Annotated in this window: 55 protein-coding genes, 1 tRNA gene and 1 other RNA gene (2 of these 57 only partly in view); 24 read left to right on the forward strand and 33 right to left on the reverse strand. The window is 65.9% G+C overall.

Going from position 1 to position 56,249, the window contains the following annotated elements:
* The 6 genes from GJ631_RS04145 to GJ631_RS04170 all read right to left on the reverse strand — a co-directional run.
* Positions 1-385 carry the 5' portion of a DUF5684 domain-containing protein gene (locus GJ631_RS04145; RefSeq protein WP_156707932.1) on the reverse strand. Its footprint begins 35 nt before the window's first position, so only the first 385 of its 420 coding nucleotides appear in the window; its start codon is at positions 383-385; its stop codon lies off the left edge, out of view.
* A gap of 197 nt (positions 386-582) precedes the next feature.
* Positions 583-1,791, reverse strand: coding sequence for a threonine ammonia-lyase (gene ilvA / locus GJ631_RS04150; protein ID WP_156707933.1), 1,209 nt, complete (start codon positions 1,789-1,791; stop codon positions 583-585).
* Between the two features lie 250 nt (positions 1,792-2,041).
* Entirely contained in the window at positions 2,042-2,461 is a 420-nt protein-coding gene (locus GJ631_RS04155) for an Hsp20/alpha crystallin family protein (RefSeq protein WP_156707934.1), read from the reverse strand.
* Positions 2,462-2,506: 45 nt separating this feature from the next.
* A complete protein-coding gene (locus tag GJ631_RS04160; RefSeq protein WP_156707935.1) occupies positions 2,507-3,361 on the reverse strand; it encodes an ABC transporter permease in 855 nt (284 codons plus the stop codon).
* On the reverse strand, positions 3,358-4,266 hold the full coding sequence (locus tag GJ631_RS04165) for an ABC transporter ATP-binding protein (protein ID WP_156707936.1): 909 nt from the start codon (positions 4,264-4,266) through the stop codon (positions 3,358-3,360). Before GJ631_RS04165 ends, GJ631_RS04160 begins: the two co-directional genes overlap by 4 nt.
* A 72-nt stretch (positions 4,267-4,338) precedes the next feature.
* A complete protein-coding gene (locus GJ631_RS04170; RefSeq protein ID WP_156707937.1) occupies positions 4,339-4,602 on the reverse strand; it encodes a hypothetical protein in 264 nt (87 codons plus the stop codon).
* A gap of 114 nt (positions 4,603-4,716) precedes the next feature.
* Between GJ631_RS04170 and larE the strand changes: the two genes are divergently transcribed.
* Both larE and GJ631_RS04180 read left to right on the forward strand, forming a co-directional pair.
* A complete protein-coding gene (gene larE, locus GJ631_RS04175) occupies positions 4,717-5,577 on the forward strand; it encodes an ATP-dependent sacrificial sulfur transferase LarE (protein WP_156707938.1) in 861 nt (286 codons plus the stop codon).
* Positions 5,578-5,653: 76 nt separating this feature from the next.
* Complete coding sequence (locus GJ631_RS04180) at positions 5,654-6,091, forward strand: universal stress protein (RefSeq protein ID WP_156707939.1); 438 nt, start codon at positions 5,654-5,656, stop codon at positions 6,089-6,091.
* Position 6,092: 1 nt separating this feature from the next.
* On the opposite strand, the gene GJ631_RS04185 is transcribed toward GJ631_RS04180, so the two are convergent.
* Positions 6,093-7,295, reverse strand: coding sequence for an inorganic phosphate transporter (locus GJ631_RS04185; protein ID WP_156707940.1), 1,203 nt, complete (start codon positions 7,293-7,295; stop codon positions 6,093-6,095).
* The gene (locus tag GJ631_RS04190; RefSeq protein WP_156707941.1) at positions 7,292-8,188 is read right to left on the reverse strand and encodes a universal stress protein; all 897 of its coding nucleotides are present in this window, start codon (positions 8,186-8,188) and stop codon (positions 7,292-7,294) included. Before GJ631_RS04190 ends, GJ631_RS04185 begins: the two co-directional genes overlap by 4 nt.
* Before the next feature lie 138 nt (positions 8,189-8,326).
* Between GJ631_RS04190 and GJ631_RS04195 the strand changes: the two genes are divergently transcribed.
* From GJ631_RS04195 to GJ631_RS04205, 3 genes are read left to right on the forward strand one after another with little or no spacing between them, the layout of a single operon-like run.
* The gene (locus tag GJ631_RS04195) at positions 8,327-10,486 is read left to right on the forward strand and encodes a hydantoinase/oxoprolinase family protein (RefSeq protein ID WP_156707942.1); all 2,160 of its coding nucleotides are present in this window, start codon (positions 8,327-8,329) and stop codon (positions 10,484-10,486) included.
* Positions 10,483-12,756, forward strand: a complete 2,274-nt coding sequence (locus GJ631_RS04200) for a hydantoinase B/oxoprolinase family protein (protein ID WP_156707943.1) — start codon at positions 10,483-10,485, stop codon at positions 12,754-12,756. The genes GJ631_RS04195 and GJ631_RS04200 overlap by 4 nt, the downstream gene beginning before the upstream one ends.
* Positions 12,757-12,758: 2 nt before the next feature.
* Positions 12,759-13,265 carry an acetone carboxylase subunit gamma gene (locus GJ631_RS04205; protein WP_156707944.1) on the forward strand — a complete coding sequence of 169 codons (507 nt, stop codon included), beginning with the start codon at positions 12,759-12,761 and terminating at the stop codon, positions 13,263-13,265.
* Here GJ631_RS04205 and GJ631_RS04210 read toward each other — a convergent pair.
* Complete coding sequence (locus tag GJ631_RS04210) at positions 13,262-13,876, reverse strand: histidine phosphatase family protein (protein WP_156707945.1); 615 nt, start codon at positions 13,874-13,876, stop codon at positions 13,262-13,264. The two genes, GJ631_RS04205 and GJ631_RS04210, sit on opposite strands and share 4 nt — an antisense overlap.
* Positions 13,877-13,919: 43 nt before the next feature.
* Positions 13,920-14,822, reverse strand: a complete 903-nt coding sequence (gnd, locus tag GJ631_RS04215; RefSeq protein ID WP_156707986.1) for a phosphogluconate dehydrogenase (NAD(+)-dependent, decarboxylating) — start codon at positions 14,820-14,822, stop codon at positions 13,920-13,922.
* A gap of 149 nt (positions 14,823-14,971) precedes the next feature.
* Here gnd and GJ631_RS04220 point away from each other — a divergent pair, with 149 nt between their 5' ends.
* The 5 genes from GJ631_RS04220 to GJ631_RS04240 all read left to right on the forward strand — a co-directional run bounded on the left by GJ631_RS04220 (position 14,972) and on the right by GJ631_RS04240 (position 21,127).
* Positions 14,972-16,411, forward strand: coding sequence for a S9 family peptidase (locus GJ631_RS04220; protein ID WP_156707946.1), 1,440 nt, complete (start codon positions 14,972-14,974; stop codon positions 16,409-16,411).
* 136 nt (positions 16,412-16,547) lie between these two features.
* The gene (locus GJ631_RS04225; RefSeq protein WP_156707947.1) at positions 16,548-19,166 is read left to right on the forward strand and encodes a valine--tRNA ligase; all 2,619 of its coding nucleotides are present in this window, start codon (positions 16,548-16,550) and stop codon (positions 19,164-19,166) included.
* A 415-nt stretch (positions 19,167-19,581) separates the two neighbouring features.
* Positions 19,582-20,454 (forward strand): hypothetical protein, encoded by an 873-nt coding sequence (locus tag GJ631_RS04230; RefSeq protein WP_197424820.1) that lies wholly within the window; start codon positions 19,582-19,584, stop codon positions 20,452-20,454.
* A 48-nt stretch (positions 20,455-20,502) separates the two neighbouring features.
* Positions 20,503-20,784 carry a DUF6360 family protein gene (locus GJ631_RS04235; protein ID WP_156707949.1) on the forward strand — a complete coding sequence of 94 codons (282 nt, stop codon included), beginning with the start codon at positions 20,503-20,505 and terminating at the stop codon, positions 20,782-20,784.
* Positions 20,785-20,809: 25 nt separating this feature from the next.
* Positions 20,810-21,127: a CPCC family cysteine-rich protein gene (locus GJ631_RS04240; protein WP_156707950.1), complete on the forward strand. Its 318-nt coding sequence runs from the start codon at positions 20,810-20,812 to the stop codon at positions 21,125-21,127.
* A gap of 7 nt (positions 21,128-21,134) precedes the next feature.
* On the opposite strand, the gene GJ631_RS04245 is transcribed toward GJ631_RS04240, so the two are convergent.
* The 4 genes from GJ631_RS04245 to GJ631_RS04260 all read right to left on the reverse strand — a co-directional run bounded on the left by GJ631_RS04245 (position 21,135) and on the right by GJ631_RS04260 (position 24,191).
* Positions 21,135-21,953: an aldo/keto reductase gene (locus tag GJ631_RS04245; RefSeq protein WP_156707951.1), complete on the reverse strand. Its 819-nt coding sequence runs from the start codon at positions 21,951-21,953 to the stop codon at positions 21,135-21,137.
* Between the two features lie 30 nt (positions 21,954-21,983).
* A complete protein-coding gene (locus GJ631_RS04250; RefSeq protein ID WP_156707952.1) occupies positions 21,984-22,553 on the reverse strand; it encodes a hypothetical protein in 570 nt (189 codons plus the stop codon).
* 70 nt (positions 22,554-22,623) lie between these two features.
* Complete coding sequence (locus GJ631_RS04255) at positions 22,624-23,856, reverse strand: MBL fold metallo-hydrolase (protein WP_370518553.1); 1,233 nt, start codon at positions 23,854-23,856, stop codon at positions 22,624-22,626.
* Positions 23,857-24,014: 158 nt separating this feature from the next.
* Positions 24,015-24,191, reverse strand: coding sequence for a DUF5786 family protein (locus GJ631_RS04260; RefSeq protein WP_156707954.1), 177 nt, complete (start codon positions 24,189-24,191; stop codon positions 24,015-24,017).
* Positions 24,192-24,359: 168 nt separating this feature from the next.
* Between GJ631_RS04260 and GJ631_RS04265 the strand changes: the two genes are divergently transcribed.
* A complete protein-coding gene (locus GJ631_RS04265; RefSeq protein ID WP_156707955.1) occupies positions 24,360-25,016 on the forward strand; it encodes a lactate utilization protein in 657 nt (218 codons plus the stop codon).
* Between the two features lie 6 nt (positions 25,017-25,022).
* On the opposite strand, the gene GJ631_RS04270 is transcribed toward GJ631_RS04265, so the two are convergent.
* Positions 25,023-25,304, reverse strand: coding sequence for a hypothetical protein (locus tag GJ631_RS04270; RefSeq protein ID WP_156707956.1), 282 nt, complete (start codon positions 25,302-25,304; stop codon positions 25,023-25,025).
* Between the two features lie 98 nt (positions 25,305-25,402).
* On the opposite strand from GJ631_RS04270, the gene GJ631_RS04275 reads away from it, so the two are divergent.
* Positions 25,403-25,861, forward strand: coding sequence for a PaaI family thioesterase (locus GJ631_RS04275; protein ID WP_156707957.1), 459 nt, complete (start codon positions 25,403-25,405; stop codon positions 25,859-25,861).
* Here GJ631_RS04275 and GJ631_RS04280 read toward each other — a convergent pair.
* Positions 25,858-26,436, reverse strand: a complete 579-nt coding sequence (locus GJ631_RS04280; RefSeq protein ID WP_156707958.1) for a cysteine hydrolase family protein — start codon at positions 26,434-26,436, stop codon at positions 25,858-25,860. The two genes, GJ631_RS04275 and GJ631_RS04280, sit on opposite strands and share 4 nt — an antisense overlap.
* A 106-nt stretch (positions 26,437-26,542) precedes the next feature.
* Between GJ631_RS04280 and GJ631_RS04285 the strand changes: the two genes are divergently transcribed.
* The 5 genes from GJ631_RS04285 to GJ631_RS04305 all read left to right on the forward strand — a co-directional run bounded on the left by GJ631_RS04285 (position 26,543) and on the right by GJ631_RS04305 (position 31,234).
* Positions 26,543-27,988: an Hvo_1808 family surface protein gene (locus GJ631_RS04285; RefSeq protein WP_156707959.1), complete on the forward strand. Its 1,446-nt coding sequence runs from the start codon at positions 26,543-26,545 to the stop codon at positions 27,986-27,988.
* A gap of 71 nt (positions 27,989-28,059) precedes the next feature.
* Entirely contained in the window at positions 28,060-29,199 is a 1,140-nt protein-coding gene (locus GJ631_RS04290) for a nicotinate phosphoribosyltransferase (RefSeq protein ID WP_156707960.1), read from the forward strand.
* Between the two features lie 54 nt (positions 29,200-29,253).
* Positions 29,254-29,667, forward strand: an RNA gene (gene rnpB, locus GJ631_RS04295) — RNase P RNA component.
* 89 nt (positions 29,668-29,756) lie between these two features.
* A complete protein-coding gene (locus tag GJ631_RS04300) occupies positions 29,757-30,770 on the forward strand; it encodes a matrixin family metalloprotease (RefSeq protein WP_156707961.1) in 1,014 nt (337 codons plus the stop codon).
* Positions 30,771-30,859: 89 nt separating this feature from the next.
* Positions 30,860-31,234, forward strand: a complete 375-nt coding sequence (locus GJ631_RS04305) for a hypothetical protein (protein WP_156707962.1) — start codon at positions 30,860-30,862, stop codon at positions 31,232-31,234.
* Between the two features lie 7 nt (positions 31,235-31,241).
* Here the strand turns inward: GJ631_RS04305 and GJ631_RS04310 are convergent, their stop codons facing one another.
* From GJ631_RS04310 to GJ631_RS04325, 4 genes are all read right to left on the reverse strand, one after another.
* The gene (locus tag GJ631_RS04310; RefSeq protein ID WP_156707963.1) at positions 31,242-32,339 is read right to left on the reverse strand and encodes an aminopeptidase; all 1,098 of its coding nucleotides are present in this window, start codon (positions 32,337-32,339) and stop codon (positions 31,242-31,244) included.
* Positions 32,340-32,360: 21 nt separating this feature from the next.
* On the reverse strand, positions 32,361-34,979 hold the full coding sequence (locus tag GJ631_RS04315; protein WP_197424822.1) for a PAS domain S-box protein: 2,619 nt from the start codon (positions 34,977-34,979) through the stop codon (positions 32,361-32,363).
* A 110-nt stretch (positions 34,980-35,089) separates the two neighbouring features.
* On the reverse strand, positions 35,090-36,886 hold the full coding sequence (locus tag GJ631_RS04320; RefSeq protein WP_156707965.1) for a nitrite/sulfite reductase: 1,797 nt from the start codon (positions 36,884-36,886) through the stop codon (positions 35,090-35,092).
* 102 nt (positions 36,887-36,988) lie between these two features.
* On the reverse strand, positions 36,989-37,330 hold the full coding sequence (locus GJ631_RS04325; RefSeq protein ID WP_156707966.1) for a hypothetical protein: 342 nt from the start codon (positions 37,328-37,330) through the stop codon (positions 36,989-36,991).
* 309 nt (positions 37,331-37,639) lie between these two features.
* Here GJ631_RS04325 and GJ631_RS19165 point away from each other — a divergent pair, with 309 nt between their 5' ends.
* From GJ631_RS19165 to GJ631_RS04345, 5 genes are all read left to right on the forward strand, one after another.
* Complete coding sequence (locus GJ631_RS19165) at positions 37,640-37,774, forward strand: hypothetical protein (RefSeq protein WP_255453900.1); 135 nt, start codon at positions 37,640-37,642, stop codon at positions 37,772-37,774.
* A 103-nt stretch (positions 37,775-37,877) separates the two neighbouring features.
* Entirely contained in the window at positions 37,878-38,531 is a 654-nt protein-coding gene (locus GJ631_RS04330; RefSeq protein ID WP_156707967.1) for a hypothetical protein, read from the forward strand.
* 40 nt (positions 38,532-38,571) lie between these two features.
* A tRNA-Lys gene (locus GJ631_RS04335) sits at positions 38,572-38,645 on the forward strand.
* A gap of 142 nt (positions 38,646-38,787) precedes the next feature.
* On the forward strand, positions 38,788-40,140 hold the full coding sequence (locus GJ631_RS04340; protein ID WP_156707968.1) for an APC family permease: 1,353 nt from the start codon (positions 38,788-38,790) through the stop codon (positions 40,138-40,140).
* Between the two features lie 37 nt (positions 40,141-40,177).
* Positions 40,178-40,873, forward strand: a complete 696-nt coding sequence (locus GJ631_RS04345) for an Sjogren's syndrome/scleroderma autoantigen 1 family protein (RefSeq protein WP_156707969.1) — start codon at positions 40,178-40,180, stop codon at positions 40,871-40,873.
* Between the two features lie 4 nt (positions 40,874-40,877).
* Here GJ631_RS04345 and GJ631_RS04350 read toward each other — a convergent pair whose 3' ends face one another.
* Both GJ631_RS04350 and GJ631_RS04355 read right to left on the reverse strand, forming a co-directional pair.
* Positions 40,878-41,822: a hypothetical protein gene (locus GJ631_RS04350; RefSeq protein WP_156707970.1), complete on the reverse strand. Its 945-nt coding sequence runs from the start codon at positions 41,820-41,822 to the stop codon at positions 40,878-40,880.
* Between the two features lie 75 nt (positions 41,823-41,897).
* Positions 41,898-42,530 carry a hypothetical protein gene (locus tag GJ631_RS04355; protein WP_156707971.1) on the reverse strand — a complete coding sequence of 211 codons (633 nt, stop codon included), beginning with the start codon at positions 42,528-42,530 and terminating at the stop codon, positions 41,898-41,900.
* A gap of 84 nt (positions 42,531-42,614) precedes the next feature.
* On the opposite strand from GJ631_RS04355, the gene GJ631_RS04360 reads away from it, so the two are divergent.
* Positions 42,615-43,763 (forward strand): MBL fold metallo-hydrolase, encoded by a 1,149-nt coding sequence (locus GJ631_RS04360; protein ID WP_156707972.1) that lies wholly within the window; start codon positions 42,615-42,617, stop codon positions 43,761-43,763.
* A gap of 1 nt (position 43,764) precedes the next feature.
* Here GJ631_RS04360 and GJ631_RS04365 read toward each other — a convergent pair whose 3' ends face one another.
* Entirely contained in the window at positions 43,765-46,230 is a 2,466-nt protein-coding gene (locus GJ631_RS04365) for a DEAD/DEAH box helicase (protein ID WP_156707973.1), read from the reverse strand.
* 141 nt (positions 46,231-46,371) lie between these two features.
* Between GJ631_RS04365 and eif1A the strand changes: the two genes are divergently transcribed.
* Positions 46,372-46,656 (forward strand): translation initiation factor eIF-1A, encoded by a 285-nt coding sequence (eif1A, locus tag GJ631_RS04370; RefSeq protein WP_268105271.1) that lies wholly within the window; start codon positions 46,372-46,374, stop codon positions 46,654-46,656.
* Between the two features lie 63 nt (positions 46,657-46,719).
* Here eif1A and GJ631_RS04375 read toward each other — a convergent pair whose 3' ends face one another.
* From GJ631_RS04375 to GJ631_RS04420, 10 genes are all read right to left on the reverse strand, one after another.
* Positions 46,720-47,928, reverse strand: coding sequence for a cation:proton antiporter (locus GJ631_RS04375; RefSeq protein ID WP_156707974.1), 1,209 nt, complete (start codon positions 47,926-47,928; stop codon positions 46,720-46,722).
* Between the two features lies 1 nt (position 47,929).
* Positions 47,930-48,475, reverse strand: coding sequence for a cation:proton antiporter regulatory subunit (locus GJ631_RS04380; RefSeq protein ID WP_156707975.1), 546 nt, complete (start codon positions 48,473-48,475; stop codon positions 47,930-47,932).
* 48 nt (positions 48,476-48,523) lie between these two features.
* Positions 48,524-50,260: a glycine--tRNA ligase gene (gene glyS / locus GJ631_RS04385; protein ID WP_156707976.1), complete on the reverse strand. Its 1,737-nt coding sequence runs from the start codon at positions 50,258-50,260 to the stop codon at positions 48,524-48,526.
* The gene (locus GJ631_RS04390) at positions 50,257-51,108 is read right to left on the reverse strand and encodes a CBS domain-containing protein (protein ID WP_156707977.1); all 852 of its coding nucleotides are present in this window, start codon (positions 51,106-51,108) and stop codon (positions 50,257-50,259) included. The genes glyS and GJ631_RS04390 overlap by 4 nt, the downstream gene beginning before the upstream one ends.
* An 80-nt stretch (positions 51,109-51,188) precedes the next feature.
* On the reverse strand, positions 51,189-51,557 hold the full coding sequence (locus GJ631_RS04395; RefSeq protein WP_370518554.1) for a DCC1-like thiol-disulfide oxidoreductase family protein: 369 nt from the start codon (positions 51,555-51,557) through the stop codon (positions 51,189-51,191).
* 39 nt (positions 51,558-51,596) lie between these two features.
* A complete protein-coding gene (locus tag GJ631_RS04400; RefSeq protein WP_156707978.1) occupies positions 51,597-52,064 on the reverse strand; it encodes a cupin domain-containing protein in 468 nt (155 codons plus the stop codon).
* Between the two features lie 52 nt (positions 52,065-52,116).
* Positions 52,117-53,154 carry a DNA repair and recombination protein RadA gene (gene radA, locus GJ631_RS04405; RefSeq protein WP_156707979.1) on the reverse strand — a complete coding sequence of 346 codons (1,038 nt, stop codon included), beginning with the start codon at positions 53,152-53,154 and terminating at the stop codon, positions 52,117-52,119.
* Between the two features lie 116 nt (positions 53,155-53,270).
* Positions 53,271-53,873 (reverse strand): hypothetical protein, encoded by a 603-nt coding sequence (locus GJ631_RS04410; protein ID WP_156707980.1) that lies wholly within the window; start codon positions 53,871-53,873, stop codon positions 53,271-53,273.
* Between the two features lie 204 nt (positions 53,874-54,077).
* Positions 54,078-56,153 (reverse strand): NAD-dependent DNA ligase LigA, encoded by a 2,076-nt coding sequence (gene ligA / locus GJ631_RS04415; RefSeq protein ID WP_156707981.1) that lies wholly within the window; start codon positions 56,151-56,153, stop codon positions 54,078-54,080.
* A 59-nt stretch (positions 56,154-56,212) separates the two neighbouring features.
* Positions 56,213-56,249: the end of an alanine--glyoxylate aminotransferase family protein gene (locus GJ631_RS04420; protein ID WP_156707982.1), read on the reverse strand. The gene runs 1,073 nt beyond the window's last position; 37 of the gene's 1,110 nt are visible here — the last part of the coding sequence; the start codon falls outside the window, past its right edge; its stop codon occupies positions 56,213-56,215.

Here is a 56,249-nt window from a genome sequence, read left to right on the forward strand (position 1 = left end):
TGTACTGATAATCGCCGAAGCCGAGCAGCGGCCAGAAGATGAACGACAGGATGGCGAGGCCGAGACCGAAGCCGACGCCTTGGCCGAACTGCTTAGCCACGTCGATGCTGATTTTGAACACCGCGATGATGTTCAGGATGGGGATGAAAAACAGGATGAGCCACCACCACGGGTTGTCGCTCACCTTGACCATCACGTAGACGTTGTAGATGGGAATAATCGCCGCCCACCCCGGTTCGCCTGCCTTCTCGAACGCCTTCCAGAATCCGGCGATTACCGCCACGATGATGGCGAGATACACGATGAGCCCCACGATACCAGCGAGTCCACCGCCACCGCCACCGTTTTGCAACGGAACGAGCAGCTGTGCTATGTTCGGGAACATACGTCGGCACACATGTCTCGGTTATTACTTAACAGTTTTCCATAGATATAACTATACAATCACATATTTGAACGAACACGGCTTGTTGCCACAGTGTCGCTCCTCAAGGCCAGAATCGAGCCAGTTCGTTACTATTCGAAGACCGAACGGAACCCGGACAGACCGAAAGAGAACGATGTTCGTGGAATGGTTCGCAGTCAGACCTGCACTTCGACTTCGTACCCCGCCGCTTCCAAGGCGTCTAACAGCTCCAGGACGTGTTCCTCGCCGCGGGTTTCGAGGTCGAGTTCGACCTCCGCGGCGTTCATCGCAATGTCCTTCGAGGCGCGGTCGTGTTCGATGGCGTGGATGTTCGTCCGGTGGTCGACGAGCAACTCGACGAGTTCCTGGAGCGCACCGGGGCGGTCCTTGAGGACCGTCTTGATACGCAGGAACCGACCCCGCTCGACCAGTCCGCGGGTGATGACCGTCGTGAGGACGTTGAGGTCGATGTTGCCCCCACAGAGCGCCGGAACGATGGTTTCGCCCTCCTCGTACTCGAAACGCTCCTCGACGACGGCCGCGAGCGGAACGGCGCCGGCGCCCTCGACGAGTGTCTTCGACCGCTCCAGCAGCGAGGTGAGTGTGTTGGCGATTTCGGCGTCGGTGACGGTGACCACCTCGTCGACGCGCTCTTTGATGACCTCGAAGGTCAACTCACCGACCGTCCGGGTCGCGATGCCGTCGGCGATGGTGTCGACTGACTCTCGCTCGATTCGGTGGCCCTTCTGGAGCGATTCGGCGACGCTGGAGGCCCCCTCCGCTTGGACACCGATGACGCGGGCGTCGGTTTTCGCCTTCACCGCGGTGGCGATACCGGAGATGAGGCCGCCACCGCCGATGGGGACGACGACGGTGTCGACCTCGGGGCACTGTTCGACGATTTCGAGGCCGATGGTGCCCTGTCCGGCCATCACCGCGGGGTCGTCGAAGGCGTGGACGTAGGTGCGGCCCTCTTGACGTTCGATTTCGTGGGCGCGCTCGGCGGCGGTGTCGTAATCGATGCCGTGGAGGACGACCTCGGCGCCGTAGGATTCGGTGGCGTTGATTTTCGAAATCGGTGCGTACTCCGGCATGACGATGACGGAATCGACACCGGCCCGCGTTGCAGCGAGTGCGACCCCCTGTGCGTGGTTGCCCGCGCTGGCGGTGACGACGCCGGCCTCGCGTTCGGCGTCGCTCAGTTGTGCGATTTTGTTCGTCGCACCGCGAATCTTGAACGAGCCAGTGCGTTGGAAGTTCTCCAGTTTGAGGTGGATGTCGGCGCCGGTGCGCTTCGAGAACGTGTTCGACTGTTCCAGCGGCGTCTGCCGGGCCGTCTCGGCGACGCGGCCACGGGCCGCCTCCACGTCCGCGAGTTCGAGCATGCTATCGACTACTGGTGGCAGTGTGGTATGCCTTCCGACGCGGCCGATTGCACCGGCGCCGCCGCTGGGCGACGTGAGACCAAAGGGAAGGAGCGTGTGCATCCTACGCTGGGGGTGGCAGTATCATAAAACCCGGCCATGCGGACTGAAAGTGAAACCGCAAGAGGGAAGCTTTGTGAAACTGGTGTCAGACGGCCGTTCGACGGTCGACAGACGGCTCAGTGGTCGTTCGAATAGGCGTGTCGGCCCGTCAGTTGATGGGGATGTCGTGGCCCTCTCCCGAACCGACTTTCGGCAGCGTCACCGTCAGGACGCCGTTGTTGTACGATGCCTCGGTTTCGTCCTCCTCGACCGGTTCGGGGAGTCGAATCGACCGATTCACCGACTGTTCGTGGCGCTCTCGACGGATGTAGCGGTGGTCGTCATCCTCGTCTTCGGTTTCGGTCGATTCGCTGTGGGCCGCCGACAGTGTCAGCGTCTCACCCGACAGCTCCACGTCGATGTCGTCGCCGTCGAACCCCGGGAGGTCGGCGGTGACGACGAACGACTCGCCCGTATCCTCAATGTCGACGGCGACAGAGCCCTCGAAGAGGTCCTCGTCGAGCGTCTCGAACTGGTGGCTCATCCGGTCGAACATCCGCTCGATCTCGTCGAATGGGTTTCGGGCCATGGCAGTCTTGGAGTATCGACGCGAGCGAGAAAAAGCGTATCGGCCCTACAGGTCCGAACCCTCGAACCGGAGGTAGCCGACCGCGAGCGGCAGGATAATCCACAGCGCCATCGTGACGAAGCCGAACCACGGTTCCAGATAGAAGGCCTCGGCGCTCTGGGCTTCTTGGTTCTCCGCGAGGCGCCGAACCGTCCACAGCGTCCCCTGCTGGTAGGCCGTCGTCGGGCTGAGAATCTGTAGCACCTGTGAGAGTTCGATGAGGGTGTCACCCTGTTCGAGTCCCTCGAAGGAGAACCCGTTGAGGACGTAGATGAGTCCCTGAACGAGGATGCTCCAGAGGAACTGGAAGACGACGAACAGGCCGAAGGCGCCGTAGGCGGCCCGGGAGGTAGAGGACGTGAACGCCGAGACACCGACGGCGATGGCGACGAAGACGAACGCGAACAGCAGCGAAACGCCGACGAAAGCGAGGTACTCCGCCGCCGAGAAGGCGTCGGCGAAGGCGGACGTGAACACCAACCCGATGGCGAAGCCGATGAGCAGGGCGATGGTGACGACACCTGACCGACCGATGAACTTGCCCGCGACCACGTCCGCACGGCTGTTCGGCAGCGACAACAGCAGTTTCAGGCTGCCGCTCTGTCGCTCGCCGGACAGCGACCGATAGGAGGCGGCGATGGCGACGATGGGGATGAACACCGCCGTCGCGCTCACCAACCCGACGATGAGCAGCACCGTCGTCACCTCGCCGGTGAACTGCGCCTGCTGTGGCGGCTGGATGTTCGTGACGACGTAGGAGGCACCGGCGGCGAACAGCGCGAACAGTGCCGTCAACACGATGAGCAGCCGCGACCGAACCGCGTCCCGGAAGTCCTTCTCGGCGACGGCACGGACGCTCATTGTTCACCCTCCGTGTAGGCGGCGAAGAGGTCCTCGAGCGGCGCTTCCTCCGTCGAGAAGTCCGACACCGTCGCACCCATCTCCTCTAGCTCGGAGATGACGGTCATCTTCGCGTCGTCGTCACAGCCGACACGGAGCGTCGTGCCGTCGACGGTGACGCTGTCGATGCCCTCCATGCTCTTCAGGCGGTGGCTCACGTCGTCGGGCACCGAATCGACTTCGACGATGAGCGTTTCCCCGCCGGCGACGTTCTCCCGGAGGCCCTCGATGGTGTCGACGGCGACGAGTTCGCCCTCGCGGATGATGCCGACGCGGTCACACACCGCCTCGACCTGCCCGAGGATGTGGCTAGAGAAGAAGACGGTCGTACCGTCGGCGGCCTCTTCCTCGACGAGTTCGCGGAGTTCGCGGGCGCCATTGGGGTCCAGCCCCGACGACGGTTCGTCGAGGATGAGGAGGTCGGGGTCACCGACCAGCGCCATCGCGAGGGCGAGGCGCTGGCGCATCCCCGTCGAGAAGCCGCCGGCCTTCCGGTCGACGGCGTCTTCGAGGCCGACGCGTTCGAGGAGCGGGTAGGGGTCGTCGTCTGCGTCCTTCGAGTCGATGGCGAACTGGAGGTGTTCGCGGGCGGTCAGTCGGTCGTAGAGGTCGAAGCCTTCGGGGAGGACGCCGGTTCGTTCCCGGACGGCGACGCTCTCCTCGCGGGCGTCGTGGCCGAGCACGCGGGCGGACCCCTCGTCCGGCCGGACGAAATCGAGGACGATGTTGATGGTCGTCGACTTGCCGGCGCCGTTCGGACCGAGGAAGCCGAACACCTCGCCTTCTTCGACTTCGAGGTCGACGCCGCGCAACGCCTGCACGTCGCCGAACCCCTTCCGTACGTCGTCCAATTCGATGGCGGCCATATCGAATCGGGGTTCAAACCGACGGATTATAGGCCTTGAGGCTCTCCTGTGGTGTGTTAGGCCACCACGTGGTCAGATAGGGTCGTCGGGGTCGTGGCTCTCCCGAACCCGCTCGACCTCCGTGACGTAGCGGTCGATGGTCTCGCTGTCCTCGACGGATTCGAGGTTCGAGGGGTCGGCGTCGGTCGCCGCGGTCACCGTCGTTCGCTGGAGCATCGTCGGTGCCAGCTCCTTTCGGAGTTTGCGCGTTCCGTCGGGCGTCGCATAAATCAGGACGACCAAATCGCGGTCGGTGTAGGTCCGTTCGACCAGCCAGACGCGTTCGCTGTCAGTCATTGGCAGTGATGGGTGGCGCGGGGGCTTGTACGTGGTGTTCCGGTTCGATCGCTCGCTCGGCGGTGACGGGACGCTGACGCTGGGCTTTTCTACGCGCGTCACGACGGTTCGGACATGACCACTGTCGAGGCGAAACGGGTCGCCGCAGTCGAGGACCTCCGGGAACGCGACGGCGTCCTCGTCGCGTTCTCAGGAGGCGTCGATTCCGCCGTCGTCGCCGCCCTCGCCGAGGAGGCGCTCGGCGACGACGCCGTCGCCTGCACCGCGAAAAGCGAGACGCTACCCGAGGCCGAACTCGAAGACGCCACTCGCGTCGCCGAGGAAATCGGCGTCCGGCACGAAATCGTCTCGTTTTCGGAACTCGACAGCGAGGCGTTCGTCGAAAACGACGGCGAACGCTGCTATCACTGCCGGTCGATGCGACTCGGCCGGATGTTCGACACCGCCCGGGAGTTGGGCATCGACATCGTCTGCGACGGGACGAACGCCTCAGACCCCGGCGAGGGCCACCGTCCCGGCCTGCGTGCCGTCGAGGAGTTGAACGCCTACTCCCCGCTCCTGGAACACGACATCACCAAAGAGGAAGTCCGGGAAATCGCCCGTCATTACGACCTCTCGGTGGCCGACAAACCGTCGATGGCGTGTCTCTCCTCGCGCATCCCGACCGGGCTGGAGGTGACCGAGGAGAAACTCAGCCGCGTCGAGAAAGCCGAGACCCTCCTTCGGACGTGGGGCTTCGAGCAGTTCCGGGTGCGCGACCACGACGGACTCGCCCGCATCGAGGTCGGCGAATCGGAGCTGGAGCAAGCACTGGACCCCGATTTCGCCGCCGCCGCCCGCGAACACCTCACCGACGCCGGCTTCGACCACGTCACGCTGGACCTAGCGGGCTACCGAACGGGGAGCGTCTCGCCGGCCAACGAGACGGCCGCACCCGAAGAGAGCGACGTACTGGACACCGAGTACCCGACGTAGTCCGAGCGCTCGGGCCGGACGGATTCGCCGCCTCGGGCGGCCGAGAGTACTTGCGGGTGGACGACGAAGCGGCGGTATGGACAGGGTACCCACACACGTGCTGGTGCCGCTGGATGGCTCACCGCTGGCAGCAGCGGCGCTCGAGCACGCCCTCGCGGTGTACGACTGCCGGACAACGGTGCTGAACGTCGTCACGCCGCTGGACGGTCCGATGAGCGAAGGGGGCATCCTCGAGTTGGACGACGACCGGCGCGAGGCAGCCGAAGAACACGCCGAAACGGTGTTGGAACGCGCCCGCGAGCAGGCCGAAGTCGCCGGAGGAACCATCGAGACGGCCGTCGAGACGGGCGACCCCGCGGAGACGATTATCGACTACGCCGAGCGCCACGGCGTCGACCACATCGTGATGGGGAGTCACAGCGAATCCCGGAACGCGCTTGCCCGACGGCTGCTCGGCACCGTCGCGACGGCCGTCGTCGGCGACGCCCCCGTCCCTGTCACCGTCATCCGGTAGGTTATCGGATGCCGAGTGCGGTCGTCAGCCCCCTGTAGAGGCCGAACCCGACGGCGACCGACGAGCCGAGCGTGATGAACCAGAAGACGACGGTCCGGACGATTTTCTCCCGCGAGACGCCCGCCGACCCGCCCGCGAGACCACCTCCGATGACACCCGAGATGATGATGTTGTTGAACGAGATGGGGATGCCGAGTGCAATCGCGAGTTGCGCGATGAGGAACCCGGGGACCAAGGCGGCGATAGAGCGCCGAACACCCAGTTGGGCGTACTCCCGGGAGGTCGCCTGCAGGAGCCGCGGGGCGCCCATCCAGGCCCCGGCGAGGATGCCGCTGGCACCGAAGGCCAACAGCGCGATGGCCGGAAGGCCCAACTCCCCGCGAGCGAGGTTCTCGAGGGGGCCGGTCGCCAACCCGACCTGACTGCCGCCGCTGGAGAAGGCGACGACGCTCCCCAGAACCAACAGGAACATCCTGATACCGGCGTCGACATCCTCGAGCATGCGTCCTCGGAGATACCGGAACGCGACGGCCCCGAAGGCGACGGTCGTCACCACGGCGACGACGTCGACGCCGGCGACGGTCGGACTCCCGAACGGCAGACCGGCGGCCCCGGCTATCGTCCCCTGGTCGGCGTCCGGAGCGGGGATGATGCCGAGACGGATGTTCGCGATGATGCCGGCGACGACCGCCGCCAACAGCGGGACGCCGACGGCCTCCGAAACGTCGTCACGGCGCAGCAGCGTCGCCGTCCCGTAGGCGACACTGGCGGACATGAACGGCACCGCGAGCCAGAACATCCCGAGTCGGCTGTAGGTCTCCCAGGCCGGCGACCCACCGAGTGAGAGTCCGACGCCGACGATAGCGCCGGTCGTGGCGAAAGCCGCGGGAATCGGGTAGCCGGAGTAGACGCCGAGTGCCATGAACGTCGCGGCGGTGAGGAGGCCGGCCGTCGCCGCCAACGGCGTGATGTCGACGCCGCCGATGAGGCTCGTGCCGACGGTCTCGGAGATGCTCCCACCCTGTGTGAGGGCGCCGAGGGCGGCGAAGATGCCGATGAGAAACGCCGCACGCATCGTCGGGACGGCGTTGGCACCGACCGCCGGAGCGAACGGCGGGGAGTTGCTGTTGGCGCCGAGCGCCCACGCCATGAACAACCCGGCCAGCGCCGCGAACCCGACGAGTGCCCAGAACGTCGCCGTCATGCGCCCCGACGGCGGGATTGGAGACGGCCGATAAGCGACCCCAACGGGCCGTCGACTGCGTCGGCCGCCCGAGCCAACAGGACGGTCCGGTCGGTGCGGTCGGCGACGCGACGCGGGACCGACCCGACGAGTCGCTTCCGGAGGCCGCTCTGTCTGGTGGCGCCGAAGACGACGATGTCGTAGTCGGCCGCGGTCTCGACGAGTGCGTCCTCGACGTTCTCGGACTCCCGAACTCCCGTCTCGATGGCCACCTCGGAGCCGGGGGACCCCGAGACCGCCTCGACCGCCTCCGCGAGCCACCTGCTGGGCTCCTCGCGGTCTGCTCCCGGCGGTATCACCGACACCGTGGTCACCGTCGCGTCGTTGCTCGCCGCGATGGCCGCGGCAGCCATCGCCGCCGGCCGGACGTGTGGGCCACCGGCCACCGGCAGGAGCACTCGGTCGACGCCGTCGGCGGTGCGGCCGATGCGCTCGACGTAGACGTCACACGGCGCCCGTCGGAGCAGCCTGTCGACGCTCGTTCCGAGGACGACCTCCGACCGTCGGGAGGGTCCGTGCCACCCGACGAACAGCGCTTCGACGCTGGGGGCGGCGACGGCATCCAACACGCCCGCCGCGACCGACTTCGCGACGACGAGTTCGGCTTCCACGGGAACGTCCGACGGTGCGGCCGCCGTCGCCCGGTCCAACAGCGCCTGTCGGTCGCCCGAGTACTCCCGGCGAATCGTCTCGTCGGAGAACACCTCGAACGGCGAGTCGTGGGATTTGACGACGACGCTCACCAGCCGAATCCGGCCGTCTCGGGCCCGGGCGAGGTCGCCAGCGGTTCGAACCAACTGCTCGACGTGGTCGGGATTACCGACTGCGACAACGACCTCTGGGTCCGTAGTCATCGTGTGTTGTTGTCTATAAACACACAAACGCCTGTCGATATTTCAATCCACCTCCGGTGCGAGGCTACAACTACATGATTAATCGTCTCAAGTACTTGTTGCCGTGAGCCACAGTAACACATTCCACGGGTGGTCGCCGTGAGCGCCGACGGCGACCGCAACCGCCCGCGCCTGCTGGCGATGGACACGGGCGGGACGATGACCGACACCTTCGTCGTCGACGACGAGGCGAACTACACGGTCGGCAAGGCACAGACGACGCCGGACGACGAATCCGTGTGTACGACGAACTCCTTCGCCGACGCCGTCGGTAACTGGGGCATCGAACCCACGGATGGTGCCGGCAAACTCGAGGGCATCGTCTACTCCGGGACGGCGATGTTGAACCGCCTGCTCGAACGGGAGGGGTCGGGGGACATCGGCGTCATCACCAACGGCGGCATGGAGGACCAACTGCGGTTCGGCCGCGGCATCCAGTCATGGGCCGACCGCTCGTATGCGGGTCGACTCCACGCCCGCGAACACGAACACCCCGAACCGCTCGTCCCGCGGGAGAACATCCGCGGCGTCCGCGGCCGGATGAACATGGCCGGCCTGCCGACGCTGCCGCTGTACGAAGACGAGGCCTACGAGGCGATTCAGGACCTGCTCGACCGCGGCGTCCGGGTCATCTGCGTCTGCCTCGTCTACTCGTATCTCAACGACAACCACGAGCAGAAAATCAAGGACATCGCCGAGGAGGTGATGGAGGAACGCGGCGAGTCGGTCCCCATCTGGCTGTCTTCCGAACAGAAACCGATTCGCGGGGAGTTGCCGCGACTGAACACCTTGGTCATCGAGGCCTACGCCGCCGAACCCTCCCGCGAACAACTCCGGCAGGTCGACGACGGCTTCGCCGAGTTGGGGTCGGAATCGCCCGTCCGGGTGCTCACCTCTTCTGGCGGAACGGTCGCCCCCGAACACGACTGGCTGGTCGATACGATGCTGTCCGGTCCCATCGGCGGCATCTTCGGCGGGGAGTTCCTCGCCGAGGAACTCGACATCGACAACCTCGTCTGCTCGGACGTGGGCGGCACCTCCTTCGACGTGGGGCTCATCACCGAGGGCCACTACCCCACACGGTGGGACCAGAGCCTCGCGCAGTTCATGGTGAACATCCCGATGACGGCGATGGACACCATCGGGTCGGGAACGGGGTCGTACGTCCGCGTCGACCGCACCTCCGAGCGCATCGAGGTCGGCCCCGACTCGGCGGGCTACAAGGTCGGCTACTCCAACATGGACAGCGACGTGGACACGGTGACGGTCACCGACTGCACGCTCGCCCTCGGCTATCTCAACCCCGATTCGTTCCTCGGCGGCGACATCCCGATGGACCGCGACGTGGCCATCGACGCCATCGACGAGCAAATCGCCAGCCCGCTCGACGAGGACCCAATCGAGACGGCCCGCGGTGTCCTCGACATCGTCGAACGCGACATGTCGAACGAACTCCGCGGCCTCATCCTCGGGTTGGGCTACTCCCCGGAGAACTACACGCTGATGAGCTACGGCGGCGGTGGGCCGCTGCACGCCGCTGGCTACAGCCGCGGCCTGGAGTTCGAGGACATCCTCATCCCACAGTGGGCGGCGGCGTTTTCGGCGTTCGGCTGTGCGTGTGCCGACTCGGCGTACCGCTACGACCAGTCGGTCGACGAGATACTCCAGCCGGACTTCTCGAACGCCTCGTCGGTGGCGTACTCCATCAACGACACCCTCGAAACCCTCAGAGAACGGGCGGAGGCGGCCTTCGACCGCGACGGCGTCGACCCCGACACCGTCGAGTTCCAGCCGTCGCTTCGCATCCAGTATCTCGGGATGCTCGACGACCTCGAAGTCGACATCAGCGAGGTCTGGGACGGGGAAGCGGGCATCGACGCGGAAGGCGTCGAGGACATCATCGACCGCTACGAGGCGAAATTCGACCAGGTGTTCCAGCGCGCCGCAAAGTCCCCGGAGAACGGCTATCAGATTACGATGGCCATCGGCGTCGGCGTCGGCCCCTCGGCGAAGCCGACCATCCCACAGGAGGAGTTACAGGATGAGACGCCACCCGAGGACGCCCACAAGGGCACCCGGGACATCTACTGGGACGACGGCTGGCACGCCGCCGACCTCTGGCAGATGCGCGACATCCAGCCGGGCAACCGCATCGAGGGCCCCTCGGTCATCGAGGCGCCCGCGACGACCATCCTCGTGCCGCCGGGCTACGAGGCACCGCTCGACGAGAACCGAATCTATCACCTACAGGAACAATGAGCATCGAGAACGACAAGGTCGGCGAGGAGAAACTCGCCGTCACGGAGAAACTGACGAACGGTGGCGAAATCGGCTGGGACGGGCAATCGTTGCAGTCGATGCTCGCAGAGACCGAGCGGTTGACCGAGGAGACCGGCCACTACCGCGGCCTCGAGGACCTCGAGCTCAAAGAGGAGAACCGCTTCGAGTACGAGCGGCTCTACTCCCGCCTTCGCGGGGCGTTGGTCTCCGCCCGGGAGACCGCACTCCACGTCTCGGCGTCGCCCATCGTCCGGGAAATCGGCGAACTGTGCTTCCAGATTTACACCCCGGAGGGCGACTCCATCGCCGTCTCGACGGGCATCATCGTCCACGTCCACACCGGGTCGCTGGCCATCAAGTGGATGATAGAGGAGGATTACGAACACGACCGGGGCATCGAACCCGGCGACGTGTTCTGCAACAACGACAACGACCTCGGCAACGTCCACACGACTGACGTCCACACCATCGTCCCCATCTTCCACGACGGGGAGTTGGTGGCGTGGGCCGACGGCGTCACCCACGAGGCCGACATCGGCGGCGCCTCACAGGGCCATACCTCCATCGTCCACACCTCCCGCTTCGAGGACGGCATCTACGCGACGTGTGAGAAAATCGGCGAGGGCGACGAGTTGTATCAGGACTGGAAGACCCGCGGCGAGCGGTCGACGCGGACCCCGATGTACTGGGACTTAGACGAGAAGTGTCGCCTCGCCGGCTGTCACATGATTCGGGAGGCGGTCCACGACATCATCGATGACGTGGGCGCCGAGACGTTCAAGCAGTTCACCCGAGAGGCCGTCGAGGAGGGTCGCCGAACGATGGAATCGCGCGTCCAAGAACGGCTGTTCCCCGGCACCTACCGGAACAGTTCCTTCGTCGGCCTGCCGCTGGCCGAGGAGGGCTGGAAACCCGAACAGCAGAAGGACAGCCTCCATCACCTCCCCGTCGAGATGGACATCAACGCCGACGGCACGATGTCGCTGGACATGGAGGGGACCTCCTCGCAGGGCGCCCACTCCTTCAACGCCGCCGAGGGGTCGATGACCGGCGGGCTGTGGGTGTCGCTCACCCAGTGTCTGCTCCACGACGGGAAGGTCAACGACGGCTCTCACTACGCCTTGGAGACGAACTTCCCGGAGGGGAGCCTGACGAACCCCGACGACCCACAGTTGTCGTTTCACGCGCCGTGGGGGACCATCATGCCGGCGTTCCAGTCGGTGTGGCAGAACGTCTCGCAGGCGTTCTTCTCCCGTGGGTTCCGCGAGGAGGTCGTCACCGGCTACTCCGAGACGACCGACACCGTCCAGGGCGGCGGGACGCTGATGGAGAGCATGGCCCAGATGATTCCCGACGAAGTGGGCGATTACTTCCCGGTCAGCCCCTTCGACCTCTCCTGTCAGGGGTTGGGGGCGTCGGCCGTCCGGGACGGCCTCGACCACGGCTATGCGATGTGGAACCCCGAGGCCGACATGGGCGACGTAGAGGAGTGGGAGATGGTCCAGTGGGGGACCCAGTATCTCTCCAGACAGATGAAGACCGACTCGGCGGGCCACGGCAAGTACCGCGGCGGCTCCGGCTGGGAGGGCGTCATGACCGTGATGGGTACCGAGGACTGTACGCTGTACAAGGCCTCCATCCCGGACGTGGCGTTCTCGACGGCGGGGATGGCCGGCGGCTATCCCGGGTCGACGAAGTACGCCGTCCGCGCCCACGACACCGACCTCGCCGACCGGGCACGGGAAGGCGAGCCGTATCCGACCGGTGACACCCCACCCGGGACCTTCGAGGAGCAAATCGACGGCGACATCGAGCGCACCCACCGTGGGAACTACTTCCCCAAGGAGTTCGACAACCACGACGTGATGCACTTCCAGATGGGCGGCGGGCCCGGGTGGGGTGACCCACTGGAGCGCCCACTGGAGAAGGTCGTCGCCGACGTCGAAGAGGAAATCTACTCGCCGGAGACCGTCGAGAAGGTGTACGGCGTCGTCGGCGAGTTCGACGAGAAGAACCGCGTCTTCGAGATGGACCGAGCGGCCACCGAGGACGCCCGCGAGAAGATTCGAGAGCGGCGTGCCGAGGAGAGCGTCCCCTTCGAGGAGTTCTTCGAAGCAGAGCGCGAGCGCGTTCAGGACGGCGACGTCTCCGACCCCGTCGCCGAGATGTACGTCGACGCCTTCGACATCTCCGAGGAGTTCGAGGCGGAGTTCGACGAGTTCTGGGACATCGACAGGAGTGGATTCTGACAATGGCAACCGAAACCGACAGACAACAGGTCGAAAAGCTCATCGACGGCGAACTCGGCTGGGAGGAACTGCGCAACGACGTGTTGCCGGACCCGAAAGACGACCAGCGCTTCGAGGTGACCCGACGACTGTTACAGGAGGACGTGGAGTGGGACGACCCCATTCTGCTGCCGCTGAACGACCACCTCTACGTCGTCGGCTCCGAACAGGGCCGCATCGTCAAGTGCGACTGTGGCCACGAGTTCTGCGGCGTCGAGAAGAACTGGAAAGAACACGCCCGCGTCCGCGTCCGCGAGGACGAAGACGACCACCGCGAAATCTACCCGGAGTATCAGACGCCACACCCCGACTGGACGTTCCAACTGCGGGAGTGGTTCTGTCCCGGCTGTTTCGCCCAGCTCGACGTGGACGCCGTGCCGGCGGGCTATCCCGTCTTACAGAACTTCGAACCCGACATCGACACCTTCTACGAGGAGTGGCTGGGCGAGAAGGCGCCGGATAAGCGCTAGCGCTCCCACTCCGTCACGTTCTCGCGGTGAACCGCCATCCCGTCGTCGACGCGAATCTCGTTGACCGCACAGTTGGCCTGATGGTGGCTGCCGAGCGCTTCCTCGAGGTCCATCCCCTTGGCGTATCCCAAGAGGACGTGAATCGGGCCGCCGTGGGTGACGACGAGGAGCGTCTCGCCATCGTAGGCGTCGACGACGGACCAAAAGCGGTTGGTCACGCGGTCGGCCACGTCTCGCAACGATTCGCCGCCTTCGGGAATACGCAGCGACGCCTCGTAGGCGGCCTCGCCGAGACCGAACTCCGGGAAGCGCTCCTCTACGTCGCCGTAGGTGAGGCCCTGATACACGCCCAAATCGCGCTCCCGCCAGTGGGGTTCGAACTCGACGGGCACGTCGCCGACGCCCTCCAGCAGGCGGTCGGCCGTCTGGCGAGTCCGAACCGAATCCGACGAGAAGACGCGGTCGATGTCGTACTCCTCGGCGAGGAACTCGCCGGCGGCCCTGGCCTGCTGTCGGCCCGTCTCGTTCAGGGGGACGGGCGCCCACCCCTGCATCCGGCCGTTCTTGTTCCAGTCGGTCTCGCCGTGGCGGACGACGACGACGCGTGTCATTTCGCGGGCCTACGCCGGCGGCGTGTATGAGTGTTCTGTCGGGTCACTCCCGCCGTTTGACTTCGTGTCGGCCGAAGCCGTATCGCAGGCGGTTGGCGAGGCGTCGGGAGAACTTCCCCTTCTCGGGGGCGCGAGAGTCGAAGCGCTCGCCGAGGGCCTCGTAGATGAGCGGCACCGCGATTTCCTGTTCGAGCGCCTCCTGGACGGTCCAGGTTCCCGTCGACCCTCCAGCGATGTGGTCGTCCACATCGCCCAAATCGTTGCCTTCCTCGTGGAACGCCTCCTCACAGAGCTCCAGCAGCCACGACCGGATGACGGCGCCGTTGTTCCACGTCCGGGCGATAGACTCCATGTCGAGGTCGTAGCGACCCTCCGAGAGGAGTTCGAACCCCTCGCCGTAGGCCTGCATCAGCGCGTACTCGACGCCGTTGTGGACCATCTTCACGTAGTGGCCCGACCCCGAGGGCCCCATGCGGTCGTGACCGTCGGGACCGGTCGCGACGGCGTCGAAGACGGGCACCATCGCCTCGTAGGCCCATTCGGGGCCACCGACCATCAGCGAAAAGCCCACCTCGGCGCCGGCGGGGCCGCCCGAGGTGCCGCAGTCGAGATACGCCGCGTCGAGTGCTTCGGCGCGCTCGACGGAGCGCTCGAAGTGGGAGTTGCCGCCGTCGACGACCACGTCGTCGGCGTCGAGTAGCGGGTCGAGGTCGTCGAGCGTCGCGTCGACGGCGTCGCCTGCGGGCACCATCAGCCAGATGCGCTTCGCCTCGGGAAGTTGGGAAACGAGGTCAGCGATGGAGTCGGCGGGAGTGGCTCCGGCGTCAGCAGCCGCCGAGACGGCCTCGTCGTCGAGGTCAAAAGCGACCACGTCGTGTCCGTCTTCGAGTACCCGGTCGACGACGATACGGCCCATCCGGCCCAGTCCGATGACGCCCAGTTGCATATCCGACCCCTCGTCGGGGCCGCAAGTGAGGGTTGTGATTCCGCGTGCGTTCACCGCCCGCCGGTCGTGGGGCGGATTCACACATAAATGACCGGATAGAGGCGCCAGTAACCCTTTGGCTATAGTTACGGATACATCGAGTCGAAAGGATGCGCGGGCAGTTCACACGGCGGACCCTGTTGGCCGCCACGGCGGGACTCACGACGACCGCCTTGGGGGGCGGGAAAGCGGCGGCGCTCCCGGAACTGGATTCGCTGGATTCCGACCCCGAGTGGTTGCGTCGGGAGTTTCGCAACTACGCGAAGACACAGGAGGCACCCGCAGAGCAGTCCTCCGACCCGGAGTTCATGCGGCGCTGGCAGCGGCGAAGCACCGAAAACGCCGCGAGTTACGCCGAGCGTGTCGCCGCCGAACCCGGCTGGCGGAGCCACGCGAACCTCTGTGCGACCTGGGGCGAGCAGTGTACCGGCGACCCCACGCTGTACCGCGACATCGACGCTCGGAACTTCTACGGCACCGTCGGCGAACGGCAGCGCGTCGCCTTCTACGACCGCGAGGGCGCCCGCCTGTCGGGACACGTCTGGACGCCCGTCGAAGCGGAAGCAGACGAGGCCCGCCCCGGTATCGTCATCACGAACGGGTCAGTACAGGCCCCAGAACCGCTGTACTGGTGGGCCGCCCAGTCGCTCGTCGCGGCGGGCTACGTCGTGTTGACCTACGACCCCCGTGGACAGGGTCGTTCGGACAGTCTCACGCCCTCGGGCGAACCCGGCGGCAACGCCAACGGCGAGGTGTTCGTGACGAACCAAATCGACGCCATCGACTTCTTCCACTCGACGCCCGAGGAGCCGTACGCGCCGAACGCCGCCTACGACCGCGGCGACGACGCACCGGTCGTCGAGTACAACCCCGCCTTCAACCGGCTTGACCGCTCTCGGCTCGGCATCGCCGGCCACTCCGCTGGCGCCATCGGCGCGAGCATCGTACAAGGACTGGAGCCGTGGCCGACCGGTGGCGCCAACCCCGTCGATGCGGTCGTCGCGTGGGACAACCTCGGCGGTAGCGACAGCGTGGCCGGCGACGGCCCCGAGAGCGAGGCCACCGACGCCGCGCGATTCTTCGAGACGGTTCCCGAGGGGAGCGTCGAACCCCGAGTCCCCGCGATGGGGCAATCCGGCGACTACTTCCTGACGCCGACGCCCCACGAGCAGCCGCCGGACCCCGACGGGAAATCGAGGGGGTTCGAGCGGTTCCGAGAGGCCGGCGTCCCCACCTACCAGCTCGTCATCCGGGGTGGAACCCACTACGAGTGGTCGCTACTGCCGACGTTCCCCGCCACGTCGTGGGAGTTCGGCAACGCCCTCGCCGACCACTACACCGTCGCGTGGTTCGACCGGTGGCTGAAAGAACCGAACGAGTCGGGGTACCACGACGCCGATTCGCGGCTGCTGGCCGACGAGGAGTGGGGGAATCATCTCAGTTTCCACTACCGCTCGAAGCGGGCCTTCCCCGGCCGAAACCAGCAGCATCACTCCTGTGAGGACATCCGAACCGGCTGTGACACCCCGACGCCGCCGGGACGACGGTAAGCGAACCTTTTTACCGGCAACAGCCATGCCAACGGGTATGAGCGCGAGTCAGTCGGTAGTACGTGGACTGTAACCGCGCCTTTCTCTCGGCGCGCACGCGAACTGCCTACCGACCGGTTTACGCGACACCCCAATCATGAGCGAGGTTCCTGACAGCTACGACCCCGACGCCGCAGAACAGAAGTGGCACGAGGAGTGGGCCGACTCCGACGTGTACAGCTACGACGACGACCCCGAACGCCCAGATTACATCATCGACACGCCGCCGCCGTACCCGACCGGAAACCTCCACATCGGGAACGCACTCGGCTGGTGTTACATGGACTTCGCGGCGCGGTACCACCGCCTGAAAGGCGACGACGTGCTGTTCCCGCAGGGGTGGGACTGCCACGGCCTGCCGACGGAAGTCAAAGTCGAGGAGAACCGCGACATCCACCGCACCGAAGTCTCCCGCGAGCAGTTCCGGGAGTGGTGTATCGAACACACCAACGACCAAATCGGCGCGATGAAGGAGACGATGGGGACGCTCGGGTTCTCACAGGACTGGAACCACGAGTACCGGACGATGGACCCCGACTACTGGGGGGAGACCCAGCGGTCGTTCGTCGAGATGGCATCGGACGGCTACGTGTACCAGGACGAACACCCCGTCAACTGGTGTCCCCGGTGTGAGACGGCAATCGCCGACGCCGAGGTCGAAAACGAAGACCACGAGGGGACGCTGTACTACATCACCTTCGAGGGCGTCGGCAACGACGATATCGAAATCGCGACCACGCGCCCCGAACTGCTCGCGGCGTGTGTCGGAATGGCCGTCAGCCCCGACGACGAACGCTACGAAGACCGCATCGGCGACACCTTCGAGGTGCCGCTGTTCGGCCAGGAAGTCGAACTCATCGCCGACGACGACGTTGACGGCGACTTCGGGACCGGCGCGGTGATGATATGTACCTTCGGCGACAAACAGGACGTCGACTGGTGGGTCGAACACGACCTCGATTTGCGTCCGGTGTTCACCGAGGACGGCAAACTCAACGAACTCGCCGGCGAGTTCGAGGGCCAGACAATCGACGAGGCGAAAGACGCCATCGCGACCGCCCTCCAGAAATCCGGCCACCTCAACGACGAAGAGCCGACCGAGCAGTCCGTCGGCCAGTGTTGGCGCTGTGATACGCCCATCGAAATCCTCTCGAAAGAGCAGTGGTTCGTCCGCGTCGACCAAGAGGAGATTCTGGAGCAGGCTCAGGCCGTCGAATGGTTCCCCGAGCACATGTACAGCCGACTCGAGGAGTGGACCGAGGGGATGGAGTGGGACTGGGTCATCTCCCGACAGCGCGTCTTCGCCACCCCGATTCCCGCCTGGGAGTGTGAGGACTGTGGGCACGTCCACATCGCCGACAGCGAGGAGGTGCCCGTCGACCCGACGACGGACGAGCCCGCCGTCGAGACGTGCATCGAGTGCGGCGGCGAGTCGTGGACCGGCGAAACCGACGTGATGGACACGTGGATGGATTCGTCGATTTCGCCGCTGTACGTCGCTGGCTGGCCCGACGCCGACTTCGAACCCGTTCAACTGCGCGAGCAGGGCCACGACATCATCCGGACGTGGGCCTTCTACACCATCCTCCGGACGGCCGCCCTAGAGGACACCATCCCGTGGGAGGACGCCCTCATCAACGGGATGGTGTTCGGCGAGGACGGCAACAAGATGTCCAAATCACGCGACAACTTCGTCCAGCCCGAGGAGGTCGTCGAGGAGTACGGCGCCGACGCCTTCCGGCAGGCGATGGCGCTGGGTGGCCAACCCGGCAGCGACATTCAGTTCCAGTGGAAAGAGGTCACCTCCGCGAGTCGCTTCCAGACGAAGGTCTGGAACATCACGAAGTTCGCCTCCGGCCACGTCGACGAGTCGACGGCGGACATCACCGACCCCGCCTACCGGGACGCAGACGAGTGGATTCTCTCGAAGTGCGCCCGTGTCGCCGAGAGCGTCGCCGAGGACATGGAGGAGTACCGCTTCGACAGCGCCCTGCGAGAGGTCCGGGAGTTCGTCTGGCACGACCTCGCCGACGACTACCTCGAACTCGTGAAGGGCCGCCTGTACGAGGGCCGACCGGGCGAGCGAAAGGCCGCCCAACACGCACTGTACACCGCGTTGACTGCCTCCCTGCGGATGCTCTCGCCCTTTGCGCCGTTCATCACCGAGGAGGCATGGAGCCACCTCCCGACCGATGGGAGCGTCCACAACGCCGCCTGGCCCGAGTTGCCCGAGGGCGACACCGAAACCGAACGCCGGGGCGAACTCATCGCCGCGGTCGCCGCCACGGTTCGTGGCTGGAAATCCGACGAGGGAAAACCCCTGAACGCCGACCTCGACCGCATCGAGGTGTACCTCGACGAGGACCTCCCGTTGGATACCTACGACCTCGCGGACACCGTCAACGGCCCCGTCTACGTCGAACAGGGCCGGCCGAACATCGAACTCGTCCCCGTCGATGTGGATATCGAACACAGCGAACTGGGGCCGGCCTTCCGCGACCAGGCTGGCGCCGTCATCGGAAAACTGGAAGCGGCCGACCCCGCGGAACTGCAGGCCGAACTGGAGACGGAGGGGCACGTCGAGTTCGACCTCGACGGCGAGACAGTCACCGTCGACGCCGAGATGTTCGACATCGTCGAGGAACAGCGCTCGGAGAGCGGCGAGGAGGTTGTCGTCCTCGAAGCAGGGGATGCGACGGTGTTGGTGGTGGAGTAGCGAGACTCCGAACGAAGTGAGGAGTCTCGGGGAGTGAGCGGGGAGCGAAGCGACCCGCGAGTAGGGAGGTCGCCATCGACGCCCGCCTACCGGAGCCGAACCGCCGCTATTCCGAATCCTGCACCCGCCTGACAACCCGTTTCGCGCCGTAGTAGGCCCACTCACCGGCATAACAAAACGCACAACCCCTGAACTGCGGCCGATTTGGCTCCGCATCTATCGAGTCGCTCATCTCGTCTGTGGTTCGGTCTTACAGACTGTGAACCGCACGCGTGTGTGCGTACCTGACGCACACCGCTGGCGAAAGAAACCACGAGAAAGCGGCAAGGTATTACATTGTTAAGTAATTTTCCCCTGATACAGGATTCGTCCCGTTAGTTGGATATATTCTAGTGCCACCCTGGGAACTGGTAGTGTGTCCCTCGCTACTACGACTCAAGGGTGGCCGTTTTCGCGGGAGCTACTGCGTAGCGTCCGCGAACTCAAGCGCGCGCGCCGTCGAGGCGGGTGTGCGACGGGGTGTGACCACGACCGTGCCGACGACGGGCGCCTCCCGTGGTCGACGGACGGCGCCTACGGCGGCTGGGGGGGCCACGAGTACCACGGGACCGAACCTGGCAGCGAGCGGACGCCCGTGGTGTTCGTCCACGGCAACCAACGGGACGCCTGCGACTGGGAGCGCCACGCCGAGTTCTTCCTCCGGCGGGGCTACGGCGGCGACGACCTCTGGGCGGTGACGTTCCGGGAGGGAACCCCGACTCACGCGGCGATGATTGAGAAACTCGACGCCTTCGTCGGGTCCGTCCGAGAGTACACCGGTGCCGAGAGCGTCGACGTCGTCGCACACAGCCTCGGCGTCACCGGCGTACGCTGCTGGCTCGCCGCCCGAAACCGGCTGTCGTGGGTCGATAGCTTCGTTGGCCTCGCCGGCGCCAACCACGGGACCGTCCTCAGCACGTGGTGTGCTGACACCGGGTTCGCCCGCGGCCCCTACCGGGTCAGCGAGTTCCTCCGCGACGACCACGACTCGGTCGAGGGACACCCGCTGGCTCGACTCAACGAAAACGAGACGCCCGGCGACGTCGACTACTACACGCTCCGAGGCACCGAGGACCCTCTGTTCTGGAACTGCCGGCGGAGCCCCGAACTCGAGGGCGCGACCAACGTCGCCATCGAGACGGACCACGACGGCGTTCGCACCGACCGGACGGCCCTCGAGTACATCTACCGGTGGACTGCCGGTGAACACCCCTACGACATCCAACAGCAGGTCGCCCTCCCGGGGTGACCCGGGTCGGGCGTCACGCTTACCCCACTTCGTGACCACCGTCCGGGCATGGCCGACCGTATCATGAAGGTCAACGCCTACACGACGCTGGACCTCCTCGACGGCGAAGTCGAGGGGCACGGCTTCGAGGAAGAGGCCTACGCCGTGGTGAACGTGACGAGTCCGCGGGAGAACCCCGACCACGTCTCGCTGCAGGTGGAGTTGGACAACACGCAGTTAGAACACCTCGCTCCCCACGCCGAGACGGTTCGGCTCTCAGCCGAAGAGGCCCGGACGCTGGCGGCGGACCTCGAGAAACACGCCGAGAAGGTCGAGGCGAACGAGGACTGATACGCCCGGAGAGCGTATGGCCCGTATGGCGGAGGAGGGCACTGACGGGCCCCCAAGAGGTGACGAGAACCCCGTCTCCCGGGAGTTGGGGTTCTGTCCGTGCTGTGGCTATCGGACGCTGACCCCGAATCAGCCGGGGTCCTACGAGGTGTGTGAAATCTGCGGTTGGCTCGACGACCTCTTCGGGTTCTACTATCCCGACGCCCAGAGCGACTACAACTACGTCTCGCTGTCGACGGCCCGCGAGAACGTCGCGGAGTTCGGCGCGTGTCTCCCCGATGTCGTCGAGTCGACACGGGAGCCTGATGGCGACGACCGGGACCCGAACTACCCCTACGAGTAATCCGCCGTCAAGCCAGTTTCTCGAACTCTTCAGGCGTCAACTCGATATCGGCGGCGGCGACGTTCTCCTCGAGGTGGGTGACGCTGGAGGTGCCCGGAATCGGTAGCATGACTGGCGACCGTTCGAGCAGCCACGCCAACGCGATTTGCTGTGGCGTCGCGTCGTGGGCGTCGGCTACCTCCTCGATTCCGTCGACGGAATCCAGGTCGTTGGCCGCAAGCGGGTACCAGGGGATGAAGCCGATGCCGTACTCCGTGCAGGCGTCGAGCACGTCGCTTTCCTCGCGATAGCCGACGTTGTAGCGGTTCTGAACGGTCGCGATGTCGACGATGTCGCGTGCGAGGTCCAGTTGCTCGACGCTGACGTTCGAGAGGCCGACGTGTCGAATCAGCCCCTCGTCTTTCATCTCGGCGAGCGTCGCGACGCTCTCCTCGAAGTCGGCCTCGGGGTCCGGGCGGTGGAACTGATAGAGGTCGATTTCGTCGACGCGGAGGCGGTCGAGACTGCACAGCACGGCGTTGCGGAGGTAGTCCGGGTCGCCACGCGGGAGCCACTCGCCGTCGGTGTTCCGGAGCAGTCCGCCCTTCGTCGCCACGACCACGTCGTCGTAGGGCGCGAGCGTCTCGCCGATGAGCCGCTCGGAGACGCCCGGGCCGTAGGAGTCGGCAGTGTCGACGAGGTCGACGAGGTCGCTGGCCCGCCGGAGTACGTCGCGAGCCCCTGCTACGTCGTCGGGTTCGCCGATGATATCCTCGCCGGTGATTCGCATTGCACCGAAGCCGAGGCGACCGACCGTGAGTTCGCCACCGATGTCGAAGGTGTCCATACCCAAACGTCGGGCGCCACCGACAAAAGCCTACACGCCGAGGAGATTGCGAACGTCGTCCCACGACTCGACGACGTGGGCGCCGTCGCAGGCCGCGGGGTCGCTGTACGGCTGTCGCATCAGAAAGCCCGCTTTGCCGGCGTCGAGGGCGTTTGCGACGTTCGTGTGATAGTCGTCGATGAGCGCATCGCCCGGCACCTCACCCTTGTCCCGGGGGACTTCCTCGTGGAACTCGTCGTAGGGGACGCCGTGTTCGTCCAGCCACGCCTTCGAGACGTCGTGCGTCTCGGGGACGCGATGGGTGGCGATTTCGATGTGGTACTCCTCGCGAAGTGCCCCGAGAGCGTCGGCGACGCCCGGCGTTGGGTCCATCCCGCCGAAGTACCACTCCGGCCGCTCGGTCATCAACTCAGTGATGACGTCCCCGATGTGGCCGTCGATGGCCGGGTGCTCGTAGGACCACTCGTCGATGTCCGACGGGGAAACGCCGAGGGAGAACTCCTCGTTGAGGTGGGTCACGAGCCGCGGGAGCTGGTCGGCGACGACGCCGTCGAGGTCGACGAGCAGCGTCGAACCGGGAGAGAGGGGACGGGTACTCATTAGTGGATGTAGTGGTTCGAGCGGCTTAAGTTACACTTCGGGACGGCGTCACACGGCGGACGACGCCGTCTCACACCTCGACCGTCTCGCCCAACTCGGGCGCTCGCGCGTCGTGACCCTCCGATTCCAGTTCTCCGGCGAACCACACACAGGAGTCGCCGTGATTGACAAGAAGCGGCGTCCCGCGGTACGCTTCGAGGAACGACCGCAGGCCGTCGCGGTCGGCGTGGGCGGAGAAGTCGTAGGATTCGACCTGTGCGCTCACCTGCAGGTGCCGACCGCCGAGTTCGGCGCTTCCGGTTTCGAGTATCTCGCGGCCGGGCGTCCCCTCGACCTGATACCCCGAGAAACAGAGCTTGTTGACCGGATTCGCGTGAATCTCGGGAATGTACGTCATCGCCGGCCCGCCCGAGAGCATCCCCGCGGTCGTGATGATGACCGTCGACTGGTCGGCGATGCGCTTTCGTTGGCCATCTCGTCCAGTCACGAATCGAGCGTTGGAGTTGGCCTTCCGCATCGCTTCGCCGTCACGGATGAACTCGGGATACTGTCGAACGAGTCGCGTCACCTCCTTGCCCATCCCGTCGACGTAGCAGTCGATGTCGTGGGCGTCACAGACGAGCATGAGTTCTTGGGTCCGGCCGATGGCGAAGGCGGGGACGACGACGGTGCCGCCCTCCCACAGCGTCGTCCGCACGCTGTCGACGAACCGCGATTCGACGGCTTCCCGGGACTCGTGTTCGACGTCGGCGTAGGTCGATTCCGTGATGACGACGTCGGCATCGGGCCGTTCGGTCGTCGCCGAGACGAGTCGCTGGTCGTCGGTGTGGAAATCGCCCGTATACAGCAGACGCGTCTCCCCGTCGTCCACGAGGACGTGAGCGCTGCCGGGGATGTGGCCGGCATTGAAGAACTCGACGCGGTGGCCGGCCGCCTCGAAGGCCTCGCGGTAGCCGTGAGTCTCCGAAATCTCGGTGACGCGGCGAACGTCCTCCTCGGTGAAGGGACACTGTGGCGTCCCGCCGTGGAGTTTCAGCGTGTCACGGGCCAGCGTCAACGCGAGTTCGTACGTCGGCGGTGTCCAGTGAATCGGCGGCCGGGCGTCACCGGACAACAGCGACGGCACCGCGCCGGCGTGGTCGAGGTGGCCGTGACTGACGACGACCGCCTCGGGGTCGATGTCGCCGATTGGGTACTGCGGCGGCGAGTCGGTCTTGATGCCGAAGTCGAGCAACAGCGCGTCGTTGACGAGGACGGCGCTGCGGCCGACTTCGCCCGCGCCGCCAAGGAACTGGACGTTCACTACGCCGTCGTTGGCGGGCGCGTGGTTTGCCTTCGTCGGTTCGCCTATCGGAACCGTCAGAGGCGAGGGACGGAGCGACAGCTATCGGACGAAAGAACACGAAACCGTCGGTGGACGCTATCTCCGAGACAGCGGGCGCTACGCGCTCACGGTCGAGGTCACTCCTCGTCGTCGTCTTTCATCTCACCGAGACGGTCGATGAGCGACTCCTCGTCGTCGAACTCGAAGTTCACGTCACCGTCGTGGTCCTTCTCGTGGACGTTGACGGCTTCCGAATCGTCGGTCTCGACGTTCTGGTCTTTCTGCTCGGATTCGTCGTAACTACCGAAGCCCATATACTCGATAATACGTGCCCGCACGGAAAAGCGTCGGGATACCGCCCACCGGGTGATATCGGGCTCCGTGACACACCGTCGCGTATCGTCACTGTAACCACCTAACACCGGCGTCCGCGAGCGCTTAACATCCGTCGACCGCTACGAAGAAGCGAGAACTAACCCACTATGTCTCAGCAAAAATCCGATTACATCGACGACACCGAAATCGACGCCGAACTCGATAGCGAAGCCGACGACGGCGCCATCGAGGAAGCCGTCGAGAACCTCGAAGCCAACGGGTTCGACGTCGTGGTCGTCGACACCGCCGAGGAGGCACTCGAAACGGTACAGTCACAGGTTCCGAGCAGCGCCTCGGTGATGAACGGCCACTCGACGACGCTCGAAGAGATCGGCTTCGTCGAGTACCTCTCCGACGGCGACCACGACTGGGAGAGCCTGCCGGACCAGATTTGGAGCATCGACGACGACGCCGAGCGACAGGCCGCCCGCCGGGAGGCACAGACCGCCGACTACTTCCTCGGCGGCATCAACGCCATCGCACAGACCGGCGAGTTGGTCGCCGCTGACCGCTCGGGGAGCCGCATCGGTGCCTACCCCTTCGCCGCGAGCAACGTCGTCATCGTCAGCGGCGTGAACAAAATCGTCCCGACGCTGGAGGACGCACTGGACCGACTCGAATCCGTCGCCTACCCGCTGGAGAACGAACGCGCGAAGGAGGCCTACGGCGTCGAGTCGGCCGTCGCGAAACAGCTCATCTTCCGGCAGGAACTCGAAGAGGGCCGAACCACGGTCGTCCTCGTCCGCGAGCAGTTGGGGTACTGAGCAGGGTTACTTGTTTTCCCAGCGGCGCAGTTGGAACTCCGCGTACCCCCCGTAGGCGAACTCCAGGGCGCCGAGCCACCAGTTCCACCGTTCGGCGGGGCCGCCTTCGGGGGCGTCGGCCAACTGGACGACGACGTGTTCGGGCGTGAGTTCGACGTCGGCATCCTCGACGTAGCGGCCGCTGTCGGCGAGGTCGCGAGCGTGTCGTGCGACTGCACGGCGCTCGGCCTCGTCGCCGCCGAACGTCTCTAGGCCGGCCGCCAGTGCCTCGGCGTCGAACTCCTCCATCGTGGCCCCGACGTAGGACCGCCGCCGACTTGAACGCAGGGGGCGGGAAACGGGCGGCGACCCCAGCATACAAGCCCCAGCGCTCGGCAGGGAGTGACATGACAGACGTGGAACCACACGACGTGCCCGAGGAGGCCGTCGCGATGCTCCAGCAGTACCTCGAGAACGAACACGAGTTCCTCTCGTGGCTCGGGTTCACCGTCGAGGAGTTCGAGACGGGCCGAATGGTCGGCACCATCCCCTTCGACGACAAACTCACCAATCCGACCGACCCGCCGACGGTACAGGGCGGCGTCGCCTCGACGCTCATCGACGTGGTCGGCGGCATCGCGCTGCGGCCGTATCTCACCGACCCGCTGGACGACGACATCGCCACGATAAACCTCAACGTCAACTACCTCCGGCCGGCGGCGGGCGATTTGACGGCGACGGCGGAGGTCATCCGCGCCGGCGGGTCCGTCGGCGTCTCCTACATCGAAGTCGTAAGCGAGACGCCCGACGGCTCGGAGGAACTCATCGCGGTCGGACAGGGCGCCTACCGGCTGTTCCGGAGCTAGACGAACTCGATGTCCGTCCGTTCTCGGACCTCGCCGAACAGCCAGTCGGCGTGTTCGAGGGCGTACTCGCGGTGGTCCTCCTCGATGTAGCCGACGGCGTCTTCGAGGAGAATCGGCCGGTAATCCCGAAGGCCGGCGCTGCCGGCGGTGTGCAGCACACAGACGTTCGCCAGCGTCCCACAAATGATGAGGTCGTCGACGGCGTGGCTCTCCAGCCACCCCTCCAGTTCGGTCCGGTGGAATGCGTCGTAGGTGTGTTTCACGACGACCAGCTCGTCGTCGCGTGGGTCGAGTTCTTCGACTAACTCGGCCTCCCAGGAGCCTTCGAGGACGTGTTCGCCCCAGCGGTCGAACTCGTCGTAGTAGTGGTTGCCCTCGAACTGCTCGGGCGGGTGTACGTCGCGGGTGAAGACGACCGACGCGCCCGCCTCTCGGGCGTCCTCTACGAGGTCGGCACACGGTTCGATGGCCGCCTCGCTCCCGGGCGCGTACAGCGACCCGTCCGGGTGACAGAAGCCGTTCTGCATGTCGACGACGACGACGGCGGTGCTGTCCGGGTCCAATTCGAGGCTCATGGGCGACGGTTCGGACGGGGAGCGCAAAACCGTTATCCCGCGGGCGACACCACCAGGCTGTCCGACTGCCGTGAACTTTTGCTCGTGGAGGCCGTCGGTGTCGGTAATGAAGCGGCGACCGACGGCGGCGATTGCTCTGGCGCTGATGCTCGTTTTAGCGGGCTGTTCGGCCGGCTATCAGTCGCCCGCGCCCGAACCCGCCCCACCGCCCGACGACGAGCGGTTGGGCTACTACGACGGCTACTGGTACAACGACACCTTCGAGTTCGACGCTGCCGACGGACTCACGGAGGGCCAACAGGAGGCGGTCGTCTCGCGGGCGATGGCACGCGTCCAACTCCTCCGGAATCAGCGCTTCGAGGAGCGCGTCGACGTCGACATCATCTCCAGACGGGAGTACCGCGAGGAGTTCGGCAACGTCACCACACCGACGCCCGGCGACGACGCCCGCGTCCTCCAGAACACCCAGTACGAGGCGCTGTTGCTGGTCGGGTCGGACCGCGATGTCGTCGACGTACGGCGAGGCAATCGCGGCGACAACGTCCTCGGCTTCTACCAACCGGGAGCCGAACGACTCGTCATCGTCAGCGAGTCCGACCCCGCGACGCTGGAGGGCGAACTCACGCTGGCCCACGAACTCGTCCACGCTCTGCAGGACCAGCGGTTCAACCTCTCGTCGCTACCCACCGGAACGATGGACACCGTCAACGCTCGCAACGGCCTCGTCGAGGGCGACGCGACGGTCGTCGAGAACGCCTACCAACGTAACTGCGAGAGCGGCGAGTGGGAGTGTGTCAGCGTCGATACCGGCACCTCGGCCGGCGCTCCCGGTGAGAACTTCCACTTCGGCGTCTACTACGCGGGCTTCTTCCCGTACTCGGAGGGGCCGTCGTTCGTCAACTACCACCGCGAGCGGGGCGGATGGGACTCCATCGACCCGATGTACGACGACGTGCCCGACACCAGCGCGGAGGTGGTGTATCCCCGCACCTACGGCACCGACGACTACGGGACGGCGACCGTCGCCGACCGCAACGACACGGAGTGGAATCGCGTCACCCCGACGAACGGTCCCGACCACGCGACGGTCGGACAGGCCGGCATCGTCTCGATGTTCGCCTACACGCTCGCCGACGACTACGACCGCGAGAACGCGCTCATCGACAGCGGCGCCTTCTACAACCGCAACGCGACGACGGGGCGACTCGATTCGACCCGGCCGTTCACCTACGACGTCTCCTACGCCGAGGGGTGGTACGCCGACCGACTCCACGCCTACGCCGCCGGCGACGAAACCGCCTACGTCTGGAACGTCACGTTCGAGGACCGAGCAAACGCCACCGAGTTCCACGGCGGCCACGCCGACCTGCTGGAGTACTGGGGCGCCGAAACCGTCGAGACCCGCGAGGAATCGACCGTCTGGCGGTTCACCGCCGCCGACAGCCCCTTCGACGGCGCGGTGTGGGTCGAACGGGACGGCCGGTCGGTGACGGTCGTCCACGCACCGACCGTCGACGACCTCGGTGACGTGTACGCGCCGGCCGACGGCTGATTCGACGGCGAGACAGCGACAGTCCGGCGGACAACGACTACCTTTTTCGACGTGCCCCACGAGTCACCGATATGTTCGACATCGTTCCGGAGTCCGCCATCGTCGAGGGCCGGGCGACGGACGCCTACTTCCTGCGGACCGAGGAGGCGCTGGAACACGCCGGTCGGAACCCCGAGGTCGTCGCGGAAGTGACCGCAGACCAGTTCGCCACCGGCGCCTTCGAGGTGTTCGCGGGCGTGAAAGACGCCGCGAACCTACTGGCGGGCTACGACGTGGACGTAGACGCCCTGCCGGAGGGGACGCTGTTCGACGGCGGCCCCGTGATGCGCATCGAGGGACCGTACCTGGAGTTCTGTCGGCTCGAAACGTCGCTTCTGGGCTTTCTCTCTCACGCCTCCGGCATCGCGACGGCGGCGCTGGAGGCGAGGCGGGCCGCCCCCGACAGTTCGGTTCTGAGTTTCGGCGCCCGCCACGTCCACCCCTCCATCGCCACGGTCGTCGAGCGGAACGCGCTGTTGGCCGGTCTCGATGGCTTCTCTCACGTCGCCGCCGGCGACCAGCTCGGCCGGACCGCGTCGGGGACGATGCCGCACGCCCTGATGATTTGCTTCGGACCGGGGAATCAGGAGGACGCCTGGCGGGCCTTCGACGAGGCGGTCGACGAGGACATCCCCCGCATCGCGCTGTGTGACACCTACGACGACGAGGCCGACGAGGCGATTCGGGCCGCGGAGTTGGGCTTCGACAGCGTCCGCCTCGATACGACCGGCTCTCGGCGCGGCGACTTCAGGCACATCATCCGCGAGACACGCTGGGAACTCGACGCCGAGGGCCACGAGGACGTCGATATCTTCGTCAGCGGCGGCATCACGCCGGAGACGATTCGACAACTGCGGGACGTGGCCGACGGTTTCGGCGTCGGCAGTTACATCTCCAACGCCGACCCGGTGGATTTCGCCCTCGACATCGTCGAAATCGAGGGCGAACCGGCCGCCAAAAAGGGGAAACTCTCGGGGAAGAAGTCGGTGTATCGGACGCCCGACGGCGGCCACCACGTCGCCTTGGCCGACGAACCGGGACCGACCGACGGCGAGTCGCTGTTCGAACCGCTCGTCCGTGACGGAGAGGTCGTCGCCGAGTTCGACCTCGATGCGGCCATCGACCGCGCGGCGGCCGACGCCCGACGCGTCGGCTTCCGGGCCACCGAGTGAGTCGGCGCTCGGACCACCGAATCCCTTAAACGGGCGACTCGCCTACCGACGAACGGCAGAGGAAGCCCGGTCCCCGTGGGTTCGCTCCCGGCGTTTCGCGTCGGCGACGCGCCCATGACGGAAAGTCCCCCCACCCTCCGGGCAGGTGACCGGGCGCAAGCCCGGAGCGGGAGACCGCTGGCACTGGAACAGAAACGAGACCGCTTCCGCCGAGCGATGAGGCGCGAGGGCCGCCGACGGCGGCCCTCGGCGCTTGCGGCCCTGCCGCAAGCGCGCGAACCGACCCGCAAGGGAAGGGAGTTAACCCGCCGAGCGCGCGTGGTCGTTAGACCGCGAGGAGACGCGGAAGAACGGATGGAACGGCGAATCCTCACCGGTGCAAGCCCGTCGCACTTGGTAGCCCGGAGACGCGACGGGTGCTCAGCCGAATGCCGGGTGAAAACAGAAGGGGGCTTACTACCCTCAGCCACTACGTACGTAGCCTCGCCGACGGGCGTCGCTTCGCCCCGGCGAATCGGTCGAAACTGTCTTTTATCTCACACGCGTCCGTCGAATCGATGAACCGCCGGTGGTGTGTCGTCGCTGTCGCGCTGTTGCTCGCCCTCTCGGGGTGTGTCGGACCGATAAACCCCGACGTTCTCGAACACACCGACAACTGGGACGGCGACCCCGACAACCACTGGCGCTCGGAAGTCGTCACGGTCAGCTACGAACCACCGGCCGGCGACGACCGCGACTACCGACGGCTGGTCCACCGGGCTGCGGCCTACTGGACCGAAAACAGCCAGCGATACGCTGGCTATGACGTGGGGCTGCGACTGGTCGACTCCGCCGAGAACGCCGACATCCACGTCCGGTTCGTCGAGCGCGTCTCCGACTGTGGCGCCCACAGCGACGAACACACCGCCGGCTGTGCCCCCGTTCTGACCGACGCCCGACAGGTCGACCGGCCGGTCGACGTGCGAGTCCGAACCGGCCTCTCGGACGATTCGACCGTCCAGGTGCTGAAACACGAGTTCGGACACACCCTCGGGTTGCGCCACGGCGACGCCCCCCAAGCAGTCATGCAGGCGTACTCGTCGTTGAACACCGTCCCGAAGCCGAACGCGACCGACCGTGCGCTGCCCTGGCGGACGAACGAACTCCTCGTGTACGCCGACTACGAAGCGCTGCCGGAGGCCGACCGCGAAGAAGCCAGACGGCAGGTCCGGGCCGCACTCGGCTACTACGCCGACGGCGCCGACGGCACCGTCCCCGAGAACGTGACGTTCTACGCCGCCGATTCGCGCGAATCGGCCGACATCGTCATCGAGTTCGACGGGACGACGTCGTGTCGAACCGGCCCGGGGTCCTGCGGCACCCTCTCGGGTGGCGACGAGGACGGCGACGGCGCCCTGGAGTACTACGACTCGCTGACCATCGTGTTGGTCGACCTCGATGTCGACGTAATCGGCTGGCACGTCGGCCGATGGCTGGGAACCGGGTTCGGACACGCCGACGACAGCGAGTACCCCGAACCGCTCAGAGAGAGCGCGAGTTACGAGGAGCGGCGGAGCGCGTGGTGGGAGTAGCTTCGACGCCGACCGGTATTGAATTTCGAACTCCGACGAACGTTTATACGCACGGAGTGAAAGTCGATTGACAGCCGCGGAGTGTTACCATGGAACACGTACTACCCGGCGGGCGACTCTCCCCGCTGCCCGACGCCACCGAAGCCCAACGGAAGCTCAGTCGGACCGCCTTCGAGCTGATTTCGACCGGGTCGACCCTCCAGCGGGAGACGACGAGTGCCGCCCGCGCGATGACGCACATGCAGTTACACGCCCTCGAACGCACGACGGGCGTGGATTCGGGGTGTGTCCACGGGGTCGTCGACGGACGCTTCGACTCGATGCAGGAACTGTCCGACCGCGCCGAAGACCGCTTTCTCACGACGGTGCTGTCGATGAGTCAACTGACGGCGACGTACGCCGAAACGTTCGACGACGCCGTCGCACGGGTGATACCCTCCGACCCGAGGGACGACGGGGACTGACGACCCACTACGCCTCGAACCAGAACTGGCCGTTCTCTTGGATTACCTCGCCGTCGACCTCCAGCCGCGAGGCCGAAGAAACGTCGGTAATCATGTCGACGTGGACGGCCGACTCGTTGCCAGTCTCGCCGTCGGGGAGGTTCGAGTCGTAGGCGCGGCCGACCGCCATGTGGACGGTGTCGCCCATCTTCTCGTCGAAGAGGATGTTGTCGGTGAAGCGGTCGATGCCGCGGTTCATCCCGATGCCGAGTTCGCCGAGGCGTCGAGCGCCGGGGTCGGTGTCCAACACCGACTGGAGGGCGTCCGCGCCCTGTTCGGCCGAAAAGTCGACCACCTCACCGTCCTCGAAGACGATGTGGACGTTCCGAACCCGACGGGCGTTGATGGTCATCGGCACGTCGAAGAACACCTCACCTTCGGTGTCGTAGGGGGCGGTGAACACCTCTCCCGAGGGGAGGTTATGGGAGTCGTAGGCCACCGACGCCGCGGAGTTCACCGCGGTCCGGCCCTCGATTGACATCATAACGTCGGTCGACGGTCTGTCCTCGCGTTCGATGACCAGTCGGACCTCGCTGCCGTCGTCGAGGACCTCCTTGACCTTCGCCATCCGCTCGGCCAGCGACTCCCAGTCGCGCAGTACGGCGTCGTAGACGAATTCCTGGTACTCCTCGTAGGCCATGCCGGCCTGCTGGGCGAGACTCCGGGTGGGGTGGACCGTCGACACCCAGTCGGTGTCCATCCGCGCCTCCCGAACGGCGCTTCGGGCGCGGGTGTAAGCCTGTCGCGCCTCGCTGTCGACGTCGGCGGTCGCCGTCGTGTTGCGGCCGCCGCCCAACCGGAGGTAGGCGTCGGCATTCTCCACGAGCGCGAGTTCGTGGTCGCCGGCCTCGAAATCGCCGTCGTGGGCCTTCAGATACGCCCGAGCGAGTTCGTCGGAGCCGTAGGTCGTCACGACGTTGGCACCGACCTCGCCGAGTTTCGCGGCGACGGCGACGCCCAACTCGTGGGCGTCCTCGGCGACGTCGACGAGTACGTCGTCGCCCGCCTCGATTCGTGCGCTCCACTCGACGAGTACCTCGGCGTGTTCGCGTACGCGTTCGTCCATACGTTCACCTCGACCGGGGTGCTAAACGGTCTTTCCGTCCACACGCATCTCGACCCCCGTCACCTCGAACCGAGCGCCGCCGTCGGCGCCTTCGGTCACCACGATGGTCCATCCGTGGGCGGTCGCGATGCGCTCGACGATTCGGAGGCCGAATCCCGTCCCCGTCTCGCTCGTCGTATGACCGGCCTCGAACACCCGGTCGCGTCGCTCCGGCGGAATTCCGGGACCGTCGTCTTCGACGTAGAATCCATCGCCATCGTCGAGTACGCCGACGGTCACCGTCGGGGCGTTGCCGGCGTATTCCACCGCGTTCCGAAACAGGTTCTCGAACAGTTGCCCGAGTCGGCTCGGGTCGGCCTCGAAGGAGCCGTTCGACGCCACTCGGAGAGTTGCATCCCCCGTTTCGACGGTTCGCCACGAGCGGCGGACGGTCGCTTCGAGGTCGACGACCCTGCGCTCGTCGACCGAAGTCCCCTGTCGGGCCAGCGCCAGTAAGTCGTCGATGAGCGACTCCATCCGGTCGTGGGCCTCCTTGACGTACTCGAGGTTGTCGTCGTCGTACTCCTCGAGGGCCAACTCGAGGTGGCCACTCGCGACCGCAAGCGGGTTTCGCAGGTCGTGGGAGACGACGCTTGCGAACTCCTCTAGCTGCTCGTTTTTCCGCTCCAGTTCGGCCTCCCGCTCTTTGAGTTCGGTGATGTCCCGCCCCTCGGGAACGAGCATGATGACCTGACCGGTTTCGTCGGTGACCGGTCGGAGGGAGAAGTCGGTGATGATTTCCTCGCCGTCGCCGCCGACAATGGGTAGTTCCCCACGGAAAAACCCCCCGGCGCGTGCTCGCTCGACCGCGTCCCGCGCCAACTGCCTGGTGTCGTCGTCGTACTGGAACCACGGCGTCTCCCACAACGGCTTCCCGGTGACCTCCTCGCGAGTCGCATCGACGAAGGTCAGCGCCGTGTCGTTGGCCTCGGTGAGCGTTCCGTCGGGTTGCGTCAATCCCGTGAACTGGAAGGTCTGATTGAAGATGGCATCGTATCGTTGTTCGCGTTTGGCACGGTCGAGCGCCGCCGTCGTCGTCGCTGCTAGCATCTCCGCGAACGCCTGCTCTTCCTCGCCGAACTGCTCGGGGTCGGGCGAGGAGGTGATGAACACCCCGTGGTCGCCGAGGGGGTACACCAACCCGCTTCGAATCGCAGAGTCGATATCGAGGTCGCCGTTGGTATCGATGTCCTCGATGAGTCGGGATTCCCCGGACTCGAAAACCTCCCACGCGAGTTCGTCGCCGTGGTCGGTACTCGAACGGTCGTAGTCGGGATTCTCGCCGACGTGTTCGCGTACCGCATCCGTCACGGCGGCCGCCCGAAGTGTCCCGTCGCCGTCGTCGAGGTGGATACCGCTGAGCGGCAACCCGAGCGTCTCCTCGGCCGTTTCGACGGCGATGTGTGCGATTTCTGTCGGCGTCTCCGCACGTATCAGTTCGCGGGTCCGGTGGTGGAGTTCGTGCAGCAGCTCCTCGCGCCGTTTCCGGTCGGTGATGTCTCGTACCGTCCCTCTGATTCGTCGTTGGCCGTCGCCGGTCGTCTGCGGGTCCGCACGGATGCGAACCCACCGCGTGTCACCGTCGTCGGTCGTAACTCGTGCCTCGATATCGTACGGTTCACCCTCGATAACCGAACGGCTGAACGCCTCACGGACCGTTGGCTGGTCGTCCGGATGGAACCACTCGACAACGCCATCGGGGTCTGGGTCGAAGTCCGGTGGAACGCCGAGTATCCGCCTGACCTCGTCGGTCCAGCGTAGCTCGTCGGTCTCGACGTCGAGTTCCCAGCCACCGATGTGCCCGATGCGCTGTGTCCGTTCGAAGAGGTCGTTCTTCCGCTCGAGGTCGGCCTCCCGCTCGCGCTGGTCGGTGACGTCGTGGAGGCTGACGAGCACTCTCGTCTGCCCGTCGATTTCGGCGGGCTTCAGCGTCGCCTGGACGCGAACGGACGTGCCGTCGCGCCGTTCGTTGACCCACTCGACGGTCTGTGACCCCTCCTCGATGGTCTGCCGGAGCAGTTCGTGGGCGCGGTCGGCGGTGTACCCCGCGTGTTCCCCGCCGACCTCCTCGCTCGTTCGGCCGATGAGTTCCCCCCGCGAGTAGCCCGTGAGTTCACAGTACCGCTCGTTGACGTCGAGGAATCGTCCGGTTTCGGGGTCGCGAACCGACATCGCGACGGCCGCCTTCTCGAACACCTCCCGATAGTTCGTCTCCGAGCGGTGCCGGGAGACGAGGTCCTCGATGCGTCCCAACAGGCGCTCGTGGTCGCGACCCTCGCCCTGTTTGGGCACGTAGGCGTCGACGAACGACGGAATCGATTCGTCGGCCGTCCGCCCGCCCACGTCATCGGTAAACAGCACGAGCGGGACTTCGGTGTCTTCCTCGCGAACGGCTTCCAGGAGTTCGGCCGCGCTCGGGTCCGAAAGCGCACAGTCACACACCACGCAGTCGGCGAGTTCCGTCGACAGCGCGTCGACAGACCCCGAATCGACGGTCGTCACCCGAAGGCTCTCGCGTGCGGATTCGAGTCGTCTCGATATGTCGCCAGCAGACGGTGGCCCGCTGTCGACGTACAGAACGTGAATCGTTCCCCCACCCATAGTCATCACTATCGGTTTGAGACCATTAAAACGCGCGCTCGTAATCACGGCGTGAAAACGCGCCTCGAGCCCTCTATTGCAACTTCTGGTGTTTGGAAGAAACCGAAGAGCTAGTCGTCGGCGGGCGTCGGCGCCGCGTCCATCTCGGTGTCCTCGGCGTAGGGGTACCACGTCATCTTCGTGTTGCCGAGGTAGGGGTCCTCGTAGGAGGTCTCCTCCGGTTCGGCCATTCCGGTGAGTTCGTCGTCCTCGTGTCGGGCGATGAACTCACGGAATGACTCTCGCTCGACGGCTTCGCCGTCTCGCCCTCGTTGTTCCTCCGGAACAACGCGCTCCTCGCGTTCGGACTCGTAGACCCGGAGCAGGTTGTCGATGTACCCCGGCACCTCGTCGGCGGCGACGCGCATCTCGACCCAGTCGGCGAACTGCGGGTTCTCGCCCAGTCCGCCGCCGAGTCCGATGTCGAATGCCTCGACGGGTTCGCCGTCCTTGCGCGTCTTCATCCCGCGCAGGGAGATGTCGGCGATTTGCGGTTGGGCACAGGAGGCCGTACACCCCGAGAGGTGGATGTGGAAGTCCTCGACGCCCCCCGGAACGGCGACGTTCTCCTTGAGCCAGCGGGCGTACCGGACCATCCGATTCTTCGTCTCGACGATGGAGAGCGAACAGTACTCGGTGCCCGTACAGGCGATAGAGCCGCGCATGAACGGGTGTGGGTCCGGCGAGTACGTCTCCAGAAGCGGTTCGTCGAGGAAGTCGTCGAGGTCATCCTCGGCGATGTCGGCGACGATGAGGTTCTGGCGCTGGGTGAGGCCAATCATCTCCGAACCGTACGCCTCGGCGAGGTCCGCGAGTTCGATGACGTCGTCGGCCGACTGGCGGCCGACGAGCACGGAGAGTCCGACGAAGTACTGGCCGTCGTTCTGTTCGTGGACGCCGATGTAGTCGCCGGGTTCGTCGGCCTTGCCGGCGTTGTAATTGTACTGCTCCCGGAGGTTCTCCCCCGCCGTGGGCAGTTCGTACTCCATGTACTCCTCTTGGAGCACCGACCGGAGCTTCTCGGGACCCCACTCGTCGACGAGGAACTTGATACGGGCGTTGAAGCGGTCCTCGCGGTCGCCGTGGTCGCGGAACAGCGCGGAGATACCGGCCGACACGTCGGCGACGTTCTCGGGGCGGGCGAACACATCGATATCGCGGGCGAAGCGCTCCTCTTTCCGGGAGAGACCGCCGCCGACGAGCGTGTTGAAGCCCTTGACTTCTTCGCCGTCGATTTCCTTGACTGCGGGTTCGAAGGCGAGGTCGTTGATGTCGCCCTGACCGGAGCCACGAGTGTCGCCGGTCACGGAGACCTTCCACTTCCGCGGGAGGTTCGAGAAGTCGTCGTTGCCCTTGAACTCCTCGTGGAGTTCCTGGATGACGGGCCAGGCGTTCAGGTGTTCGTCGGCGTCTCGGCCCGCGACGGGCGAGCCGACGATGTTGCGCCAGGAGTCGCCGCAGGCCTGAATCGTCGAGAGGTCGTGTGCCTCCAGTTTCTCGAAGATGTCGGGGATATCCTGCAGTTGAATCCAGTGGAGTTGGATGGACTGTCTGGTCGTCCAGTCACAGTAGGCGTCGCCGAACTCGGGGTTCTCGACCGGTCCGGTGGCGTACTCCTTTGCGATTTCGCCGACGACTCGGAGTTGCTCGGGCGTCAGCCGACCGTTCGGCGTTCCGATACGCATCATGAAGTACGACTCCTGGCCTTTCCGCTGGTGGTACAGCCCCCACCATTTGAACCGCTCGAACCAGGCGTCGCGTTCGTCTTCGGGGATGGAACTCCATCCCGCTTCGGCGAACTGGAGGAGGTGGTCCCGGATTTCCGTCCCGTAGACCTCGTCCTTCCAGCCCTCGACCTTGCTCGGCATATCCGTACCCTACGCTCCCATCCATATACCACGCCCCCTCTCGTCAAGCCTCCCCGCGTCTCACCCTTCCCGGAGAAAATCTCCGCTTTCTCGTGTTCGCCACTACTCGGGCGGGCGTGCCAGGCGTCGCCGCCGCTCCGGAACGTGGACGCTCGTGGTATCGACGGCGTAGAACCGTCCCGAATCCGGGTCGACGACCCGTCCCAAGGTCAGCCAGTCGGTGACCCCGCTCTCGCCGCAGTCGATACACTGGCCGGCGATACGGCCCTCGACGTTCGGGTGGTCGACGCCGATTTCGACGAACCCCTCGGCGAGGAAATCGGCCATCTCGCAGGAACAGAAGTCGTGGCGGGCGAGCCACCAGAGGTCGCTGACGTTCACCTCGCGGGCGTCGTTGACGCTGAGCCACGCGCCGTCGTCGAGCTGGTGGACGGAGGTCGGCATACCCGGATGTCAGACCCCGCGTGCGGGTAAGACCGTCGACCGTCACAGCCGTTGCCGGGCGTCGGAGGATTCGGTGACGATGCTTCGGCGAGTGATTCGGCCGCCTTCGTGCGCTTTCGTTCGAACAGCGCCGTCGGAGAAAGGGGCAGTACCGTCCGCAACACGGGAGCCCGGGTAGGGATTACGGGCTGAGAGTCGCTTATACGGGTGCCTGTACTACGAGGGAGCGATGACAGACCGACAGCGCGAGGGGACGCGTCAGCACACCTCCGCGGACGTGGCTCCCGAGCTGTACGAGGAGGATTCGCGATGAGTAGGCAACTCGAAGACACGCCGGAAGACGAAGAGATAGACACCAGCCACCTCGACGACGTGCAGGACGGCTGCGGCTGTACCGAAATCTGGGAGCACATGTCGGACGAACGCGACGAGCGCGACGATTAACATCCGTGGCGAGACTGCCACGTAGCGGCTCGGAACATCGCGCTGGCAGCGGTGTTACACAGCGCCGAGACGTTTTTCATCCCGGTCGCCGTACCGCAGGGCAATGAGTCGAGACCCGGACGGGGAACCGCCGGCCGACCGCGAGTCGCCGGTCGGCGAGCCGGTCATCCGCCGTGACCCACGCGTCGCCGGCGACAGCGCCGTCCAGTTCGACCCCGACGACCCCGAGAGCCTCGCGGATGCCGCAGACACCGTCCGGCGGTTCGCCACCAACACCGTCGGCAGCGAGGACAACGTCTACATGCTTCGGGGAGCCGCCGCCTGTGCGGCTCTCGTCCGCGGCACCGGTTCGTACAAGGCCGCCGCCGAGCGCGCCGATGGCGAGGCGACTATCTCGTTCATCCGCAAGTGGGCCCGGGTCCACGACCTGCCGCGTTCCATCCGCCGCCACGTCGCGTTGGGCGAAATCGCGCCCACTGCCGCCAAACACATCGCCCGCGTCTCCGGCGAGTCGCGGTACCTGTTGGCGTGGGCGGCGCTCGACCACGACCTCACCGTTCGGGAGGTCCGCTCCATCGCCTCCCGCGTCAACGGGGGGGCCACGGTCGAGGACGCCCTGGCCGCCGAAGGCATCGACCTCGGGGTGCTGTCGGTGTCCATCCCGCCGGACACCTATCGGGAGCTCCGCCGCCACGCCGCCCTCGAAGAGGTCGACCCCGGCGACATCGTCGCCGAGGCACTCGAGGAGTATCTGTAATCGAAAGGATTTACCGCGAACCGCGGCAAGTCGGTCGTGAGGGCCGATAGCTCAGTCCGGCAGAGCATCTGGCTTTTAACCAGATGGCCGGGGGTTCAAATCCCTCTCGGCCCGCTTCTGCGAGGAGCAACACCGAACAGTGCCGAGCACCGCGAGGCCTGTTCGGTTCCACGCGACGAGCAAAGCGGCGCGGCATAAACGACCGGCGTATGGAGGCGCTACGGTTACCCCGTCGCCGCGAGACGCTTGGTTGTCAATGTCTACCGAGCACGGAGTCATCGACCAGCGAGTCGGGCTCCTCGGCGCGACGGGGCTCGTGGTCGGCAACGTCATCGGCATCGCCATCTTCGTCCTCGCGGCGCCGCTGGCGGCGGATGCCGGTCCCAGCGTCGTCCTCGCGATGCTTCTGGCCGGCGTTCCGCTCGTTTTTAGCCTGCTGACGATTCTCCAGTTGGGCGGTGCGATTCCGGTCGCCGGCGGCACGTACGTGTACGGCTCGCGGCTCGTCGCGCCGTTCTGGGGGTTTGCGACGCCGTGGATGGTCGTTCCCGGCGTCTGGGCGGGGCTGTTGTTCACCGCCAACGGCTTCGCCGAGTACGTCGGCTACTTCCTTCCGATTCCACAGGAAGGGCTGATGTACGCCATCCTGCTCGCCTTCCTCCTCATCAACGTCGTCGGTATCCGGGTCGTCGCGTGGCTTCAGATGGCGATGGTCGCCGTCCTCGTCGCCGGCATCCTCGCGTTCGTCGTCCCCGGCGCGTTCTACGTCGACGCGGGCAACTTCACGCCACCGCTTCCGAACGGAGTCGGCCCGTTCGTCGTCGCCGTCGTCTCGCTGCACTTCCCGCTACGGGGATTCAGCATGGTCATCGAAATCGGCGAGGAAATCGAGAACCCGGCGGAGAACATCCCGCGGGTTCTCGTGCTGTCGGCGGCCATCGGACTGACGCTCATGGTCGCGCTGTTGGCCGTCTTCGTCGGCGTCGCCGGCTGGCGCGGGGTCGACGACCTCGACGCCGCCGTCGCCGCTGTCGCCGGTCAGTTCCTCCCGGCGCCGCTCGTCGGTCTGGTCGTCGCCGCCGCGCTGTTGGGGTCGCTCACCTCCGTCAACACCACCTTCGCCAGTTACTCCCGAACCATCATGCGTGCGGCCCGGGACGACGTGATTCCCGAGGCATTCGCGGCGCTCGGCGACCGATTCGACACGCCACACCGGTCGGTGCTGTTGCTCGGCGTGCCGCCGGTTCTCCTGGTCCCGGTCACACCGTCGCCGGTCGTCCTCTCGATTTCGCTGTCGCTCGCCATCCTCTTCGCCGTCTTCGTCGGCGGGCTGGCGCTGTGGAACCTCCCGAAACTGTTCCCCCAGCGCTACGAGTACTCGCTGTACCGGCTCCCGTTGCCCTTGCTCCGGGTGACGGCGGTCGGCAGCGTCCTCTCGGCGGTGCTGTTGTGGGTCGCTCTCCTCACCGAACTCCCGTGGATAGGGGCGGTCGTCTTCGGTTGGCTCTGTCTCGGGTGGGTCGTCTTCCGGCTTCGGGTGCGGCGCTTCCGACAGGCGGGCGTGGACCTCCCCGAACGGATGCGGCGGCTCCACGACCACGAGTCCTAGCGCAGTTCTTTTCCGGTGCAGTCGCGTGTGTCCGGGCATGAGCGACTTCGACCGCGAAGCCGAGCGCGAGAAACTGCGCGAGCAGTTCGAGCGCGACAAACAGAAACGGGAGGCCTCGGAGCGGATGAGCGAACTCCTGTTGCAGGGCGCGACGATGACGAACCGCCACTGCCCGGAGTGTCACTCTCCGGTGTTCCGCTACGACGGCAAGGAGTTCTGTCCGACCTGCCAGCGTGAGGTCACCGAGGATGGCGAGTTCGCCGACGAGGCGGGCGCCGACGGCGAGGCGCCCGCGGCGGCCGAGTCGGCCGACGCTCAGGCAGCCACCAACGGGGAGACGGAGGTCGACAGCAGCGCTAGTGCCGAGGGCGACGTGGACGCCGGTGTCGAGCAACCGGAGGCGCCAGACACACCCGAGACACCGGAGACCGAACCGACCGACGACCAGCCCGCCGAGACGCGACAGCCCGCGGAAACACAGACAGCCGAGGAGACGCGCCCGGCACCCGCTCGCGACCGACGGCCCGCCCGCGTCGACCCGCCGGCCCGCCGCGAGCGCTCGGCAACCGAATCGGAGGCTGGCGACCTCGGGGAGGCGGAGGCGGCGCTCGTCCGCGAGATAACCAACCTGACCCGACGGGCCGAGGAAACCCGAGACGTGGGTCGGAAACGCGACCTCTTTGCCGCCGCCCGCGAGGCGACCGAGACCCTTCGGGAACTCCGACTGCTCTGACTCCCTAGCTCTGAACGCCGATTTCGAAGACGTAGACGACCGCTTCGCTGCTCGCGAGGAAACTCGCGTAGACCACCGCCGGAACCAGCAGTGAGTCCGTTCGGTCGTAGGTGGAGGCCGCGACGCCGATGACGGCGAGTTTCACGCCGACGAACAGCACTTCGGGAACCGTTTCGACGGCCGCGATGCCGGCGACGACCGTCCCTCCGAGGAGTATCGCGACCGGGAGGACCGACAGGTATCGAACCCACGAACGCTCGAAACGCTCGGTTCCGTACAGCGCCACGGCGATGGCGGCGACGAACAGTCCGGCACCGACGGTTCGCCCGAACTCCGGGAGGACATCGAGGCCACCGGAGGCGTCGACGAGGAGGAACCCACCGACCAGCGTCGTGAGCGCGACGGCGGTGTCGCCGTCGACGACGCGGCGAACGCTCCCCTGGACCAGCACCTGACAGACGAGAACGAGCATCGGAACGCCGACGAACAGCGTCAGAATCGTCATCGAGACGAAATGCTCGACCGTCGCCGCGGGTCCGTAACTCCGCAAGAGAAGCGCACTGTACGTGGTCCCTGTGAGAGTGCCGACTAACTTCGTCGCGGTGACGAGAGCAACGGGGGCCAGCACCGCGGCGACGACGGTCGGCACGCTATCGGTCGACGGAAGGGCGATGCCGACGGCCACGTTCCTGACCCTCGTGTAGACGACGACCACCGCGACGACGCCGACGAGGAGCAGTCCCCCGGTGATACCGCCCGCGACGAGGAGGCTGTCGACGGCCTCAAATCCGGGGCCACCGGGGGCGAATCCGACAGCCGGGATGAGGAACTCCCGCGCGACGTATTGCCAGACCGATAACGCTACGAGCGCTACGATGACGGCGGCGAGTTCGGCCGCGACCGGGCGGGTAGAGCGACCCCACGTTCGTCGATTCGATTGGAGGGACATGGTCGATATCGGACGAGAGCGGCCTTCAAACTACGGGCGAGTATAGCCACCGATAATCGGACCAGCATGTGAGACTCAACAGACGGGCTTGGGGTCGATGCCCAGCGAATCGAGACTGTCGGCATACTCGGCGTAGGCGGCGTCGATGGCCTCGCTGGCGGCCATCGCGGCGCGCTCCCAGTCGTCGTCGCTTTCGGACACCTGCTCCAACAGCGCCGTGCCCGCCTCGACCTGTTCGTCGGTTTCGGCCCGGAGGTCACGGAACGTCTCGGCAGCGGCGTTGTCACCTTCGTTGACGAAGAAGTTGATTACCTGCAGGAGGCTCCGGGAGGCCACGAGCGGTCGAGCGACGAGCCCTGCACCGACGCGTGCGGCGGTGTCGTCGAGTCCTCGGAGGTAGTCGTGGAGTGCGTCGGGGGACGGGTCCCCAGCGTCCATCTCGCCCAGCGCGGACACCTGCTCGGAGTGGTCGCGCTCGGTGTCGGCCGTCTCGGCGAACGCCGCCCGGGCCTCGTCGTCGGCTTCGTCGTCGGCCCACTCTTCGAAGGTCACCGCGGCGCGGGCCTCCGCGGCGGCGGCGGTTTCGAGCACCGTCTCGCGGTCCAGTGCGGCCCGCGTCGTCGCGACGAGTGCCTTCTCGGAGCCGAGGCGGTCCAGCGCCGTCTCGTTGTCCGCCCGGACCGCCTCGATGAACTCGGAACTGTCCATGCGGCGTGTGGGTGTCCCACGCACAAATAACTCCGCGGCGTGCCGGCGGGTCGGTTTATGGCCCCGAAACGCGTAGAGTACGATATGTCCGACAGTGCGGGTGAAATCGCTCCGGAGGCCCTCGCCGACCGCATCGAATCCCGACGGCAGGTCGCTCTCCTCGACGTGCGGAACCGCGAGGAGGTCGACGCCTGGCGAATCGACGGTCCGAGCGTCGAATCGGTCAACGTCCCGTACATGAAGTTTCTCGGCGCCCAGGCGACCGGCGGCGTCGAGGAGTTAGTCGACCCCGAGGAGTCCTACGTCGTCGTCTGCCCTCGCGGCGAAGCCAGCGCCGAAGTCGCGGCGATGCTCACCGACGCCGGCGTCGACGCGGTCAACCTCGCCGGCGGTATGCACGGCTGGGCGCGGGTGTACCGTCGACAGCGAATTGCCCGCGACGCGACGACGGCGACGGTGTATCAGTACCACCGCCCGGCCAGCGGTTGTCTCGGCTACCTCGTCGTTTCCGGCGAGGAGGCACTCGTCGTCGACCCGCTGCGGGTGTTCGCCGACCGCTACGCTGCCGATGCGGAAGCCGACGGCGCTTCGGTCGAGCACGTCCTCGATACGCACGTCCACGCCGACCACTTCAGCGGACTCCGGCGCGTCGCCGAGGCGACCGGTGCAGCGACACACCTCTCGGAGACGGCGGCCGGCCGCGGTGTCACCTACGAGGTCGAGACGGTCGCCGACGGAGACCGGATTCACCTCGGCGACCACACAATCGAGGTGCTTTCGACGCCCGGCCACACCACCGGCGCGATGTCGCTTTGCGTCGACGACCTGCTGTTGTCGGGGGATTCGCTCTTCCTCGACGGCGCTCCACGTCCCGACCTCCAGCAGGGCGACGAGTCCGCCCCGGAGTTCGCCCGAACGCTCCACGAGACGCTCACCGAACGCCTTGCGCCGTTGCCCGACGAGACGGTCGTCGCTCCCGGCCACGTCCCACCCGGGACAGAGCCGGCCGACGACGGCACCTACACCGCACGACTCGGCGACCTCCGCGAACGGCTCGCCGTCTTCGCGGAGTCTCGCAAGGCGTTCGTCGAGCGAGTGCTGGAGTCGATGGGGGCGCCACCCGCGAACTTCGAGCGCATCATCGCGGCGAATCTCGGCCGCGAGACCGTCGCCGAGGACGACACCTTCGAGTTGGAACTCGGGCCGAACAACTGCGCCGTGACGGCCGAATAACTCACTCCTCGCGGCGGTCGGCGTAGGGCGTGCCGGTCACTTCCCGAATCCGCTCTGCGGTCACCGCACCGACGCCCTCCACGTCGAGCAGGTCGTCTTCCTCGGCGGTCATCACATCCTCGACGCTGCCGAAGTGTTCCAACAGCGCCCGGGCGGTGATAGGCCCGACCTCCGCGATAGAGCCGACGACGTACTCCTGCTGTTCGGTCAGCGTCTTGCCGCCCTTCTCGCCGTGGACCGAGACGGTCCGGTCGTCGGTCTCCTGTTCGCGCGTGGCGATAACCTCCAGTAAGTCGGCGGTCTCGTCGGGGTCCGCAGTCTGCATCACGCTCGCGCCGAAGTCGACTGCGAGCGACGCCAGCGCCCCCCGAATCGCGTTCGGGTGGACGTTGCGGGCCTCGTACAGTCGGTCGCCCTCGATGATGACGACCGGTCGGGCGTAGTAGCGGGCGGCCGCGCCGACCTGCTCGAACATCGAGCGGTCGCCGCCGACGAGCGTATCGAGGAAGTCCTCGACGGATTTGCGCTCGACGACCACGCGGTCGGAAAGGACGTAGTCGCCGACTTCGAGCGTCTCCAGTCGCGTCTCGATACCGTCCCGCGTCGAGAGGTCCCGGGCGATGTGGGAGTCGAGTTCGCGCTGGTCGGCGACGATTTCGACCGTCTCGCCGTCCGGTTCGGCCGTCGCGACGGTCCCCTCCGGTTCGGTGTCGTCTTCGTCCTCGCCGTCTTCTTCGCTGTCGGCTACCTCGCCGGCGAAGTCGGTGAGGCCGGCCTGTCCGTCCCCGTCGTCAGTTGGGTCGGCGGTTTCGGCGTCGGCTTCCGTCCCGCCGTCGCCGTCCTCGCCATCGTCGTCCTCGCCGTCGCCCGCTGAATCCTCGAACTCCGCCAACCCGGTCTGTTGGGCGATTTCGGACTCGATTTCGCCCTCCATGTTCTTCAGTTTCCGGAGTTCCTCCTCCATCTTCTTCTCCTCGTTGCGGGAAATCCAGAAGAACGCCTCGTCGCGGGTGTCCTCGGCGAGGAGAACGACCACACGGCCATCGCTGGCGCGGCCGGTACGGCCCTTCCGCTGGATGGAGCGGATACCTTTCGGGACGGGTTCGTAGAACAACACGAGGTCCACGTCGGGAACGTCCAGTCCCTCCTCGGCGACGCTGGTGGAGACGAGCACCTCGAACTCGCCGTTCCGGAAGTCGTCGAGGGTCTCCTTCTGTTCTTTCTGGGTCATCCCGTCGGAGCCTTCCTTGTCGCCCTGGCCGACGAACCGCTCGGTGGTGAAGTGCTCGCCGAGGAACTCCGTCAGCGTCTCGGCGGTGTCCCTGGACTCGGTGAACACGATGACGCGTTCGCCGTCCTCGATGCCCAGCGTCTGGGCCAGGAGGATGCGCGTCCGCCGGAACTTCGGATGGAGGTCCTCGAAGGCCTCGGCTTTCCGCATCGCGTTTTTCACCTTTGGCTCGCTCACGAACCGCTGACTCGCTTTCGAGGCGCCCGAAGAGCGGGCGGCGTCCCGCTGGCGCTCGAAGTACCGGCGCAGCGATTCGACGCTCTGTGTCTCGACTAACTCGACGGCCCGCCGGAGTTTCATTATCTCGGCGTGGGCGGACATCCCTTTGTAGCCGTCACCGTCGTCGTTGTGGATGAGGTCCTGCAGTTTCGCCCGGATGGCGTTCAACTGCGTTTGTGACATACTCGGGTCCGTCGAGTTCGTGACGCCGAGTTGTTTGAGTTTCTCCAGTCGCTCCGAAATCACCTCGTTGAGCGCGTCCCGAATCTCGATGACCGTCTCGGGGAGTTCGACGCGCTCCCACTCCACGCTGGTGTCGTGGGTGTGTTCGGCCACGTCGGCGTCGTCTTCGGTCATCACCGCCACCTCCCGCAGTCCGAGGTTGTCACAGACGGTGAGGATTTCCTCCTTGTCGCCGCCCGGCGAAGCGCTCATCCCCGTGACGAGCGGGTTCTCGGCGTCCTCGTGGTAGCGTTCGGCGATGTAGTTGTAGGCGTAGCCGCCGGTGGCGCGGTGGCACTCGTCGAAGGTGATGTGTGTCACGTCGGCCAGCGAGACGCGGTTGCCGACGAGATCGTTCTCGACGACCTGCGGGGTCGCACAGACCACTTTCGCCGATTCCCACAACTCGGCGCGGTCGTCGGGCCGTACGTCTCCGGTGAAGACGACCACTTCTTCGTCGTCGACGGCCAGTGCCTCCCGGTAGAAGTCGGCGTGCTGTTGGACGAGCGGTTTCGTCGGCGCGAGCAACAGGGACTTACCGCCGTGGTCGGCCAGCCGCTCGGCGGTGACGAGCAGGCTCACGGCCGTCTTGCCGAGTCCCGTCGGCAGACAGACGAGGGTGTGGTCGCGGGTCGCGGTGTCGGCCAGCCGGAGCTGGTAGCGTCGCTTCTCGAGGAGGCCGTCTTCGAGCATCGGCCCCTCGATGTACTCCGTGCCGTCCGTCGCTGTCGCCATCTACCCCGGAGTTCGTCGTTTCGGCGGATAAGGGTTCGGCCAGCGGGGTGAAAGTGGTCTCCGCCCGCTATCGAGTGAAACGTGATACCTCTTACCAGGGAAAATCCGACGGTTTAAACGTTCAGAGGGTCTATTTATATTGTGACAGAAGAGACACAACGGAAGAACCTCCGGATGCCGGGGGAAGACGAGATGTTCGCCGTCGTAACCGAGATGCTGGGTGGCCGCCGCGTGCGCCTCCGGTGTAACGACGGCAAGGAGCGAATGGGCCGAATCCCCGGCCGCATGCGCTTCCGGACGTGGGTCAACAAGGACGACGTCGTTCTCATCGAACCGTGGTCGTTCCAGGACGAGAAGGCGGACGTCGAATGGCGGTACGACGGGCAGGACGCCGCCCAACTGCGTCGCGAAGGCCACATCGACTGAATTTTCGACTCGGCGTGCCCGCGCCGGATGTTTCGACCCGACGATACGCCGCCGCCCGAGCGGTTAGTCCGCGCCGGAGGAGGCCGGCTTTTCGCTGACGACCAACCGCTCGAACAGCCCGGCGTACTGCATGAACAGCGTCCCGAGGATACTCATCACGAGGACGTAGCCGACCGCCACCGAGGGAATCGTTTCGCTTAACACGACCGAACCGCCGGAGCCGGCCGCGAGCGCCGCGATGATGAGCGAGAACTCCCCGCGAGTGACCATTCCACAGCCGACACGGATGCTACGGCGGTCGTCGAGTCCGTAGATACGGCCGCTGAGAAAGCCCGTCAGGAGTTTCGTCGGCGTCGTCGCGACGACTAACAGGACGAGGAGGCCAGCAATCGCCACGCTCCCGAAGACTGTCGGGTCGGTGTTGAGCCCTATCCAGAAGAAGAAGACCGCCGCGAACACGTCACGAAGGGGGATGAGTCGCCGTTCGAGGTCGTGGAGGTGGTCGGTCCCCGAAAAGCCCATGCCGATGAAGAAGGCGGCGACGGCCTCGCTGACGCCCAAAGCGAGCGCGCCGCCGGCGACGAGGACGGTGATGGCGACGGCGCGGATGACGAACATCTCCTGGGAATCGACGTCGAGGAACGCTTCGAAGTACGCCGACCCGAAGTAGACCGCGACCACGAGGACTGTCAGAAAGCCCATCGCGATTGCGACCTGCTGAAGCACCTCGATGAACGTCCCACCGCCGAGTATCACCGCCGACAGCACGGCGAGGTAGAACGCGATGAACAGGTCCTCGAAGACGAGCGTCCCGAGCATCGGCTGGGCCTCGTCGTTTGCAATCCACCCCAAATCGATGAGCGATTTCGTGATGACGGCCGACGAGGAGATGTAGACAATGCCGCCGAGGACGAACGCCTCCAAGAGTGACCACCCCAACGCGAGGCCGATGGCGACGCCGATGGGGAGGTTGACCGCGAGGTCGAGCGCCCCGGCTTTGCCGATGTTTTCTTTGGATTCGAGCAGTCGGTCGAGGCTGAACTCCAAGCCGAGAAAGAACAAAAGGAAGACGATACCGAACTCGGCCAGCAGCGTGATGAACTCCTGATCCTGCAGGGCCGGCAGGCCCAACTCGCCGAAAACGTAGGGACTCACGAGTACCCCCGAGACGACGTAAAACGGGATGACCGACAGGTCGATTCGGTGTGCGACCGCCCCGGCGACGGCGAGGACGCTGAACATCACCCCCGCCTCGAACAACAGCGCCGCCATCTCAGGCGTCCGTGTCGTCGTCCGCTGGCTCGTCGACCGCCTGTGCGGCCTCCTTTTGGGGGTCGTCCGTCCCGGCGGCCAACCGCTCGACGCGGTCACAGGCGTCGCGGGCGCCGATAATGACCAGCGTATCGCCTGCCCGGATGGTGGTGTCAGCACCGGGGTTCGACTCCGTTTCGTCGTCGCGCTGAATGGCGACGACGGAGGTGCCGGTCGTCTCCCGGAAGTCCACCTCCGCGAGCGTCTTGCCGACCAGTTCGGACCCTTCGACGACGTTTACCCACTCGAACAGCGTGTCCTCGTCGAGCATCGTCTCGGTCGTCTCGGTGGCGACGGGCTGGAAGTACGCGCCCTCCAGAATCGTCCCCACCTGTCGAGCCAGTCGGTCCGAGAGTTCGAACAGTTTCTCGGAGTCTTCATCGCCGCGTCGGCGGAACACCTCCCGCTTGCCGGTGTTGTGCGTGACGACAACGAGCTGTTCGCCGTCGTCGATTTCGATTTCGAACTTCTTGCCGACGCCCGGCAAGTCCGACTCGTAGACGGTCATACGCGGTCGTCGGTCCGTGGTCAATAAAAGGTGTAGGTCGGACCAGTCCTATAGTTCCGACAGGGTCGCGCCGCCAACCAACTGCCGCAGTGCGCCGGGTAACTCGTCGACGGCGACGCGGGTCTGGTCGGTCGAATCGCGCTCCCGGACCGTCACCGTGCCGTCCTCCAGCGTCTCGTAGTCGACGGTGACGCAGTACGGCGTGCCGACCTCGTCCTGTCGGCGGTACCGACGACCGATGTTGCCGGTGTCGTCGTAGGCGACCTCGAAGCCGTTCTCCCTGAGTTCGTGGGCCAACTCCTCGGCGCGGTCGTCGAGGCCGTCCTTCGTCATCAGCGGGAACACCGCGACCGTCGTCGGCGCGATGTCGGCGGGTAAATCGAGGAACGCCCGCTGTTCGCCGTCGACCTCGTCGGTGCCGTGGCGGTGGATGAGGACGCTGTAGACGAGGCGGCCGACACCGAAGGAGGGTTCGACGACGTGCGGCGTGATGTGCTCGCCGGCTTCGGTCTGTTCCTCGACCGAAAAGCCGGTCTTTTCGACGGGGACGGTGTAGGACTCGCCGTCGACCTCGACGGTGACTTCCTCGCCGTCGAACGCCGAGCGGTCCCGACCCGCAAGCGACTCCAGGGCGTCGGCCACGTCGCCCGCCGCACCGCCGAACTCGGGGCCGAGATAGCTCATGTCGGGGTCGACCGTCGCCCGCTCGACGGTCTTCGGTTCGTCGTACTGCCGGAACAGCGTGAAGTCCTCGCCGGAGTACTCGCCGTGTTTCGAGAGGTCGTAATCCGAGCGGTAGGCGAAGCCGGTCACCTCGACCCAGTTGCCGCCGAGTTCGGTTTCGGCGTCCCAGCAGTCGGCGGCGTAGTGTGCTCGCTCGCCGGAGAGGTGCTGGCGGTAGCGGAACCGGTCCATGTCGATGCCGATTCGCTCGTAGAAGTCCATCGCCCGGCCGAGATAGTAGGCGACCCACTCGCTGCCGATGACGCCCTCCTCGACGGCTTCACCGACGGTGTAGGTCTCGACGCCGCCGTCGTCGGCGTTCTGTGATTCGGCGGAGTACAGCGGCACCTCGACGTCCGCGACGCGCTCCAGCGGCGGGTCGTCGGTTTCGGGGTCGATGAAGTGCTCCAACTCGGCTTGGGTGAACTCCCGAACGCGGACGAGTGCCCGCCGCGGCGAAATCTCGTTGCGGTAAGCGCGACCGATTTGGGCGACGCCGAACGGCAACTGATTGCGCGCGTACTCCTTCAGTCGGGGGAACTCCACGAAGATGCCCTGTGCCGTCTCGGGCCGGAGGTATCCCGGCGAGGACGACCCGGGGCCGATATTCGTGCCGAACATGAGGTTGAACTCCTCGACGTCCGTATCGGCCAGCGACGCGCCACAGGAGGGACACTCGATGCCGTGGTCGGCGATGAGTTCGGCGACCTCCTCGGGTTCGTACGCTTCGGCGTCCTCAATGTCTTCGACGGCGTCCTCGACGAGGTGGTCGGCGCGGTGGGTCGCACCGCACTCCACACACTCGATTATCATGTCGTCGAAGCCGTCAAGGTGGCCGGAGGCCTCGAAGACGGCCTCGGGCATCACGGTCGGCGCCTCCAACTCCATGTGACCCTCCTCGCGGACGAAGATGTCCCGCCAGGTGTCCTCGAGGTTGCGCTTCAGCGCCGCGCCCTCCGGACCGTAGGTGTAGAAACCGGCCGTACCGCCGTAGGCCTCGTTCGACGGGAAGAAGAAGCCACGACGCTTTGCCAGTTCGGCGAGGTCGTCCAACTCGGTCATACGAGCGCCTCCAGGAGGTCGACGTCCCGGACGACGCCCACCAGTTCGTCGCCGGAGACGAGCGGAATCTGCTCGATATCGTTGGAAATCATCAGTTGGGCAGCCTCTCGTGCCGTCTTCGTCCGGGAGACGGTGACGAGGTCGGCGGTCATGTACTCCGAGACGGGGTCGGAGGGAATCTCGACGTTCAGCGTCGGCACCGCGCGGCTCCCGACGGCCTTGATGCCCTCCCACATCCACTCGTCGTCCTGATTGGCGACGGCGTCACCGGGGTCGGTCTCCCCTTGGACGACGCGTGCGACCTCGATGACGTCGACCTCGGTGAGCATCCCGCTGAGCGCACCCGAATCGTCCAACACGACGGCGTAGGGCACGTCGGCGTAGGAGAGTTCTCGCTCGGCGACGGTCAGGGGAGTGCCCTCGTAGACGGTGTTTACTTCACGGGTCGCGAGGCCGCCGACGGTGGTGTCGCCGTCCTCCTCGCCCTCGGCGATGGCCCGGACGATGTCGGTGACGGTGACGATGCCGACCAACTCGCCGTCGTCGACGACGGGGACGCGCCGCTCGCCGGAGTCGACGACCAACTCGGCCACCTCGGTCAGCGTCGCCGACGACCCGATGGTCGGCACCTCTCGAACCAGAATCGCCAACTGGTCTTCGTCGGGCTGTTCGATGAGCGACTCCCGCGTGACGAGTCCCCGAAACACCTCGCCATCGTCGGTCGATTTGATAATCGGGACCGACGAGAATCCGCGGTCCTGGAGGTACTCCAGAACGTCCTCTCGGGTACCGGGGATTTCGACGGTCACGACCTCCGACCGGGGCGTCATCGCGTCAGCAACGTTCATACCCACGGAGTATCCGCGCCTTCGTACTAAGTCCACCGACACCGATTCGTGCCCGTCGGCCGCTCGCGGAGGTGTCTTCTCTACTCCTCGATGCGCTCCTTCGAGAGGAACTGCCCCCCACAGCCCCCCGTCGGTCGGCGACCTCGTGGTAGGCACGCTCGCGGAACTGCTCGTAGTCCTCGAACTGCCGGAGGAAATCGAAGATGTCCCGGGAGCCGGGGGGGAACGTCGGCCCGTGCCAGCGCCTGCTCGATGGCGGCGCCACAGGAGTACACCGCATCGTCGGCGAGGAGATGCGAGCAGTCCTCGTAGTCGTCGGGAAGCCGCTCCAGTTGTGCGTCGGTGAGTTCCGCGAACCCGACGACCTCGAGCGTCGTCTTGTCGGCGAAGTAGTCGGCCCACCACGTACAGAAGCCGCAGTCGTCGTCGTAGACGAACGTGTCGCTCATGTCCGACCGGAGGAACGCCGACGGTTTAGGTCCCCCGTCTCAGGTAAACCGTCCAGTCTCGGCGCCACAGTCGACACACAGCGTCACGAGGGCGGCGCCGTCGTCGACCGAATCGATTTCTTGGTCGGTCCGTTCGCCACACTCCGGACACTCTCGGAGCAGCGTCAACTCGCCGGCATCGGCCGGCGCGCCGATGCCGAGGGTTCGGACGCGGCCGTCGGTGTCGTTCCTGCTCCGCTGGAACTCGCCGGCGGCGAACCGAATCGCCTCACCCTCTTCGACCGCCACGTCGCCGTCCTCGGTCTCGAACGTCAGCGTCCCGTCGACGACGTAGAACACCTCCTCTTGATTCTCGTGGGCGTGATAGCCGAAGGCGGTGCTCTCGCCGGGGTCGAGTTCGTAAAAGCGCATGCTCATGTGCTCGGTTCCGAGAGCCGTCCCGAGCGGCCGCTTGACTGCCGACGGTCCCATCCAGTTGTCGAGGTCGTCTATGGTGGCTTTCTCCATACGCCGCTCTGGGAGGGCGATTAGCAAAAAGGAACCGGGGATTTGGGCTACGTCACTCCGGCTTCAGTCCTTCGCCCTGCACGCGCATGACCGACTCGCCGTCGGGGAGGTTCGGCGCGTCGACCAGTTTGACGATGCGTTTGTTGCCCTTCGATTTCCGGAGGTACATCCGGAACGTCGACTTGTGGCCGAGGATGTTGCCACCGATGGGCTTCGTCGGGTCGCCGAAGAAGGCGTCGGGGTTCGACTGGACCTGGTTCGTGACGACGACCGCGGAGTTGTAGAGGTTGCCGACGCGGTCGATGTCGTGGAGGTGCTTGTTGAGTTTCTGCTGGCGGTCGGCCAACTCGCCGCGGCCGACGTACTCCGCACGGAAGTGGGCCGTCAGCGAGTCGACACACAGCAGGCGGACCGGATACTCGTCTTCCTCGTACTCGCTTGCGATTTCCTTCGCCTTCTCGGCGAGCAGAATCTGGTGGTTGGAGTTGAACGCCTTCGCGACGTGAATCTTGTCGAGGAACGACTGGACGAGTTCCTCCATCGCCTCCTCGTCGTCGACGCCGCCCTCGATTTCGCGGTGCTCCATCGACGCTTCGAGGACGTCGTCCGGCAGGCCGCGGACCATCTCGTCGATTCGCTCCGGCCGGAACGTGTCCTCGCTGTCGACGAAGATACAGCGGCCGTGGAGTCCGCCCTGCTCTTTGGGGAGTTGGACGTTCACCGCGAGCTGGTGAGTCACCTGGGACTTCCCGGCGCCGAACTCGCCGTACACCTCGGTGATGGACTGGGTCTCGACGCCGCCGCCGAGCATCTCGTCGACTTCGGGGATGAGCCACTCGAGTTTCCCGATTTTCTCCCGGCGTTCGAGTACGTCCGTACCGGTCTCGAAGCCGCCGATGTCGGCGGCCTCGCGTGCGGCCTGGATGATGTCGTTGGCGTTCGATTCGCCCACGTCGGCGGTGTTCGAGAGTTCGCCGGGACTCGCGACGGCGACGCTCTGATACGATTCGAACCCGTTCTCCTGAAGCTTCTCTGCGGTCGCGGGCCCGACGCCCGGGAGGTCCTCGAGGTCTTCGCCTGATGCTGCCATATCCGTCCCTGTGTCCGCCCGGTACATAAAGCCTCGTTAACAGCCAAGTGAAAGTGAAAATGCGGGCAAGGAGCGGGGCGAAAATCGCGACCGACCGAAGGTTTAGAAACCGAGCCTCAACCCCACGGGTGTGTGTCGCCTTCGGGCCACATCGGATACCAGTAGGTCGTGTCGTCCTCGACCGACAACTCGCCGTCGAGGACGCTCTCCAGTTTGAACTCGACCTTGTTGTCGCGCTCGCGACCGCCCGTCGGAACGAACGGGTAGTACGACCCCCGGCGGAAGGAGTACACCCAGTAGGCGGTCTGTCCGTCGCGCTCGAAGGCGAAAAGCGCCGCCAGCAGGCGCGAGCCGAACCCTTCCTCGACGAGCGTGTCCGCAGCGAAGTGGATGCTCGTCACGAGGTCCTCGAACCCGGTGTCGTGAAGGACGACCCAGTGGTAGCCGTGGGCGTCCTCGACGAACTCGGCGGTCGTCCCCGTCTCGGCTTCGCCGGCCGCGAGGATGGCCTCGACCTCCTCGCGTGCCCGCTGAAACGCCGTGCTGTCGACGTTCGAGAAACACAGCGCCGCGTCGCCGGTCGGCGCGAAATCGAGGTCGGCCTCCATCGTCAGGTACGCCGTCGACATCCCGAACAGGTCCTCGGGGTCGGCCTCGCGGGCCGCGTCGGCCTCCGCGCTCAACCCCAGTACCTGCCGGATGGTGTCGAACACTCCCATTGGCGAATCCTCGGACCCCCGCGGCTTATAGCCGGCGCGTCGGGCCGAAGGTTCATATACTGAAACGCGGCCACCAGCCGTGTGACCTGACGACCGACGGCGGTCCGCCGGGGCGGTAGCGAGGTGGTGGGACCACCTCGATGCGAGCGGCAGACGCCGCGAGCGTGGGACACGGACCGTCGACGCGACCGTCCCGCCTATTCGCTACACCTCGACGCCGTGGTCGGCCAACAGCGCCTCGAACCTCTCTTGGTCGATTGTCTCTACGTCGTTGGCCGCCGCATCGTCTTGCTTGCTCTGCCCCGGGTTCTCGCCCACCACGAGGTAGTCGGTGTTCCCCGAGACGCTGGAGGTCGCCGACCCGCCATTGACCTCCACCAACTCCTGGGCTTCCTCGCGGGTCATTCCCGAAAGCGAGCCGGTGAAGACGAACGTCAATCCTTCGAGAGCGTCGCCCGCGGTCTCGGATTCCTGCGGTTCGACGCCGTGTGCCCGGAGGTCGGCGATGACCTCGCGGTTCCGCTCGCTGTCGAAGAACTCCTCGATTTCGCCGGCGACCGTCTCGCCGATGCCCTCGACCGCCTGCAACTCCTCGGCGGAGGCGTCCATCACCGCATCGAGCGTCCCGAACTCGCGGGCGATGTCGCCCGCCGTCGTCGGGCCGACCTCGGGAACGCCCAGCGCCGACAGGAAGTCCGAAAGCGGCGGCTCCGTGCTGGCTTCCAGCTCCTCGATGAGGTTCTCGGCGCTCGTCTCTCCCCACCCTTCGAGTTCGGCCAACTCCTCGACGGTCAGCTCGTAGAGGTCCGGCAGCCGTTCGAGCAACCCCTCGTCGACCAGCTGGTTCACTGCCTTCTCGCCCAACCCCTCGATGTCGAGGCCGACACGCGAGGCGTAGTGTTCGACCGCTCGACGCAGTTGGGCAGGACAGGCCACACCGCCGGTACAGAACGCCATCGGCCCCTCCCGCTCGACCGCGCTCTCACAGACCGGACATCGGTCGGGAAACTCGAAGTGGTGTTCCCGTTCGTTCTCGACGACCTCCTCGATGTAGGGAATCACGTCCCCGGCCCGTTTGAGTCGAACCCGGTCGCCCAATCCGACGCCGAGTTCCGCGATTTGCTCGGGGTTGTGGAGGGTCGCCCGCGAGACTTCAACGCCACCCACTTCGACAGGGTCTAACAGCGCGACCGGCGTGAGACGGCCGGTTCGGCCGACCTGCACGACGATGTCGCGGACGGTCGTCTCCTCGGTGCGTGCGGGGAACTTGTAGGCGTAGGCCCATCGCGGGGCACGCGAGGTCGCACCCAACACCTCGCAGGCCGCCTTGTCGTCGAGTTTGATGACCGTCCCGTCGATTTCGTAGTCGAGGTCGTCCCGGGCTTCGAGCATCTCATCACGGAACGCGACCGCGCCGTCGATGTCCTCGACCAGTCTGGTGTGGTCGTCGACGTGAAACCCCCACGAGTCGACGGTTTCGTGTTCGTCGAGGCGAGTCTCGAAGCCGTAGCCACCGTCGTCGAGTACGTCGAAAACGAAGCAATCCAGCGGCCGTTCGGCGGTCACCGAGGGGTCGAGTTGTCGGAGCGTCCCAGCCGCCGCGTTCCGTGGGTTCGCGAAGGAGTCCTCACCGCGCTCGATTCGCTCGCGGTTGTAGGACTGAAACGCCTCCTTCGGCATGAACACCTCGCCGCGGACGGCCAGAAAGTCGGGATAGTCGCCGTCGAGTTCCAGCGGTACTGACCGGATGGTCCGGACGTTTTCGGTTACGTCGTCGCCGCGCTCGCCGTCGCCGCGGGTCGCCGCCCGCGTCAACTCGCCGTCCTCGTAAATCAACTCGACCGAGAGGCCGTCGAACTTCGGCTCACAGAGGTACTCGATTGACCCCTCCCAGTCGGATTCGGTCAACCGGTCGTGGACCCGCTCGTCGAACTCCCGGAGGTCGGCCTCCTCGACGGAAGAATCGATAGAGAGCATCGGAACGACGTGGTCGACGGTTTCGAGTTCGTCCAGCGGTTCGCCGCCGACTCGCTGTGTCGGACTCGTCTCCATCGGGAGGTCGAACGCGTCTTCGAGGGTTTGGAGGCGTTCGAAGAGCCGGTCGTAGGCGCGGTCGGAGATGACCGGGTCGGCCTGCTGGTAGTAGCGTCGGTCGTGGTACCGAATCGCCTCCCGGAGTCGTTCGGCCTGCTCGTAGGCCTCGCTGTCGTCGAGTTCCTCGACCGACTCGAAATCGAGCGGTGGGTCCCGAACGTAGGGGTTGTCCTGCGGCTCGTCCATTACCGAGGGGTTGGAAACCCGCCGTCAAAAATCGCGGTGTCCGCTCTCGGCCCCGGCGGCTACAGTCCGGCGACGTCTTCGATGGCGTCGGTCAAC

The sequence above is a fragment of the Natronomonas sp. CBA1123 genome (assembly GCF_009741925.1).
Lineage (GTDB): Archaea > Halobacteriota > Halobacteria > Halobacteriales > Haloarculaceae > Natronomonas.

Bases quoted from the DNA above. Each gene is read 5' to 3' on its own strand.
- GJ631_RS04320 (WP_156707965.1), bottom strand. From the start codon at position 36,886: ATGCCGAGCAAGGTCGAGGGCTGGAAGGACGAGGTCTACGGGACGGAA.
- GJ631_RS04180 (WP_156707939.1), top strand. From the start codon at position 5,654: ATGGACAGGGTACCCACACACGTGCTGGTGCCGCTGGATGGCTCACCG.
- GJ631_RS04350 (WP_156707970.1), bottom strand. From the start codon at position 41,822: ATGTCCCTCCAATCGAATCGACGAACGTGGGGTCGCTCTACCCGCCCG.
- GJ631_RS04355 (WP_156707971.1), bottom strand. From the start codon at position 42,530: ATGGACAGTTCCGAGTTCATCGAGGCGGTCCGGGCGGACAACGAGACG.
- GJ631_RS04220 (WP_156707946.1), top strand. From the start codon at position 14,972: ATGCGCGGGCAGTTCACACGGCGGACCCTGTTGGCCGCCACGGCGGGA.
- GJ631_RS04270 (WP_156707956.1), bottom strand. From the start codon at position 25,304: ATGGAGGAGTTCGACGCCGAGGCACTGGCGGCCGGCCTAGAGACGTTC.
- GJ631_RS04365 (WP_156707973.1), bottom strand. From the start codon at position 46,230: ATGGCGACAGCGACGGACGGCACGGAGTACATCGAGGGGCCGATGCTC.
- GJ631_RS04185 (WP_156707940.1), bottom strand. From the start codon at position 7,295: ATGACGGCGACGTTCTGGGCACTCGTCGGGTTCGCGGCGCTGGCCGGG.
- ligA (WP_156707981.1), bottom strand. From the start codon at position 56,153: ATGGACGAGCCGCAGGACAACCCCTACGTTCGGGACCCACCGCTCGAT.
- GJ631_RS04240 (WP_156707950.1), top strand. From the start codon at position 20,810: ATGGCGGAGGAGGGCACTGACGGGCCCCCAAGAGGTGACGAGAACCCC.
- ilvA (WP_156707933.1), bottom strand. From the start codon at position 1,791: ATGCTCGAACTCGCGGACGTGGAGGCGGCCCGTGGCCGCGTCGCCGAG.
- GJ631_RS04205 (WP_156707944.1), top strand. From the start codon at position 12,759: ATGGCAACCGAAACCGACAGACAACAGGTCGAAAAGCTCATCGACGGC.
- GJ631_RS04360 (WP_156707972.1), top strand. From the start codon at position 42,615: ATGTCCGACAGTGCGGGTGAAATCGCTCCGGAGGCCCTCGCCGACCGC.
- GJ631_RS04165 (WP_156707936.1), bottom strand. From the start codon at position 4,266: ATGGCCGCCATCGAATTGGACGACGTACGGAAGGGGTTCGGCGACGTG.
- GJ631_RS04395 (WP_370518554.1), bottom strand. From the start codon at position 51,557: ATGAGCGACACGTTCGTCTACGACGACGACTGCGGCTTCTGTACGTGG.
- glyS (WP_156707976.1), bottom strand. From the start codon at position 50,260: ATGACCGAGTTGGACGACCTCGCCGAACTGGCAAAGCGTCGTGGCTTC.
- GJ631_RS04235 (WP_156707949.1), top strand. From the start codon at position 20,503: ATGGCCGACCGTATCATGAAGGTCAACGCCTACACGACGCTGGACCTC.
- GJ631_RS04155 (WP_156707934.1), bottom strand. From the start codon at position 2,461: ATGGCCCGAAACCCATTCGACGAGATCGAGCGGATGTTCGACCGGATG.
- GJ631_RS04390 (WP_156707977.1), bottom strand. From the start codon at position 51,108: ATGAACGTTGCTGACGCGATGACGCCCCGGTCGGAGGTCGTGACCGTC.
- GJ631_RS04410 (WP_156707980.1), bottom strand. From the start codon at position 53,873: ATGGGAGTGTTCGACACCATCCGGCAGGTACTGGGGTTGAGCGCGGAG.
- GJ631_RS04330 (WP_156707967.1), top strand. From the start codon at position 37,878: ATGAGTCGAGACCCGGACGGGGAACCGCCGGCCGACCGCGAGTCGCCG.
- GJ631_RS04275 (WP_156707957.1), top strand. From the start codon at position 25,403: ATGACAGACGTGGAACCACACGACGTGCCCGAGGAGGCCGTCGCGATG.
- GJ631_RS04245 (WP_156707951.1), bottom strand. From the start codon at position 21,953: ATGGACACCTTCGACATCGGTGGCGAACTCACGGTCGGTCGCCTCGGC.
- GJ631_RS04375 (WP_156707974.1), bottom strand. From the start codon at position 47,928: ATGGCGGCGCTGTTGTTCGAGGCGGGGGTGATGTTCAGCGTCCTCGCC.
- GJ631_RS04310 (WP_156707963.1), bottom strand. From the start codon at position 32,339: ATGGACGAACGCGTACGCGAACACGCCGAGGTACTCGTCGAGTGGAGC.
- GJ631_RS04340 (WP_156707968.1), top strand. From the start codon at position 38,788: ATGTCTACCGAGCACGGAGTCATCGACCAGCGAGTCGGGCTCCTCGGC.
- GJ631_RS04305 (WP_156707962.1), top strand. From the start codon at position 30,860: ATGGAACACGTACTACCCGGCGGGCGACTCTCCCCGCTGCCCGACGCC.
- larE (WP_156707938.1), top strand. From the start codon at position 4,717: ATGACCACTGTCGAGGCGAAACGGGTCGCCGCAGTCGAGGACCTCCGG.
- GJ631_RS04400 (WP_156707978.1), bottom strand. From the start codon at position 52,064: ATGGAGAAAGCCACCATAGACGACCTCGACAACTGGATGGGACCGTCG.
- GJ631_RS04345 (WP_156707969.1), top strand. From the start codon at position 40,178: ATGAGCGACTTCGACCGCGAAGCCGAGCGCGAGAAACTGCGCGAGCAG.
- GJ631_RS04315 (WP_197424822.1), bottom strand. From the start codon at position 34,979: ATGGGTGGGGGAACGATTCACGTTCTGTACGTCGACAGCGGGCCACCG.
- GJ631_RS04380 (WP_156707975.1), bottom strand. From the start codon at position 48,475: ATGACCGTCTACGAGTCGGACTTGCCGGGCGTCGGCAAGAAGTTCGAA.
- GJ631_RS04260 (WP_156707954.1), bottom strand. From the start codon at position 24,191: ATGGGCTTCGGTAGTTACGACGAATCCGAGCAGAAAGACCAGAACGTC.
- GJ631_RS04160 (WP_156707935.1), bottom strand. From the start codon at position 3,361: ATGAGCGTCCGTGCCGTCGCCGAGAAGGACTTCCGGGACGCGGTTCGG.
- GJ631_RS04250 (WP_156707952.1), bottom strand. From the start codon at position 22,553: ATGAGTACCCGTCCCCTCTCTCCCGGTTCGACGCTGCTCGTCGACCTC.
- GJ631_RS04285 (WP_156707959.1), top strand. From the start codon at position 26,543: ATGAAGCGGCGACCGACGGCGGCGATTGCTCTGGCGCTGATGCTCGTT.
- GJ631_RS04170 (WP_156707937.1), bottom strand. From the start codon at position 4,602: ATGACTGACAGCGAACGCGTCTGGCTGGTCGAACGGACCTACACCGAC.
- radA (WP_156707979.1), bottom strand. From the start codon at position 53,154: ATGGCAGCATCAGGCGAAGACCTCGAGGACCTCCCGGGCGTCGGGCCC.
- GJ631_RS04280 (WP_156707958.1), bottom strand. From the start codon at position 26,436: ATGAGCCTCGAATTGGACCCGGACAGCACCGCCGTCGTCGTCGTCGAC.
- GJ631_RS04300 (WP_156707961.1), top strand. From the start codon at position 29,757: ATGAACCGCCGGTGGTGTGTCGTCGCTGTCGCGCTGTTGCTCGCCCTC.
- GJ631_RS04225 (WP_156707947.1), top strand. From the start codon at position 16,548: ATGAGCGAGGTTCCTGACAGCTACGACCCCGACGCCGCAGAACAGAAG.
- GJ631_RS19165 (WP_255453900.1), top strand. From the start codon at position 37,640: ATGAGTAGGCAACTCGAAGACACGCCGGAAGACGAAGAGATAGACACC.
- GJ631_RS04290 (WP_156707960.1), top strand. From the start codon at position 28,060: ATGTTCGACATCGTTCCGGAGTCCGCCATCGTCGAGGGCCGGGCGACG.
- gnd (WP_156707986.1), bottom strand. From the start codon at position 14,822: ATGCAACTGGGCGTCATCGGACTGGGCCGGATGGGCCGTATCGTCGTC.
- GJ631_RS04325 (WP_156707966.1), bottom strand. From the start codon at position 37,330: ATGCCGACCTCCGTCCACCAGCTCGACGACGGCGCGTGGCTCAGCGTC.
- GJ631_RS04210 (WP_156707945.1), bottom strand. From the start codon at position 13,876: ATGACACGCGTCGTCGTCGTCCGCCACGGCGAGACCGACTGGAACAAG.
- GJ631_RS04265 (WP_156707955.1), top strand. From the start codon at position 24,360: ATGTCTCAGCAAAAATCCGATTACATCGACGACACCGAAATCGACGCC.
- GJ631_RS04200 (WP_156707943.1), top strand. From the start codon at position 10,483: ATGAGCATCGAGAACGACAAGGTCGGCGAGGAGAAACTCGCCGTCACG.
- GJ631_RS04190 (WP_156707941.1), bottom strand. From the start codon at position 8,188: ATGACTACGGACCCAGAGGTCGTTGTCGCAGTCGGTAATCCCGACCAC.